Origin of the sequence: Nonomuraea composti (genome assembly GCF_012034275.1) — a bacterium.
GTDB classification, from domain to species: domain Bacteria; phylum Actinomycetota; class Actinomycetes; order Streptosporangiales; family Streptosporangiaceae; genus Nonomuraea; species Nonomuraea composti.
Genome location: NZ_JAATEP010000001.1, coordinates 1 through 57472 on the forward strand (window position 1 = coordinate 1; position 57472 = coordinate 57472).

51 protein-coding genes and 1 pseudogene are annotated in these 57472 nt (G+C 72.2%); 29 read left to right on the forward strand and 23 right to left on the reverse strand.

The window, feature by feature from the left end; translation table 11 throughout:
- From polA to HCN51_RS00030, 6 genes are all read left to right on the forward strand, one after another.
- Positions 1-1403, forward strand: a 1403-nt coding sequence (gene polA / locus HCN51_RS00005) for a DNA polymerase I (RefSeq protein ID WP_168005369.1), incomplete at its 5' end; no start/stop codon positions are given.
- Positions 1404-1510: 107 nt separating this feature from the next.
- Positions 1511-2635 carry a polysaccharide deacetylase family protein gene (locus tag HCN51_RS00010; protein ID WP_080040981.1) on the forward strand — a complete coding sequence of 375 codons (1125 nt, stop codon included), beginning with the start codon at positions 1511-1513 and terminating at the stop codon, positions 2633-2635.
- Positions 2636-2827: 192 nt separating this feature from the next.
- Positions 2828-4309 (forward strand): 30S ribosomal protein S1, encoded by a 1482-nt coding sequence (gene rpsA / locus HCN51_RS00015; RefSeq protein WP_080040980.1) that lies wholly within the window; start codon positions 2828-2830, stop codon positions 4307-4309.
- Between the two features lie 143 nt (positions 4310-4452).
- On the forward strand, positions 4453-5586 hold the full coding sequence (locus HCN51_RS00020) for an epoxide hydrolase family protein (RefSeq protein ID WP_168005371.1): 1134 nt from the start codon (positions 4453-4455) through the stop codon (positions 5584-5586).
- A 129-nt stretch (positions 5587-5715) separates the two neighbouring features.
- Positions 5716-7428 (forward strand): alpha/beta hydrolase, encoded by a 1713-nt coding sequence (locus tag HCN51_RS00025; protein ID WP_168005379.1) that lies wholly within the window; start codon positions 5716-5718, stop codon positions 7426-7428.
- 13 nt (positions 7429-7441) lie between these two features.
- A complete protein-coding gene (locus HCN51_RS00030) occupies positions 7442-7912 on the forward strand; it encodes a GNAT family N-acetyltransferase (protein WP_168006331.1) in 471 nt (156 codons plus the stop codon).
- A 265-nt stretch (positions 7913-8177) separates the two neighbouring features.
- Here HCN51_RS00030 and HCN51_RS63330 read toward each other — a convergent pair.
- Positions 8178-8489: pseudogene (locus HCN51_RS63330) on the reverse strand (Clp protease N-terminal domain-containing protein); the annotation flags it as partial.
- Positions 8490-8522: 33 nt separating this feature from the next.
- On the opposite strand from HCN51_RS63330, the gene coaE reads away from it, so the two are divergent.
- Positions 8523-9125 (forward strand): dephospho-CoA kinase, encoded by a 603-nt coding sequence (gene coaE / locus HCN51_RS00035; RefSeq protein ID WP_080040976.1) that lies wholly within the window; start codon positions 8523-8525, stop codon positions 9123-9125.
- A gap of 21 nt (positions 9126-9146) precedes the next feature.
- Here the strand turns inward: coaE and HCN51_RS00040 are convergent, their stop codons facing one another.
- Positions 9147-14708: a TIR domain-containing protein gene (locus tag HCN51_RS00040; RefSeq protein WP_168005381.1), complete on the reverse strand. Its 5562-nt coding sequence runs from the start codon at positions 14706-14708 to the stop codon at positions 9147-9149.
- Positions 14709-14765: 57 nt separating this feature from the next.
- Between HCN51_RS00040 and HCN51_RS00045 the strand changes: the two genes are divergently transcribed.
- Positions 14766-15938: an SLC13 family permease gene (locus HCN51_RS00045; RefSeq protein WP_168005383.1), complete on the forward strand. Its 1173-nt coding sequence runs from the start codon at positions 14766-14768 to the stop codon at positions 15936-15938.
- 12 nt (positions 15939-15950) lie between these two features.
- On the opposite strand, the gene HCN51_RS00050 is transcribed toward HCN51_RS00045, so the two are convergent.
- From HCN51_RS00050 to HCN51_RS00065, 4 genes are all read right to left on the reverse strand, one after another.
- Positions 15951-16193, reverse strand: coding sequence for a hypothetical protein (locus tag HCN51_RS00050; RefSeq protein WP_168005385.1), 243 nt, complete (start codon positions 16191-16193; stop codon positions 15951-15953).
- A gap of 107 nt (positions 16194-16300) precedes the next feature.
- Positions 16301-17101, reverse strand: a complete 801-nt coding sequence (locus tag HCN51_RS00055) for an inositol monophosphatase family protein (RefSeq protein WP_080040972.1) — start codon at positions 17099-17101, stop codon at positions 16301-16303.
- An 11-nt stretch (positions 17102-17112) separates the two neighbouring features.
- Positions 17113-17730, reverse strand: a complete 618-nt coding sequence (locus tag HCN51_RS00060) for a hypothetical protein (RefSeq protein ID WP_168005387.1) — start codon at positions 17728-17730, stop codon at positions 17113-17115.
- The gene (locus HCN51_RS00065; protein ID WP_240972287.1) at positions 17727-18758 is read right to left on the reverse strand and encodes a hypothetical protein; all 1032 of its coding nucleotides are present in this window, start codon (positions 18756-18758) and stop codon (positions 17727-17729) included. The genes HCN51_RS00060 and HCN51_RS00065 overlap by 4 nt, the downstream gene beginning before the upstream one ends.
- Positions 18759-18927: 169 nt before the next feature.
- On the opposite strand from HCN51_RS00065, the gene HCN51_RS00070 reads away from it, so the two are divergent.
- Positions 18928-19713 (forward strand): class I SAM-dependent methyltransferase, encoded by a 786-nt coding sequence (locus HCN51_RS00070; RefSeq protein WP_168005389.1) that lies wholly within the window; start codon positions 18928-18930, stop codon positions 19711-19713.
- 3 nt (positions 19714-19716) lie between these two features.
- Here HCN51_RS00070 and HCN51_RS00075 read toward each other — a convergent pair whose 3' ends face one another.
- From HCN51_RS00075 to HCN51_RS00085, 3 genes are read right to left on the reverse strand one after another with little or no spacing between them, the layout of a single operon-like run.
- Positions 19717-20490 (reverse strand): sporulation protein, encoded by a 774-nt coding sequence (locus tag HCN51_RS00075; RefSeq protein WP_080040970.1) that lies wholly within the window; start codon positions 20488-20490, stop codon positions 19717-19719.
- A 9-nt stretch (positions 20491-20499) separates the two neighbouring features.
- Positions 20500-21741, reverse strand: coding sequence for an SPFH domain-containing protein (locus tag HCN51_RS00080; protein WP_080040969.1), 1242 nt, complete (start codon positions 21739-21741; stop codon positions 20500-20502).
- A 1-nt stretch (position 21742) separates the two neighbouring features.
- Positions 21743-23344 carry an SPFH domain-containing protein gene (locus HCN51_RS00085; RefSeq protein ID WP_168005391.1) on the reverse strand — a complete coding sequence of 534 codons (1602 nt, stop codon included), beginning with the start codon at positions 23342-23344 and terminating at the stop codon, positions 21743-21745.
- A gap of 141 nt (positions 23345-23485) precedes the next feature.
- Between HCN51_RS00085 and HCN51_RS00090 the strand changes: the two genes are divergently transcribed.
- Genes HCN51_RS00090 through HCN51_RS00100 form a run of 3 tightly spaced genes read left to right on the forward strand, consistent with a single transcriptional unit; the run spans position 23486 to position 26581 of the window.
- Positions 23486-23761: a helix-turn-helix transcriptional regulator gene (locus HCN51_RS00090; protein WP_240972315.1), complete on the forward strand. Its 276-nt coding sequence runs from the start codon at positions 23486-23488 to the stop codon at positions 23759-23761.
- A 35-nt stretch (positions 23762-23796) separates the two neighbouring features.
- Positions 23797-25905 carry an excinuclease ABC subunit UvrB gene (uvrB, locus tag HCN51_RS00095; protein ID WP_080040967.1) on the forward strand — a complete coding sequence of 703 codons (2109 nt, stop codon included), beginning with the start codon at positions 23797-23799 and terminating at the stop codon, positions 25903-25905.
- A gap of 58 nt (positions 25906-25963) precedes the next feature.
- The gene (locus HCN51_RS00100; RefSeq protein WP_168005393.1) at positions 25964-26581 is read left to right on the forward strand and encodes a PepSY domain-containing protein; all 618 of its coding nucleotides are present in this window, start codon (positions 25964-25966) and stop codon (positions 26579-26581) included.
- Positions 26582-26873: 292 nt separating this feature from the next.
- On the opposite strand, the gene HCN51_RS00105 is transcribed toward HCN51_RS00100, so the two are convergent.
- The gene (locus HCN51_RS00105; protein ID WP_168005395.1) at positions 26874-27635 is read right to left on the reverse strand and encodes an alpha/beta fold hydrolase; all 762 of its coding nucleotides are present in this window, start codon (positions 27633-27635) and stop codon (positions 26874-26876) included.
- Between the two features lie 59 nt (positions 27636-27694).
- Here HCN51_RS00105 and HCN51_RS00110 point away from each other — a divergent pair, with 59 nt between their 5' ends.
- Positions 27695-28240, forward strand: a complete 546-nt coding sequence (locus tag HCN51_RS00110; protein WP_240972288.1) for a PadR family transcriptional regulator — start codon at positions 27695-27697, stop codon at positions 28238-28240.
- A 615-nt stretch (positions 28241-28855) separates the two neighbouring features.
- On the opposite strand, the gene HCN51_RS62025 is transcribed toward HCN51_RS00110, so the two are convergent.
- The 3 genes from HCN51_RS62025 to HCN51_RS00125 form a co-directional block, all read right to left on the reverse strand.
- Positions 28856-29734 (reverse strand): RIO1 family regulatory kinase/ATPase domain-containing protein, encoded by an 879-nt coding sequence (locus HCN51_RS62025; RefSeq protein ID WP_168005405.1) that lies wholly within the window; start codon positions 29732-29734, stop codon positions 28856-28858.
- A 268-nt stretch (positions 29735-30002) separates the two neighbouring features.
- Entirely contained in the window at positions 30003-30578 is a 576-nt protein-coding gene (locus HCN51_RS00120; protein WP_168005407.1) for a Uma2 family endonuclease, read from the reverse strand.
- A gap of 57 nt (positions 30579-30635) precedes the next feature.
- Positions 30636-31241 carry a hypothetical protein gene (locus HCN51_RS00125; RefSeq protein ID WP_168005409.1) on the reverse strand — a complete coding sequence of 202 codons (606 nt, stop codon included), beginning with the start codon at positions 31239-31241 and terminating at the stop codon, positions 30636-30638.
- Between the two features lie 156 nt (positions 31242-31397).
- On the opposite strand from HCN51_RS00125, the gene HCN51_RS00130 reads away from it, so the two are divergent.
- Together HCN51_RS00130 and HCN51_RS00135 are read left to right on the forward strand one after the other, a co-directional pair.
- Positions 31398-32177 carry a glucose 1-dehydrogenase gene (locus HCN51_RS00130; protein ID WP_346433473.1) on the forward strand — a complete coding sequence of 260 codons (780 nt, stop codon included), beginning with the start codon at positions 31398-31400 and terminating at the stop codon, positions 32175-32177.
- Positions 32178-32975, forward strand: a complete 798-nt coding sequence (locus HCN51_RS00135; RefSeq protein ID WP_168005413.1) for an alpha/beta fold hydrolase — start codon at positions 32178-32180, stop codon at positions 32973-32975.
- A 180-nt stretch (positions 32976-33155) separates the two neighbouring features.
- Here the strand turns inward: HCN51_RS00135 and HCN51_RS00140 are convergent, their stop codons facing one another.
- Complete coding sequence (locus HCN51_RS00140; protein ID WP_168005415.1) at positions 33156-33764, reverse strand: DUF4126 domain-containing protein; 609 nt, start codon at positions 33762-33764, stop codon at positions 33156-33158.
- A gap of 4 nt (positions 33765-33768) precedes the next feature.
- On the reverse strand, positions 33769-34695 hold the full coding sequence (locus HCN51_RS00145; protein WP_346433474.1) for a choline kinase family protein: 927 nt from the start codon (positions 34693-34695) through the stop codon (positions 33769-33771).
- A gap of 50 nt (positions 34696-34745) precedes the next feature.
- Between HCN51_RS00145 and HCN51_RS00150 the strand changes: the two genes are divergently transcribed.
- On the forward strand, positions 34746-37106 hold the full coding sequence (locus HCN51_RS00150) for a GcvT family protein (RefSeq protein ID WP_168005417.1): 2361 nt from the start codon (positions 34746-34748) through the stop codon (positions 37104-37106).
- Between the two features lie 9 nt (positions 37107-37115).
- Here HCN51_RS00150 and HCN51_RS00155 read toward each other — a convergent pair whose 3' ends face one another.
- Genes HCN51_RS00155 through HCN51_RS00165 form a run of 3 tightly spaced genes read right to left on the reverse strand, consistent with a single transcriptional unit; the run spans position 37116 to position 39757 of the window.
- A complete protein-coding gene (locus tag HCN51_RS00155) occupies positions 37116-37895 on the reverse strand; it encodes a UTRA domain-containing protein (protein WP_168005419.1) in 780 nt (259 codons plus the stop codon).
- 43 nt (positions 37896-37938) lie between these two features.
- Complete coding sequence (locus HCN51_RS00160) at positions 37939-39066, reverse strand: NAD(P)H-dependent flavin oxidoreductase (RefSeq protein ID WP_168005421.1); 1128 nt, start codon at positions 39064-39066, stop codon at positions 37939-37941.
- Between the two features lie 16 nt (positions 39067-39082).
- A complete protein-coding gene (locus tag HCN51_RS00165; protein ID WP_168005423.1) occupies positions 39083-39757 on the reverse strand; it encodes a DapH/DapD/GlmU-related protein in 675 nt (224 codons plus the stop codon).
- 110 nt (positions 39758-39867) lie between these two features.
- Here HCN51_RS00165 and pyrG point away from each other — a divergent pair, with 110 nt between their 5' ends.
- The 9 genes from pyrG (at position 39868) to HCN51_RS00210 (ending at position 49562) form a co-directional block, all read left to right on the forward strand.
- Positions 39868-41532: a CTP synthase gene (gene pyrG / locus HCN51_RS00170; RefSeq protein WP_080040955.1), complete on the forward strand. Its 1665-nt coding sequence runs from the start codon at positions 39868-39870 to the stop codon at positions 41530-41532.
- Positions 41529-42140: an NUDIX domain-containing protein gene (locus tag HCN51_RS00175; RefSeq protein ID WP_168005425.1), complete on the forward strand. Its 612-nt coding sequence runs from the start codon at positions 41529-41531 to the stop codon at positions 42138-42140. Before pyrG ends, HCN51_RS00175 begins: the two co-directional genes overlap by 4 nt.
- A 15-nt stretch (positions 42141-42155) precedes the next feature.
- On the forward strand, positions 42156-43061 hold the full coding sequence (locus HCN51_RS00180; RefSeq protein ID WP_080040953.1) for a site-specific tyrosine recombinase XerD: 906 nt from the start codon (positions 42156-42158) through the stop codon (positions 43059-43061).
- 124 nt (positions 43062-43185) lie between these two features.
- Positions 43186-44121, forward strand: coding sequence for a ParA family protein (locus HCN51_RS00185; protein WP_418115090.1), 936 nt, complete (start codon positions 43186-43188; stop codon positions 44119-44121).
- Positions 44118-44936, forward strand: a complete 819-nt coding sequence (locus HCN51_RS00190) for a segregation/condensation protein A (RefSeq protein ID WP_168005436.1) — start codon at positions 44118-44120, stop codon at positions 44934-44936. The genes HCN51_RS00185 and HCN51_RS00190 overlap by 4 nt, the downstream gene beginning before the upstream one ends.
- Positions 44937-45460: 524 nt before the next feature.
- Positions 45461-46033 carry an SMC-Scp complex subunit ScpB gene (gene scpB / locus HCN51_RS00195; RefSeq protein ID WP_168006339.1) on the forward strand — a complete coding sequence of 191 codons (573 nt, stop codon included), beginning with the start codon at positions 45461-45463 and terminating at the stop codon, positions 46031-46033.
- Positions 46030-47928 carry a pseudouridine synthase gene (locus HCN51_RS00200; RefSeq protein ID WP_346433475.1) on the forward strand — a complete coding sequence of 633 codons (1899 nt, stop codon included), beginning with the start codon at positions 46030-46032 and terminating at the stop codon, positions 47926-47928. The genes scpB and HCN51_RS00200 overlap by 4 nt, the downstream gene beginning before the upstream one ends.
- A 79-nt stretch (positions 47929-48007) precedes the next feature.
- Entirely contained in the window at positions 48008-48367 is a 360-nt protein-coding gene (gene aroH, locus HCN51_RS00205) for a chorismate mutase (protein ID WP_080040950.1), read from the forward strand.
- 88 nt (positions 48368-48455) lie between these two features.
- Positions 48456-49562 (forward strand): prephenate dehydrogenase, encoded by a 1107-nt coding sequence (locus HCN51_RS00210; protein ID WP_080047005.1) that lies wholly within the window; start codon positions 48456-48458, stop codon positions 49560-49562.
- Positions 49563-49581: 19 nt separating this feature from the next.
- On the opposite strand, the gene HCN51_RS00215 is transcribed toward HCN51_RS00210, so the two are convergent.
- Together HCN51_RS00215 and HCN51_RS00220 are read right to left on the reverse strand one after the other, a co-directional pair.
- Positions 49582-50760: a cytochrome P450 gene (locus tag HCN51_RS00215; protein ID WP_206066373.1), complete on the reverse strand. Its 1179-nt coding sequence runs from the start codon at positions 50758-50760 to the stop codon at positions 49582-49584.
- Between the two features lie 92 nt (positions 50761-50852).
- The gene (locus HCN51_RS00220) at positions 50853-51287 is read right to left on the reverse strand and encodes a MarR family winged helix-turn-helix transcriptional regulator (RefSeq protein WP_168005438.1); all 435 of its coding nucleotides are present in this window, start codon (positions 51285-51287) and stop codon (positions 50853-50855) included.
- Between the two features lie 63 nt (positions 51288-51350).
- Here HCN51_RS00220 and HCN51_RS00225 point away from each other — a divergent pair, with 63 nt between their 5' ends.
- Both HCN51_RS00225 and HCN51_RS00230 read left to right on the forward strand, forming a co-directional pair.
- A complete protein-coding gene (locus HCN51_RS00225) occupies positions 51351-51872 on the forward strand; it encodes a hypothetical protein (RefSeq protein WP_168005440.1) in 522 nt (173 codons plus the stop codon).
- Positions 51873-51940: 68 nt separating this feature from the next.
- Positions 51941-53104: an NAD(P)/FAD-dependent oxidoreductase gene (locus HCN51_RS00230; RefSeq protein WP_168005452.1), complete on the forward strand. Its 1164-nt coding sequence runs from the start codon at positions 51941-51943 to the stop codon at positions 53102-53104.
- 96 nt (positions 53105-53200) lie between these two features.
- Here the strand turns inward: HCN51_RS00230 and HCN51_RS00235 are convergent, their stop codons facing one another.
- The 3 genes from HCN51_RS00235 to HCN51_RS00245 form a co-directional block, all read right to left on the reverse strand.
- Entirely contained in the window at positions 53201-53395 is a 195-nt protein-coding gene (locus HCN51_RS00235) for a DUF2795 domain-containing protein (protein WP_080047003.1), read from the reverse strand.
- Between the two features lie 20 nt (positions 53396-53415).
- Positions 53416-54297, reverse strand: coding sequence for a glycosyltransferase family 2 protein (locus HCN51_RS00240; protein WP_346433509.1), 882 nt, complete (start codon positions 54295-54297; stop codon positions 53416-53418).
- A gap of 115 nt (positions 54298-54412) precedes the next feature.
- On the reverse strand, positions 54413-55261 hold the full coding sequence (locus HCN51_RS00245) for a glycosyltransferase (RefSeq protein ID WP_168005456.1): 849 nt from the start codon (positions 55259-55261) through the stop codon (positions 54413-54415).
- A gap of 106 nt (positions 55262-55367) precedes the next feature.
- Between HCN51_RS00245 and HCN51_RS00250 the strand changes: the two genes are divergently transcribed.
- On the forward strand, positions 55368-56057 hold the full coding sequence (locus tag HCN51_RS00250) for a TetR/AcrR family transcriptional regulator (protein WP_168005458.1): 690 nt from the start codon (positions 55368-55370) through the stop codon (positions 56055-56057).
- Positions 56054-57415, forward strand: coding sequence for a carotenoid oxygenase family protein (locus tag HCN51_RS00255; RefSeq protein ID WP_168005460.1), 1362 nt, complete (start codon positions 56054-56056; stop codon positions 57413-57415). Before HCN51_RS00250 ends, HCN51_RS00255 begins: the two co-directional genes overlap by 4 nt.
- Positions 57416-57472 lie beyond the last annotated feature (57 nt).

Here is a 57472-nt window from a genome sequence, read left to right on the forward strand (position 1 = left end):
TCGAAGACCTGGCCAGGCGCTACCTCCACCGCGACCTGCGGGCCGAGGAGGAGCCCAGCGGGCAGGCCGCGCTGTTCGGCGACGACGAGGACGCCCCGGCCAAAGACCTCGCGCTGCGCGCCCACGCGGTGCGCGAGCTGGCCGAGGCCCTGGAGACGTTCCTGGCCGGGCGCGGCGGCACCCAGCTCCTGGCCGACGTCGAGCTGCCGCTGCTGTCGGTGCTGGCCGAGATGGAGCGGGCCGGCATCGCCGTCGACAGCGAATACTTCGCCGGCCTGGAGGCCGAGTTCGGGGCCGCGGTCAAGCACGCCGTGGAGGAGGCCCACCGCTCGGTGGGCGAGCAGTTCAACCTGGGCTCGCCCAAGCAGCTCCAGGAGATCCTGTTCACCAAGCTCAACCTCCCCAAGACCAAGAAGATCAAGACCGGCTACAGCACCGACGCCGACCAGCTCGCCTGGCTCGCCACCCAGACCGAGCACGAGCTGCCCACGATCATGCTGCGCCACCGCGACCAGCAGAAGCTGCGCACCACGGTGGAGGGCCTGATCAAGGAGATCTCCGACGACGGGCGCATCCACACCACGTTCAACCAGATCATCGCCGCCACCGGCCGGCTGTCGTCGGAGAAGCCCAACCTGCAGAACATCCCGATCCGCACCGCCGAGGGCCGCCGCATCCGGCAGGGCTTCACGGTCGGCGAGGGCTACGAGACGCTGCTGACGGCCGACTACAGCCAGATCGAGCTGCGCATCATGGCCCACCTGTCGGGCGACGAGTCGCTGATCGAGGCGTTCGAGTCGGGCCACGACTTCCACCAGGCCACCGCGGCCCGCGTCTTCGACCTGCCGCCCGAGCAGATCGACGGCGAGCTGCGGGCCCGCATCAAGGCCATGAACTACGGCCTGGCCTACGGCCTGTCCGACTTCGGCCTGTCCGGTCAGCTCAACATCCCGGTGGCCGAGGCGCGGGCGCTGAAGGAGGAGTACTTCCAGGAGTTCGGCGGCGTGCGCGACTTCCTCAACGCGATCGTCTCCCAGGCCCGCACCGACGGCTACACCGAGACGATCATGGGCCGCCGCCGCTACCTGCCCGATCTCACCAGCGACAACCGCCAGCGGCGGGAGATGGCCGAGCGGATGGCGCTCAACGCCCCCATTCAGGGCTCGGCCGCCGACATCATCAAGGTCGCCATGCTCCACGTGCACCAGGCGCTGCGCGAGGAGGGGCTGGCCTCGCGGATGTTGCTGCAGGTGCACGACGAGCTGGTGTTCGAGGTGGCGCCCGGCGAGCTGGAGCGGCTCACGCAGCTCGTGTGCGACCAGATGAACGCCGCCTACCACCTGCGGGTGCCGCTGGAGGTCTCGGTGGGCGTGGGGCGTACCTGGGAGGACGCGGGGCACTGACCTGAGGGGCCCTCAAGGGGCCCTCCAAGGGCGCAGTGCGGCGGGCCGTGTCCCGGATGTTCCACTAGCCTGGGAAGACCGTTTTTCACCGAGCGGCCGGGAGTTTCGTGCGGATACCAGGGTCCCTCACGCGGGTCATCGGCATCGCGAACGCCGTCGTCATCACGGTGGCGATCATCGGGCTGAGCCTCTTACCTGGCGAGCCCCGGCCGGCCGCCGCGCCGCAGGGCGCCGCCCGGATCCAGGAGCGCCCCGCGTCGCCTGAGGCGGGGCCGTCAGAGGCTCCGGCGCCGTCCACGAGCCCGGTCGGGCAGCCGCCCGGGGTCGTGGCCACCCCCGACTTCGCCCGGCAGGTGCGCGCCAACGAGGCGGGCCTGGTGCCGGTCCTGATGTACCACCGCATCCTGGCCAAGCGGCTGGCCTCGATCGACCGCACGCCCGACCAGCTCAGGAAGGAGCTGGAGCGGCTGGCCGAGCGGGGCTACGTGCCGATCACCGCCAGGGAGTTCGTGACCGGTGACATTCACGTGCCGGCCGGTAAGTACCCCGTCGTGCTCACCTTCGACGACGGGCACCCCAGCCAGTTCGGCCTCGGCGCCGACGGTCAGCCCTTGCCCGACACGGCCGTGGCCGTGATCCAGGACGTGGCCAGCCGCTATCCCGGCTTCCGCCCGGTGGCCACGTTCTGGGTCAACAGGGAGCCGTTCGGGCTGCGCGACAGGGCCGCCCAGGAGAGCGCCGTGCGCTGGCTGGTCGACCACGGCTACGAGGTGGCCAACCACACCTGGGGCCACCCCAACCTGAGGGTGCTCAAGCGCAAGAAGGTCAGCGAGCAGATCGTCCGCGTCGAGCGCCTGCTCAAGAAGCTCGGCGCGCCGCCGTCGCAGACGATGGCCCTGCCGTACGGGTCGATGCCCCGGCCCAAGAAGGCCGCGCGGACCGGGTCCTGGGACGGCACGCGGTATGATTTCGCCGGCGTGTTCCTCGCCGGGGCCGAGCCGTCGCTTTCGCCCTACGCGAAAAAGTTCGACCCCGGGGCGATCCAGCGCATCCAGAGCAACGGCAAGAAGGGCGAGTGCCGCAAGTGGTGCTCGCAGTACTGGCTGGAGTGGCTGGACAAGCACCCTGGTGAGCGTTACGTCAGCGATGGCGACCCGGAGCGGATCTCCGTGCCGGAGTCACTTCGCGGTAATATCGTGACCAAGCGAGGGCTCCAGGTCATCGCCTACTGACGTCTCCCCGGATTGACCCAGTGGCGAAGGTCTCATATGCTGATCGCTGCGCTGTGGGCTCGCGCGCGCCTCAGACGGAGCGGGCTCGCGCTCGGTCACGTCGATGTCGTAATTCCTCGGCTTGATGCGGAAGAGGGCCTGCCGCGCATCCGCCACATCGACATCCTGTCCGCGTTCGGAGCAATTCCACACATGACGTCCAGCACTGAGGCCACCTCGAGCACCCCGCAGGTAGCGGTCAACGACATCGGGTCCGAGGAAGCCTTCCTCGCGGCGATCGACGAGACCATCAAGTACTTCAACGACGGCGACATCGTCGAGGGCACCGTCGTCAAGGTCGATCGAGACGAGGTTCTTCTCGATATCGGCTACAAGACCGAGGGTGTCATCCCCTCGCGTGAGCTTTCGATCAAGCACGATGTCGATCCCGCTGACGTCGTGGAGGTCGGGGAGCACGTCGAAGCCCTGGTTCTCCAGAAGGAGGACAAGGAAGGGCGCCTGATCCTGTCCAAGAAGCGGGCTCAGTACGAGCGCGCCTGGGGCACGATCGAGAAGATCAAGGACGAGGACGGCATCGTCACCGGCACCGTCATCGAGGTCGTCAAGGGTGGTCTCATCCTCGACATCGGCCTCCGTGGCTTCCTCCCGGCGTCCCTGGTCGAGATGCGCCGCGTCCGCGATCTGCAGCCCTACGTCGGCCGCGAGCTCGAGGCGAAGATCATCGAGCTCGACAAGAACCGCAACAACGTGGTCCTGTCGCGCCGCGCCTGGCTCGAGCAGACCCAGTCCGAGGTTCGCCAGACGTTCCTCAACACCCTCCAGAAGGGGCAGGTCCGCAAGGGCGTCGTCTCCTCGATCGTCAACTTCGGTGCGTTCGTGGACCTCGGCGGCGTCGACGGTCTGGTCCACGTGTCCGAGCTGTCCTGGAAGCACATCGACCACCCGTCCGAGGTGGTCGAGGTCGGCCAGGAGGTCACGGTCGAGGTCCTCGACGTCGACATGGAGCGCGAGCGCGTCTCCCTGTCGCTCAAGGCCACCCAGGAAGACCCGTGGCAGCAGTTCGCCCGCACCCACCAGATCGGCCAGGTCGTGCCGGGCCGCGTCACCAAGCTGGTGCCGTTCGGCGCGTTCGTCCGGGTCGAGGAGGGCATCGAGGGCCTGGTCCACATCTCCGAGCTGGCCGAGCGCCACGTGGAGATCCCGGAGCAGGTCGTCCAGGTCGGCGACGAGATCTTCGTGAAGATCATCGACATCGACCTCGACCGTCGCCGCATCAGCCTCTCGCTGAAGCAGGCCAACGAGGGTGTCGGCGCCGAGGTCGAGTTCGACCCGACCCTCTACGGCATGGCGGCCACGTACGACGAGCAGGGCAACTACATCTACCCCGAGGGCTTCGACCCCGAGACGGGTGAGTGGCTCGAGGGCTTCGACAAGCAGCGTGAGGAGTGGGAGCGGCAGTACGCCGAGGCCCAGCAGCGCTTCGAGGCCCACAGGAAGCAGATCGAGGAGGCCCGCAAGGCCGAGGCGGAGGCCGGAGAGGCCGCCCCCACGTCCTACCAGGGCGAGACGCCGGCGCAGTCCGGCAGCTCCTCGTCGGCTCCGGCCAGCGGCGCGCTCGCCTCTGACGAGGCGCTCGCGGCGCTGCGCGAGAAGCTCGCGGGCGGCCAGAGCTGACGTCCTCTTCGAGGACTTCGGCCGCCTGAGGCGCAGGTAGTCCGGAAGGCCCCGCACGGTTCGCCGTGCGGGGCCTTCCGCGTTTTTCCTCAGGCTTTGAACGCGGAACGGTCCTTGCCGCGTCGCCTCCTACCGTGAGGGGCATGAACGACATCAAGCCCTTCCGCATCGCCATCCCGCAGCCCGACCTCGACGACCTGCGCGACCGGCTGCGCCGCACCAGGTGGGCCGCGCAACTGCCCGGCGGGTGGAGCAGGGGCGTGCCGGTGGGCCACCTGCGGGAGCTGGCCGCGTACTGGGCCGACGGGTTCGACTGGCGGGCCCAGGAGGCCCGCCTGAACGAGTTCCCGCAGTACAGCACCGTCATCGACGGGCAGCCGATCCACTTCCTGCACGTGCGCTCGCCCGAGCCCCACGCGCTGCCGCTGATCATGACGCACAGCTGGCCCAGCTCCGTCGTCGAGTTCCTCGACGTGATCGGGCCGCTCACCGACCCGCGCCGGCACGGCCTCGACCCCGCTCTCGCCTTCCACGTCGTGGCGCCGTCGCTGCCCGGGTTCGCCTTCTCGCCGTTCCCCGAGCCCGCCGACGAGCGGCCCTGGAGCGTCGAACGGGTGGCAGGCACCTGGGCCGAGCTGATGAGCCGCCTCGGGTACGACCGGTACGGCGCCCACGGCAACGACGCCGGAGCGCTCGTCACCCCCCAGCTCGCCGCGCTGGACAGCGAGCACGTCATCGGCTCGGTCATCACCGCCGGGCTCGGCATCCCCCAGGGCCGGCCCGGCGAGCTCGACGGGCTCTCCCCGGAGGACCTGGCCGAGCTGGAGGAGCTGAGCGCCTGGATGAGCGGCGGCAGCGGGTACGGGCCCTACCTCGCCGCCCGGCCCCAGACGCTCGCCCACGGGTTCACCGACTCGCCGGTGGCGCAGCTCGCGTACCTCGTGGAGAGGTTCAAGGAGTTCGACGGGTGGGGGTCGGAGGAGGAGCCCGTGGACCGTGACCTCGTGCTCGCCAACGCCAGCCTGTACTGGTTCACGGGCACCGGCGGCTCCTCCTCCTGGACGTACTACGAAGGGGCGGCCGGGCTGCCGATCTCCCAGACGGCCGTGCCCACGGGGGTGACGCACGGCGGGCCCGAGGTGTTGCGGCGGGTGGCCGAGCGGGGCAACGACATCCGGTACTGGGGGAAGGCGCACAGCCCCAGCCACATGGTCGGGATGGCGGTGCCTGAGACGCTGGTGGAGGGCATCAGGGAGTTTTTCCGGACGATTCGCTGAGGGGGCGCGAGATTTTACCTACGGCCTTTGCAAGGCTGTGACCTGCGGGATCACTCACTGGGAAACTGGGCGGCGGCGCTGGTGGTCGCGACTCTCCCAAGGGGTGACGCAGTGGGCATGGTTCAGCGGGTGACAGCTGTGCTGACGGCGGTGATCGCCGCCTCGGCCCTGGCCTCTCCAGGCGCGCTGGCCGCCTCGGCCCTGGCCTCTCCGAGCGCGCTGGCCGCCTCGGCTCCGGGGGCACTCCGCGCCCTGACTCCGGTTCCCTCGGCGGCGCCGGGGGGCCAGGTGGGGTGGTGGGCGTGCGGAGACGGGCTGGAGTGCGCGAAGCTGGCCGTGCCGGTCGACTGGGGCCGGCCGCGCGGGCCGCGTACCGAGATCGACCTGGCCAGGATGCCCGCGCGGGACCCCGCCCGCAGCCTCGGCCCGCTCGTCGTGAGCACCGGGGCGGGGCCCACCATCCAGGACGCGCGGGCGCGGCCCGACGGCGTGAGCGAGCTGGCGCGCTGGTTCGACGTGGTGCTCGTCGGGTCGCGCGGGATCGGCGACCGGGGGAGCGCCGCCACCGTCCGCTGCTCCGTGCCCCAGCCCGACCCCCGGCGCCTCCAGCTCACCCCTGGGGCGGACGCGTGGCGCCGGTACGCCCGCGACAACGCCGCCTACGACCGCAGCTGCCGCATCGCCGCCGGGCCCGCCTACGCCGGCCTCACGTCCTGGCAGGTCGCCCACGACCTCGACGCCGTCCGCGCCGCGCTCGGGCAGCCGCGCCTGCGGTACTTCGGCAACGGCTACGGGGCCGTGTACGGGCAGGCGTACCTGGAGCTGTTCCCGCGGCGGGTGGAGCGGATGTACCTGGAGGGAGTGCCGGACCACGGGCAGCCCAGCGTGGGGCGGCGGCTGATCGCGCGGGCGCGGGCGGCCGAACGGCAGCTCACCGCCTTCCGCGACTGGTGCGCCCGCCGGGCGGGATGCCCGCTCGCCGGGGACGACGCCCTGAAGGTCCTCGACGCCCTCCTCACCCACGCCCCTTCGCCCACCGGCCCACCCGCCCCCCTGCCCGGCGCCCCCACCGGCCGCACACCCCTGCCCGGCGCCCCGTCCCGACGTGCCTCCCTGCCTGGACACCAGCCGGAGCAGGCGCCGCTGCCCGGTGACCGGGGGGAGCGGACGCTGCTGGGCGGAGGGGCGCCCCTGCACGCCGGTGCGGTGCGTACCGTGAGTGCCCGTGAGGTCGTGACCGGGGTGCTCGCCGGCCTGGCCCCCCAGCGCTGGCCCGAGCTGGCCCGTGCCCTGGCGGCGGCCGGAGCGGGCGACGCGGGCCCGCTGGCGGCGATGGCGGCCCCCGCCGAGCCCGTGGCGCCGGCGACGGTGGCGCGGTCGCTGCACTGCCACGACTTCATGCCCGCGGTCCCCGCATACCGGCGTTTCCTGGCGATGGAGGCGCGGCTGCGGGCGATCGCGCCCCGCGTGGGCTGGCCGACGGCCCGGGAGGAGGTGGGCCGCTGCCTGGGCATCGGGGCGGGCCCGAGCTGGCCGCCACGCCCGGCCCACCTGGGGGTGAGATCCGCCGCCGCGAGGTCGGCCAGGGTGCCGAAGGTGCTGGTGGGGATCGGGCGGCTGGACGTCGAGAGCCCGGCCTGGGGCGCCGCGCGGGTGGCCGCCAGGATCCCCGGCGCCGCCGTGTTGTGGCACGGTGACGGGCACGGCGCGTACCTGATGCAGGGGGCCGCGAAGCTGCGCGCGACCTGCCTGCGCACCCGCGTGCACGACTTTCTCGTCAACGGTACGACGCCGCGCGCGCGTACCCGCTGCCCGGGGGAGCTGACGGCGGCCCTGAGATAGGCTGCCGCAGGTGGTGATCGAACGAGCCGAGCCCGCCGACGCGGGCGAGATCCTCACCGTGCAGCGCGCCGCCTACCTCACGGAGGCGCAGCTCTACGGCGACCCGTACATCCCGCCTCTCGTCGAGTCGCTGGAGCAGGTGCGCAAGGTCATCGAGGGCGCGCTCGTGCTCAAGGCGCTCGACGGCACGCGCATCGTGGGGGCCGTCCGGGGCCGGCTGTCGGGCACCACCTGCCTGGTGGGCCGCCTCGTCGTGGCGCCCGACCGGCAGGGGCAGGGCGTGGGCACCGCGCTGCTGCGGGCCCTGCACGAGGAGGTGGCGGAAGCCGAGGCGTTCGACCTGTTCACGGGCCACCTGTCGGAGGGGAACCTGCGGCTGTACCGCCGGCTGGGCTACCGGGAGACGAGCCGGGAGCGGATGGACGATCACCTGACGGTGGTGTACCTGCGTAGGACGCCAGATCGATCCCCTCCTCCGCGATGATCATGGCGCGGCCGAGGTCGTCGTCCACCCAGTTCCAGCCCCACCGCCACTCCGAGCCGGGCGGGTGCTCGGCGCTCAGCCGGTCGAGCACGGCCTGCAGCTCGGCGGCGGGCACCACGATCTGGTGCCGGCCGCGCCAGCGCACGTACGCGGGCGCGCCGAGCGGCGGCACCCCCACGCCGTGGCGGCGCAGCGCCGCCAGCACCTCCTCCGGCGCCACCCCGAACGGCTCCAGCGGCGTCGGCGCCCGCTCCGTGTCGGAGTCGTGAGCCAGCGCGATCAGCCAGTGCTCGGGCGACGGCACCCGCTCGCCGTCGGCCAGGGCGAGGCCGGTCGCGATGCCGTGCAGCTTGTGGAAGGCCGGGTTGGCGAAGCCGCCGCCCCGGTGGTGCCCCGGCCGCCCGTGGCGGGGCAGCAGCTCCAGCGCGCGCTCGTGGTCGAGCCCCGCCTCGCGCAGCACCCGCGCGGCGAGCGAGTCGCCGTTGAGCAGGGCGAGCACGACGTGCCACGGCCCCACCCAGTCGTCGCCGGCGGCCGCCGCCTGCTCGTGGGCGGCCCGTACGATCCAGCTCGTCATGCTCCGATGATGCGCCTTGGATAGGCTTTTGGCGTGCTGAAGATCGGACTGACCGGCGGCATCGGCTCCGGCAAGAGCGAGGTGGCCAAGCGGTTGTCGGCCAAGGGCGCCATGGTGATCGACGCCGACCGGATCGCGCGCGAGGTGGTGGAGCCGGGCACGCCCGGCCTGGCGCGGGTGGTGGCCACGTTCGGGGAGGAGGTGCTGCGCCCGGACGGCTCGCTCAACAGGGAGAAGCTGGGCTCGGTCGTGTTCGCCGACTCCGAGAAGCTGGCGGCGCTCAACGCGATCGTGCACCCGCTCGTGGGGGAGCGGGTGGCGGAGCTGCAGCGGGCCGCCTCCGACGACACGATCATGGTGTACGACGTGCCGCTCCTGGTGGAGAACAACCTGGCCCCCATGTACGACGTCGTCATCGTCGTCGACGCCCCCGACGATCTACGCATCCGCCGGCTGGCCGAGCACCGCGGCATGCCGGAGCCCGACGCCAAGGCCCGCATCGCGGCGCAGGCGACCCGCGAGGAGCGGCTGGCGGCGGCCGACATCGTGATCCCGAACGACGGCTCGATGCAGGAGCTGGACGCGCGGGTGGAGGAGGTCTGGCAGGACCTGCTCGCGCGCGCCGCCCGCGGCTGACCGCGAGCGGCGGCGGCACGCCTAGAAGGGCGAGTCGAGCGGCACCTGCCGCACTCCCGGCAGGTACGGGTCCAGCTCGCCCAGCTCGAACCGCGACATCCCCACCACGTGCCAGAACTGCCCGCCGGGTTCCCCCTGCACCTTGTATCGCCCGTCGGGGGCCAGGGCGGCCCAGCCCTCGGGCAGCCCGAGGAGGGTGGCGCGGCGGGAGCCGCCCGACCAGAGGATCACCACGCCGTCGTCGCCGGCGCTGGCCAAGAGGTCCTCGACGGGGCTGAAGGCGACCGACCAGACCCGCCGGGCGTGCCCGGCCAGGGTGTGCAGGAGGCGGCCGGTGGCGGCGTCCCAGACGCGGACCAGCGTGTCGTCGCCGCCGGTGGCCAGGCGGCGGCCGGAGGCGTCCCAGGCGACGCTCCACAGCCGCTGCCCCTCCAGGTCGAGCGTGCGGACGAGGCGGCCCTGGCGCGGCTCCCACAGCAGCACCTTGCCGTCGTTGCCGGCGCTGGCCAGGAGGGAGCCGTCGGGGGAGAACGCCACGGAGTAGACCCGGTCGGTGTGCCCGTCGAGGCGGGCCACGCGCAGGCCGGTGCCGGGCTCCCACAGGCGGACGGCGTGGTCGTCGCAGCCGGTGGCGACGTACGCGCCGTCGGGGCTGAACGCGATCGAGCGGACCCGCCCCCGGTGGCCGAGCAGCTCGCCCGCCAGCCGCCCCGTCGGGCGGTACCAGATGCGGACGCTGTCGTCGTCGTTGGCCGTGGCCAGCAGGTTCCCGTCGGGGCTGAACGCCTCGGCCCACACGTGGTCGGTCTCGGCGTGCAGCTCGCGCTCGTAGTCGCCGGTGGCGGCGTTCCAGAAGTGCACGCCGCCGTCGTTGCTGGAGGTGGCCAGGGCGGGCCCGGCGGGGGAGAACGTGGCGGAGATGAGCCGGTCGGCGGTGCCGGTGAACTCGCGCAGCCGGCGGGCGGTGCGCGGCTCCCACAGGCGGACGACGCCGTCGTTGCCGCTGGTGGCCAGCATGGTGCCGTCGGCGCTGAAGCGGGCGGAGGAGATGCGCCGGCCGTGGCCGCGCAGCACGCGCTGGCACTGGCCGGTCTCCGGGTCCCACAGGCGGACGGTGCCGTCGTTGCTGCTGGTGGCGAGCTGACGCCCGTCGGGGCTGAACGCGAACGGCCACACCGAGCTGCGGTGCCCGGTCAGCTCGACCCGCTGGGCGGCGCCGAGCCGCTGCAGGCGGACGACGCCGTTGGCGTCGCCGCTGGCCAGGCTCTGCCCGTCGGGGCCGAACGCGACCTGGTACACGGCCGCGGCGTGCGTGGTGTGCACGCCGCGGGCCTCGCCGGAGGTCTCCCACACGCGGACGCTGCCCGCGGTGTCGCCGCTGGCCAGCAGCGAGCCGTCGGGCGCGAACGCCACGCAGTAGACGCTGCCGAGGTGCCCGGTCAGCTCGTGGGTGAGCCGCCACGTGCGGGTGTCCCACAGCCGGACGGTGCCGGCCTCGTCGCCGGTGGCCAGCAGCCGCCCGTCGGGGCTGTGCACGGCGCGGTAGACGCTGCCCCGGTGCTCGCCCAGCGTCTCCTTGACCTGCCCTGAGCCGAGGTCCCAGACGCGGACCACGCCCGCGGAGTCGCCGGTCACCAGCGCCGACCCGCCGAAGGAGGCGGTGTAGACGGGCGCCCGGTGGCCGGCCAGCTCGTGGACGAGCCGGCCGGTGGCCGTCTCCCAGACACGGACGACGCCGTCGCCGCCGCCGGCCGCCACCAGCTCGCCGGACGGGCTCAGACGCACCGGCCAGACGCCGCCGGGGTGGCACTCCAGGCGGCGCAGCAGCTCGCCGCTCAGCGCGTCCCACAGCAGCACGACGCCGTCGCTGGCGCCGGTGGCCAGCAGGTCGCCGGCGAACGCGACCGCGTACACGCGGCCCCGGTGCCCCTGCAAGGTGCGGACGGGCGCGCCGCCGACGCACAGCAGCACGCCGCCGTCCTCGTTGCCGACCGCGATCGTGGCGCCGTCGGGGCTGTAGGCGATCGGCTCGGGCAGGCGGCTGGTCTGGAAGTGGTAGCCGTACGGGACGCCGATGCCGGCCGGCGCGAACTGCACCTCGACCGGCTGCCCGGGCACCACGGCGGCGCCGGGCAGGCGCGGCAGCGTGCCGGTGACGTTGATCAGCGAGGCGCGGTGCCAGCGGGCGCCGTCGAGCGCGGCGTCGCTCAGGTCCGCCTGCGCCAGCCGCGCCCCCGACAGGTCGGCGCCGCGCAGGTCGGCCCCGGTGAGCTGGGCGCCGTCGAGCCGGGCCCCCACGAGTTTGGCGTCGCGCAGGGTGGCCCTGGACAGGTTCGTGCCGGCCAGGGTGGCCTCCGACAGGTCGGCGCCGGTGAGGTCGACCTCCCGCAGGTCGCGGGCCGACAGGTCCTCGCCCCTGAGGTTGGCGCCGCGCAGGTCGGCGCGGGCGGGCGTGCGCAGCCTGGCGGCGATCTTGACGGCGTTCGCCCTGGACACGTCGTCCGGCGGCGGATCGTTCACCCACGCCCGCAGCGCGCGTACGTCGCCCAGGTCGCACAGGAACTCCACGGTCAGCGCCGACAGCGGCCGGCGCGCCAGCAGGACCGGGTCGTCGAGCGTCGCGGCGATGCGCCGGGCGACCAGCCACTCCATCACCGAGGCGTGGATGAAGCCGAACATGCCCTCCTCGGTGCGCACCAGCAGGCTGCCCGAGCCCATCCGGAACGCGGCGTGCGCGGCCGTGAGCTGCCCGTCGGCCAGGTCGGTGAGCGTCTCGCCGATCTCCGTCAGCTCCTCGAAGGCCAGCAGCGCCTCGCCGGACTCCCACAGGCGCACCGCCAGCGCCGTCACCGCCTGCCACAGGTCCTCGACGGTGAGCCCGGCGGGCGAGCCGGGGACGCGGGCCCGCCGCTCCTCGAAGACCAGCCAGGAGGTGAGGATCTCCTCGTACAGCAGGGCCGGGCTGAGCGTGTGGCGGGCCTCGGCCACCGTACGGAGCCGGTCGGTGTCGAGGTCGGCGATGAAGCTGAGCATCCGCGGGTTCTGGGCCAGGGCCAGCAGGTCTTCGATCTCGCTCATCAGCGACATGCGGGCGCCGGCCGCCTCGCCGCCGCCGAACCGGTTGGCCAGGTAGGAGCGGATCTGGTCGGGCGTGAAGTCCTCGACGCTGAGCACCCGCCGCTGCGGCAGCATCCCGACCATCTCGCCGAGCGCGGTCAGCACCTGGCTGTGCGACTTGAAGTGCTGCGTGCGGCTGGCCACCACGATCTTCGCCTTGTCTTCAGCCGCCGCCAGCAGCGTGGCCAGGTGGTCGGCCGCCCGCTCGTACGTCAGCCGGGTCACCAGCTCGTCGAACCCGTCGAACAGCAGCACGATGCGCCCCTGCCGCAGCAGGTAGCGGAACGCCTTGAGGTCGATCACCTCCTCGCCGTGGCTGGCCAGATGGGCCGCGACCAGCGCGTCCACCGAGTGCGCCTTGTCGAGGGCGCGCAGCTCGATGAGGATCGGCGTCAGGTGCGGCAGCTCGGCCGGGATGCGCCGGGCCAGCTCGCGCAGCGCGAACGTCTTGCCGTGGCCGAAGTCGCCCAGCAGCAGCAGGAACCGGCCGTGGTCGGCGGCCAGCAGCCGCATCAGCTCGTCGGTCAGGCCCTGCTGGACCTGGCTGCCGGGGCGGTCGAGCTCGCGGTAGCGCTGCGGGACGTACAGGGCGGGCGGGTAGCGCCGGTCGGCGGTCAGCCTGGCGGTCTGCTCGGCGACGTAACCGCTCAGGTCGAGCAGGCCCTGGAACTCGGTGAAGCTGCGCAGCCGCACCCCCATGCGCATGAGGTCGTCGCGCAGCGAGCGCGGCGCCGGCGGCCCCTGGTAGACCAGCTCGGCGGCCAGGCCGCCGGCGTGCGCCAGCCGGGCGAACGCGGAGGCGGCCCGCTCGTCCAGCGGGCCCACGTGCGCGCCGATCATGGTCTGGCGGACGAACCCGTCCTCCGCCTGGGTGACCACCAGGTGCGTGTCGAACCGGCGGATCTTGGCCCGCTCGTGCCTGGCCTCGCACACCTCGGTGATGCGGTCGAGCAGCAGCTCCACCGGGCTCGGCACGCGCTCCTCCGGCTTGGCGGCGGGCGGCCGCTCGGCCTGGCTCTCGCCGGTGAACGTGGCCTGCGCGGCCCGCCAGCGCACGTGCACGTGCTCCGGCGGCTCCGCGTCGGGCACCCACGTGCGCATCCCGTCGGGGCCGATCTGCACGAGCTGGTGCCGGCCCGAGCGCGGCGCGCCGACGCGCCCCTCGGCGGGCTGCCCGGCGCCACCGTGGAAGAGCAGGTTGATGCGGTGACCCAGCAGCCGCTCGTACGTGGGCGCGTCGGTCAGCTCCTCCGGCGGATGCCCCATCGCGCCCAGCCGCAGCCATCCGCGCTCCTCGTAGGGCCGCAGCCGCTCGGCGAACCAGGCCGCCTGCGCCTCCCCGAGCATCGCGTACGCGTCGCGCTCCAGGTGGCTCATCGCCATCGTGGAGTTGAGCCCCGCGACGACCACCTTCAGATCGGGCACCTCGAACAGCGTCCACGGCTGCCCGCTGTCGAACACCCGGTCGTCGAGCCCCTGGTACAGCTCGCCGAACAGGGTGGCGAAGTGCCGCCACTTGGGCCAGTAGGGCGGCTGCGGGCTGACGTCATCGGCCTCGCAGGTCAGGAAGTACGCGCTGGCGGCGGCCTTGGTGACGTCGCGCGGGCCGGGCAGCAGCACCAGCCGGTGCGGCTCCAGGCCGAGCAGCAGCCGCAGGTCGGTGACGAACCGGGTGGCCTGGGCGTACTGGCCCAGGCTGCCGGACTCGGTGAGGTCGCCGCTGACGATCATGAGGTCGGGGCGCGGCATGCCGCGGTCGTACAGGGCGGTCAGGTCGGCCCAGACGCGGGCCTGCATGTCCTCGGGCGTGAACGGGTCACCGGGGTCGGGCAGCGCCCGCCCGAACCGGGGGCCGCCGATGTGCAGCACGTTGATCGAGTCGCGGCCCCGGCTCTCGGTGGTGACCGGCGGGAAGACGGGCGGCGCGATCGGGGCCCGTCGCGCCCTGGCCGGCTCGGCGGGCGGCGGCAGGGTGGGCGCGGGCACCGGCGCCGACACGGGGGAGCCGTCGGGGAAGGCGGGCGCGGCCTCCGGCTTGGCCCGGCCGGCCAGCGCCTCCCTGACCCGGCCCAGCAGCAGCGCCCTGGCCTCGCCCGGGTCGGTGACGCCCAGCAGGTCGACCCAGGTGATGGTGGACAGCAGCCCCTCCAGGGGGACGTCCTCCAGCCGGATCGTGACGAGCTTGTTGGAGGGGTTGTCGGGGTCGGCGCGCAGCGCCGCCTGCCACTCCAGCCGGCCGTAGCGCGAGCCCAGGTAGTTGCGCGAGAGCACGGCCACGACGAGCTTGGCCTCGCTGACCCCGCGGTCCATGAAGTCGATGAAGTTGGTGCCGGGCACGAAGTCCCAGGCCTGGATCATGGTGCGGTAGCCGGCCGCCTCCAGCTCCCAGGCGATCCAGGTGGCCCAGGCCGTGTCGGCCGGGGAGTAGCTGACGAAGATGTCGGTCGGCCTGCCGTCACGTGCCATTCGTCCAGTATCCCTTGCGGGGCCGGGGTTCGGCAGCGGGTGTGCGATCATCTTCGGGTGTGGCGGCGTCTTGGCGTACTCGACTGGATCAGGGTCGGGCTGCTGGCTCTCGGGCTGGTCTTCGTGGCGACCGGGCTGCTGCCGTGGGCCGAGGCGGTCACGAGCCTGCGGGAGATCGGCCCGCTGCTGATCTTCCTGGTGGCGGTCATCGTGCTGGCCGAGCTGACCAAGGAGGCGCAGGTCTTCGACGCGATCGCGGCGCGGATGGCGGTGCTCGGACGTGGCAACTACGCCGCCCTCTTCTTTCTTTGTGTCCTTTTTGCGTCATTTGTCACGATATTTCTGAACTTGGACACGACGGCGGTGCTGCTCACCCCCGTCATGCTCGCCCTCGCCCCCCGCGCCCGCATCGCCGCCCTCCCGCTGGCCATGACCACCATCTGGCTGGCCAACACCGCCAGCCTCCTGCTGCCGGTCTCCAACCTCACCAACCTCCTCGGCATGCGCAAGATCGGCCTCGACGCCACCGAGTTCGCCGCCCGCATGTGGGCGCCCCAGGCCGCCGCGATCCTGGTGACGATGGCGTTCCTGTGGGTGTTCTACTGGCGGCGCGGCGAGCGGCGCGATCTGCGCTACACCCCGCCGGTGCTCACGCCGGTCGGCGACCGCGTGCTGTTCGGGGCCGCCTCGGCCGCGTGCGTGCTGTTCATCGGCCTGCTGCTCGTCGAGATGCACGTCGCGATCGCCGCCGGCGCCGCGGCCGCCGTCGTGGTGGCCGCGTTCGCGCTGCGCGCCCGCGAGCGCCTGACCTGGAGCCTGATCCCCTGGCAGCTCGTCGTCTTCGTGACCGGCCTGTTCCTGGTCGTGCCCACGCTCAGCATCCACGGCCTCTCGGCCCTGATGACCTGGATGATCGGCACCGAGGGCGACCCCTACCGCACCGCCGCCGTCGGCGCCGGGCTGTCCAACCTGATCAACAACCTGCCCGCCTACAAGGCGATCGAGACCGTCATCCCCGCCGCCGACCAGAACCGCCTGCTGGCCCTGCTGGCCGGCACCAACGTCGGCCCCGTCATCACCCCGTGGGCGTCGCTGGCGACCCTGCTGTGGTTCGAGTCGTGCCGCCGCCACGACGTGCGCGTCCCGATGCGCCGCTTCCTGCTCACCGGCGCGGGCCTGGCCGTCGTCGGGCTGCCCGCGACCGTGTGGGCGCTGGTCACCTTCGGCTGAACGAAAGGCTGATCAGGCGGCGGTGAGCGCGTAGGCGTCCGCGACCGCGTCCAGGGCCCAGCGCATGCGGCGCACGTACGTCTCGGGGTGGTCGCCGGCCTCCTGCGCCACGAACGCCGCGCACCACGACGCGTCGCCGCCGCACGCGCACAGCCGCTCGTCCACGGCCTCGCGGATCGCGGACGGGGACAGCTCGTCGGACGGCTGGAGGGTGGTGACGAAGAGCACCTGGGCCAGGTCGGTGGTGGTGAACATGTCGGGCTCCTCTCCGCGGTGGCGCCGTTCTCCGGCACCCACTCAATAGACATCGAGCCGCGGCGGAACTCATCGGCGAAGGACACAGATTATCCGCGTACTTTTCCTCAGCGGAGCAGGGAGAGCAGGCCCGGCAGGGCCCGCGGATGGGCGGCCACGAAGCTGCGCTCGTCGCCGGGGCCGTCCACGCACTCCTCGTACGGGCCGCCGTCCAGCCCCCTGATCTCGATGCCCGCCTCCTGCGCCAGCAGCGCCCCCGCCGGCAGGTCCACCACCCCGGCCCGGTAGCCGACGATGCCGTCGATGTCGCCGCGCGCCAGCATCGCCCAGGCCAGCAGCGGCGCCCAGAGCTGCAGCACGCGGCGGGCGTTGAGGTCGAGCCGCTCCTTCAGCCGGCGCACGGTCGCGTCGTCCCTGGCGATGCCGTACCCCTGCGTCCAGGCCAGCAGCGGCCCGTGCGGGCTCGGCGCGTACGGGGGCGCCAGGCGCGCGCCCGACGAGGCCAGCGCCCCCCTGCCGCGCAGGGCCGACCACGTCTGGCGGGAGACCGGGTCGTGCACCACGCCCAGCAGCGGCAGCCCGCCCCGGCACAACGCCACCCCCACCACGTACGTCGGCAGCCCGATGGCCACGTTGTTGGTGCCGTCGAGCGGGTCCACCAGCCACGTCCACTCGCCGCCCGCCGCCCCCACCAGCCCCGACTCCTCCGCGATCACGGTGTGCGACGGGTACGCCGTCAGGATCCGCTCCAGCAGCAGCTTCTCCGAGGCCAGGTCCAGATCGGTCACCACGTCGCCGGCCGCGCCCTTGGCCCGGGTGCCGAGCGCGCCCCGCATGCCCTCCAGGAGCAGCGCGCCCGCGGCCTCGGCGGCCTCGACGGCGACCGTTCGAGCGTGATCCAGGTCCATCGGGTGCCCTCTCAGGTCAGGTGCGCGGTGATCGTGCGGATGGCCAGGGCCGTCTCCGAGGCGTCCAGCGGCTGCCTGGACACGTGATGGGGGCCGCCGGACAGCGGGCCGAGCGACAGGTCGCGGCTGCCGGGCCGGCCGCGGCCCAGCGCGATCGTGGCCGCCTCGCCGCCCTCGGGCACCACGCTGCTGTGGAAGCGGTCGGCGGCCAGCGTGTAGGTGTCGCCGGGGCCGAAGACCTCGACCAGGCCCGTGGAGTGCCGCACGGTGCGGGAGGTGGGCGAGATGCGGTCGCCGCCGGCGTCGCTGACCACCTCGTACACGCGGTGCGTGGCACGCTCGGCCGCGTCGTCCACCACGGCGTGCACGTTGCGCACCTGGCCGTAGAGCACGTGGCTGACCAGGTCCCAGCTGTGGCAGTGGATCTGCGAGGTGGTGCTCTCGGCGTGCGCGAGCGAGTCGGTCCACAGGTGCAGGCATACCCCCTCGCCGCCGTCGCGCTCCAGCGGCAGGCAGACGAACCCGAGCGGATGCCGCACCGCCGTCAGGCCCGGCCGCGCCAGCTCCGCCAGCGCCCACGCCCTGGCCTCGCCCGCGCGCAGCACCTCGCGCACGCCGCTCAGGCTCATGAGTACGGGTCCAGAGCGCGCAGGGCCTTGCGGGCGATGTCGACGACGTCGCGCCCGTTGTACGACCTGGGCAGGGGCACCCCGATCCGCTCGAACAGCTCCTGCACCTCCTCGATGGTCGGCTCGTCGCCGAGCGGCACCTTCTTGTACATCTCCAGCGGCACCCGCCGCGCCTGCTCCAGGCTCAGCCGCAGCTCGGTGTCGCAGTTCTCGTAGTAGAACGTGTCGGCCAGCGCGGTCATCGCCATGTTCGGGTCCTCAACCGTCATGATCAGGCGGCTGGAGGACAGGTCCCAGCGGAACGTGGTCATCGTCGAGGACAGGCCCACCTCGATGTCGAGCAGGCCGTAGCGCTGGCGGTGCCAGAAGGCGGCCAGGATCGTCGCGTACGACTCCTTCCTGGCCCGGTCGGTCGTCCACGTCTCGCCGGTGCCGTCGGGGGCGTCGGACAGCGAGCGGCGGTAGTGGGCGTAGGTCTCGCAGACCTCCACGTTCGTCGGATCGATGATCTCGACGCTGACCCTGAGGTGCCGCTTGTCCTTGCGCGCGGCGGCCACGCACGCGGGCAGCGTGACCGCGCGCAGGTAGGTGCCGGTGCCGCCCTTGAAGCTCCACCGGGTGGTGTCGCGGCGGGCCTCGGCGTGCGACTGGGCGATCTCCTGCCGGCTGCCCAGCACCCGGACGAGCTGCAGGGAGTCAAGGGCCCTGCGGGTGCTGTGGGCCAGGGTCTCGATCTCCTCCAGGCGGGCCAGGCGTACGGGCAGCTCGGCCAGCACCCCTGAGGTGATCGTCTTCTCCACGGGCGCCTGCCGGGCACGGTCGCGCAGCAGCGCGGTGGCCACCAGCGCGAGGATCACCAGGGTCGCGGCGGTGACGAGCTGGCGCTGGATCTCCTCGCCCTGCGGGGCGGCGCCGAAGATCTCGTCGGGCATGATGCCGAGCACGCCGACCACGATCGCCAGGGTCAGGGCGATGGCGCCGTCCGCGTTGCGTGCCGCCCATGGGGCGGTCCTCTTCAACGCCGCCATGAACCGTGCCATCGCTCGCCCCGCCGTCCGACGATCAATCAGTCCCGTGGTCATGGTAACGAGCGCGTCATGCGAGTGTCAGCACACGGAAAGGAGCGATCACCTAGCGCGCGATGCCGCGCAATATTGCCTCGCGCCCCGATCGCCCGGTTCCCTAGCATCGGAGAGCATGATCATGGATCCCGCCGTCATGGCGTACTACGAGCGCGGGGGCGAGCTGACCCGCCTGCGGCAGGGCCGGGGCCGCCTGGAGTACTGGCGCACCCGCGACGTGCTGCGCCGCACCCTGCCGCCCGCGCCCGCACGGGTGCTGGACGTCGGCGGCGGCACGGGCGTGCACGCCGAGTGGCTGGCCGCCGGCGGCTACGACGTCGAGGTCGTCGACCCCGTCCCGCTGCACGTCGAGGAGGCGGGGAAGCTGCCCGGCGTGCACTCTCGCCTCGGCGACGCCCGCGCGCTGCCCGTCCCGGACGGGCGAGCTGACGCGGTGCTGCTGCTGGGCCCTCTGTACCACCTGCCGGAGCGCGCCGACCGGGTCCGCGCGCTGGCCGAGGCCCGCCGCGCCGTCCGCGCCGGCGGCCTGGTGGCCGCCGCGTTCATCAGCCGGTACGCCTGCCTGCACGAAAGCATCCGCCTCGGCACGTTCGTCCGGGAGGAGTCGCGGGCCGCCGACTACCGCTCCCTCGACACCGGCGTGATCATCTCCTCGAAGGAGGGCGGGTTCCGCGGCTACGGCCACCTGCCCGGGGAGATCCTCGCCGAATTCGCCGCGGCCGGCCTGCCCGAGCCGCGCCTGCACGGCCTGGAGGGCGCCTTCGGTCTCTACGGCGACCTCGACGACTGGCTGGACGACGAAGGGCGGCGCGAGCTGCTGCTCGACGCCGCCCGCCGCCTGGAGTGCGAGCCGTCACTGCTCGGCGTCAGCGGCCACCTGCTCGCGATCTCCACCGCCTGACGATCAGAACCAGCCGCGATGCCGGGCCATCTGCTCCAGGCCGCGCTGCAGCGCCACGTCCGCCTCGTGCGGCGGCTGGTCGTAGCGGACCGTGAACCGGTTGTAGGCGTCGTGACTGGAGGTCAGGAAGCCGCCCCGCTTGTCGGCCTCCAGGATGACGTCCATCTGCCGCGGCCCGGCGATGAACGTCAGCTCCAGCTCGTTGAAGTGGCGCCGCCACTGCCCGCCCGCGTAGTACTCGATCTCCTGGAAGAACGGCATCGTCGAGCCGTACAGCGTGCCCCGCTCCAGGTCGGCCTTCTTGAACTGGAAGCCCAGCCGGTCGAGCGCGGCGATCACGTACTCCTGGGCCGGCAGCGGGCTGACGAACAACGGGTCGAGGTCGCCCTTGTCGAGCGCCCCCGCCAGCGCCAGCTCCGTCTGGACGCCCAGCTTCATGCCGTGCAGCGGGTGCCCGGCGATCGCGCTGATCGGCGTCTCCCACGGGATCGTGATCTCGAACGGCTGCTGGTGCTGCGCGCCCGCCGCGAGCTGGAAGGTGCCCGCCACCTGCTGGCGCAGGAAGCTGTAGGACGTCTTGTACTCGTTGTCGCCCGACTCGACCTCGACCACGGCGGTCAGGTCGATGTGGATGCCCTCGACCTTGTAGTCGGAGTTGCCGCCACGGAAGTGCACCACGCCGCGCAGCGGCTCGCCGGGGCGCACGCCCGTGTCGGTCAGCACCGTGTCAACCTCGACGCCCGCGCCGAACGCGGCCATCAACTTGCGGAACACCATGGGGTTCTCCTAAGCGGAAGGTGTGTGGCCGTTCAGTTGGCCTGTCCCTGTACCCGAGATGCGGGGGAGCAACTGGGCCAGGAGAAGGGTGGACAGCGCGGAGTCCGACTGCCCCTGCTGGGTGCGTACGACCAGCGGCTGAGGCGCGTTCTCCGCCAGTTTGGCGCCCACGTCGAGGCGCCTGCGGGCCAGCTCGTACTGCAGCACGGCCCGGTTGTCCCGGTACGACTCGGCCAGCCGGCGCAGCGCCTTGGCCTCGTTCTCGGCGGCGGTCAGCTCGGCCCGGCCGCGCGCCTCGATCTCCCACGTCACCCGCTGCGCCTCGGTCTCCTGCTCCTCCAGCATGCGCGCGACGTCCTTGCGCGCCTTGTTGTGGGCGGCCTTGACCTCGACGACGCGGGCGTCACGGGTCTTCTTGGAGCGCTCGATCTCCATCAGCAGCGTGTCGATGCGGCGCTTGCGGGTCAGCTCCCACTCGCGCTCGTAGGCCGACAGCTCCTTGGCGACCTTCTCGCGGGTGGCCAGGTGCTGCTGGTACTGGTCGGGCAGCTGCACGTCGGGGATGTTCGCGCCGGTGATGCGCACGCCGTAGCGGCCGAGCTGGCGGTTGAGCGCGTCCTGCATGTCGCCGACGTCGGAGCCGCGCAGGTCGTACGCGCGCTCGGTGTTGACCCGGCGGCTGCGCTGCCTGATCGCGTCCTGGACCGCGCTGGACAGCACCAGGTCGAAGTTGCCCGCGCCGATCGTGCGGACGAACGCGACCGGGTCCACGATCCTGAACTTCAGGAAGAACTCGATCGACTTCAGCGGCACGTTCTCGGCCGTCGGGCAGGCCACGATCGGCGCCGAGTACGGGATCTCGGTGGAGGTGTCGACGACCGCGTCCACCCGGTCCCACGGGAGCCAGAGGTAGTGGCGGCCGGGCGGCAGCGTGCCGGTGATGGCGCCCCAGCGGCTGCGCACGCCGGTGGTGCCCTCCTCGATCTCGATGATGGCCTTGCGCCACATCGTCAGCAGCGCCAGCAGCAGGAACACCAGCGCCGCCGCCGCGCCGATCAGCTTGAAGTCGGTCAGCGCGGCCATGCCGGCGAAGTAGATCGCCAGGAACACCAGCGTCATCCAGGCGAAGCCGCGCCGGTCCTTCGGGATGACGACGGGCACGAGCTGGCCCTGCTCGCCGCCGCGCAGGAGCTGGCGGATCTCGCCCCAGGAGGCGAGCGATTCCTTGATCTTCGAGAACTCGCGGCTCATCTCAGACCTCCTTCCCGGGCAGCAGGCGCTCGACGGTGCGTTCCAGCTCGGCGTCCGGCGCGGGTGGCGCGGGTGCCTCCGTGACATCGGCGGCGGCCTTGGTGAGCAGCGCGGCGATCTCGTCCTCACGGTCGCGCACGCGGGCGGCGATCTCGTCGAGCCTGCCGCGGATGGCGGCCATGTCGTCGGCGGAGAACAGCGTGGCGTCCTTGCCGCCCACGAGCTGCTGGGCCAGGGCCAGGAAGTCGATGTCGGTCTGCTCGCCCACCTGCACCACCTGCGGCAGCCTGGTGGCGACGGACTCCAGCTTGGCCAGCAGGTCCTGCTGGAAGCGGTAGTCGAGGATCTCGGGGGCCTCGGCGGCCGACAGCGCCCTGATGTCCAGCGCCTGCGCCTCCAGGAGCGCGGCGTTGGCGTTCGCCGTGGACTCGGCCTCGACCAGGCGCTGCCTGGCCTGCGCGGTGGCCTGGTGGGTGGCGCGTTCGTACGCGGTGTCCATGCGGGCCTGGTAGCCGGCGATCTCGGCCTGGATGGCGCTCAGCGTCTCCTGCAGCCCGGCCAGCTCCTTGACCAGGTCGCCCTCGTTCTGCTCCTTGCGCAGCTGGAGCTCGTACTCGTAGGTGTAGGCCTCCTTGGCGACCCGCACCATCTCGGGGGCGGCCAGGTCCATGCGGTACTCCTGGCTGGACGGCTCGGCGTGCGTGATGTTGACGTCCGTGAGCCGCACGGCGGGCAGGAACTGCTGGTTGAGGCTCTCCAGCATGCCGAGCGTGCTCTCGCCGACCAGGTCGTAGATCTCCTCGGCGCGCTGGGCGTAGATGAGCGAGCGGGTGACCTCGCTGATGGCGTTCTGGAGCTTGGACTGGAAGCCGCTGACCGAGCCGAGCACGAAGATGAACTCCGCCGGGTTCTCGATCCTGAACTGCAGGAACAGGTCCACGCTGGCCTTGACGCCCTGCTGGGTGGGCGCCTCGCTGATCGGCGCGTTGAACGGGTACTCGCGGGTGGTGTTGACGATGTAGCTGACCCGCTTCCACGGGTTGAACAGCGTCACCCGGCCCGGGTCCGCGATGTGCACCAGCTTGCCGAACTGGGTGATGAGCGCCTTGCAGCCCTCGGGCACCATCACCACGCTGCGCCGCCACCACAGGAACACCGCGGCCAGCACCAGCACGACCCAGTAGTGGGGGCCGAAGATCACCTCGGCGTTGGGGACGATGTTGCCGAGCGCCCCGATGAGGCCCAGCGCCACGAGGATGCCCAGCGGCACGATCACCTTGGCGGTGCTGCCCTTGGGGATCACCACGGGCGAGATGACGTGCATGCCGTTCTCGGCGAAGCTGCGGTTGACGATCTCGCCGGCCTCGTTGAGCGAGGCCGACCTCGCCTCGATGAGGGTGCCGACGGAGGCGCCGCCGTCGCGGGCGGCGGCGAAGTCGCTCGCGTTCAGCCTGAAGCCGGGGGCCTGGCCGGCCAGCTGCCCGGCCTGGTCGACGACCTGCCCCATGGCCTGCCCCATCGCCTGTCTGACGTCACCCCCTTGGGCCACCGCCTGGGCTATGCCCTGACCTGCCTGGATCAGTGCCTCTCTGGGTCGTGACATCGAACCTTCCTTTTCCGCTACAGGCGATTTAGACCGTATCGGGTATGACTTGCTGTTCGCTTGCAAGGTGGTGTCACAGGTGTAGTGCGACTCGTAGTAGGTGTGCTATAGATGGCCCTCGGGGTGGGCCGTCCGCCCGCGATGAGCGCCGAGGCGGCGTTCGACCTGAGAAACTACGGCCTGATGAGCGAGACCGTCTACAACCGCATCGCGCTGCTGCGCGCAGAGCGGAACGTCACCCGCAGGCAGCTCTCCGACGCCCTGGGGGTGCACTACCAGACCATCGGCTATCTCGAACGCGGCGAGTACAGCCCCTCGCTCCACCTGGCGCTGCGCATCGCCGCATACTTCGAGGTTCCGGTCGAGGTGGTCTTCTCCACCACGCCCTTCCCCCGCATCGGGCAGCGCTCGGCCTGACTGTTTCTGTCGGTCGGGCCGCCTACAGTGGCAGCATGCGACCGGTCACTGATTTGCAGCGGAAGGTGGCGCCCTTCGAGGTCGTCACCGAGATGACTCCATCGGGCGACCAGCCGACGGCCATCGCCGAGCTGGAGCGCCGCGTCAAGGCCGGGGAGAAGGACAGCGTCCTGCTGGGCGCCACCGGCACCGGCAAGACGGCCACGATCGCGTGGCTGATCGAGCGGCTGCAGCGGCCCGCCCTGGTCATGCAGCCCAACAAGACCCTCGCCGCCCAGTTCGCCAACGAGCTGCGCGAGATGCTGCCCAACAACGCGGTCGAGTACTTCGTCTCGTACTACGACTACTACCAGCCCGAGGCGTACGTCCCGCAGAGCGACACCTACATCGAGAAAGACTCCTCGATCAACGACGAGGTCGAGCGGCTGCGCCACTCGGCCACCAACTCCCTGCTCACCCGCCGCGACACCATCGTGGTCGCGTCGGTGTCGTGCATCTACGGCCTGGGCACGCCGCAGGAATACGTCGACCGCATGACCCGGCTGCGCGTCGGCATGGAGACCGACCGCGACCAGCTCCTGCGCCGCCTCGTCGACATGCAGTACACCCGCAACGACCTGGCCTTCACGCGCGGCACGTTCCGGGTGCGCGGCGACACGATCGAGATCATCCCCAAGTACGAAGAGCTCGCCGTGCGCATCGAGATGTTCGGCGACGAGATCGAGAAGCTCTCCACGATGCACCCGCTCACCGGCGAGGTCATCACCGAAGACGAAGAGCTCTACATCTTCCCCGCCTCCCACTACGTCGCCGGCGAGCAGCGCATGGCCGCCGCCGTGGCCGGCATCGAGGCCGAGCTGGCCGAGCGGCTGGCGGAGCTGGAGCGGCAGGGCAAGCTGCTGGAGGCGCAGCGGCTGCGCATGCGCACCACCTACGACATCGAGATGATGCGGCAGGTCGGCACCTGCTCCGGCATCGAGAACTACTCGCGCCACATGGACGGCCGCGAGCCCGGCAGCGCGCCCAACACCCTGCTCGACTACTTCCCCGAAGACTTCCTGCTCGTCCTCGACGAGTCCCACCAGACCGTGCCGCAGATCGGCGCCATGTACGAAGGCGATGCCTCCCGCAAGCGCACGCTCGTCGAGCACGGCTTCCGGCTGCCGTCGGCGCTCGACAACCGGCCGCTGAAGTGGGAGGAGTTCCTGGAGCGCATCGGCCAGACGGTCTACCTGTCGGCCACGCCCGGCCCCTACGAGCTGGGGCGGGTCAAGGGCGACGTGGTGGAGCAGGTCATCCGTCCGACCGGCCTGGTCGACCCCGAGATCGTGGTCAAGCCCACCAAGGGCCAGATCGACGACCTCGTGCACGAGATCCGCGAGCGGGCCGAGCGCGACGAGCGCGTCCTGGTCACCACGCTGACCAAGAAGATGGCCGAAGACCTCACCGACTACCTGCTGGAGCTCGGCATCCGGGTCCGCTACCTGCACAGCGAGGTCGACACGCTGCGCCGCATCGAGCTGCTGCGCGAGCTGCGCACCGGCGAGTTCGACGTCCTCGTCGGCATCAACCTCCTGCGCGAGGGCCTCGACCTGCCCGAGGTGTCGCTGGTCGCGATCCTCGACGCCGACAAGGAAGGCTTCCTGCGCTCGGAGACCTCGCTCATCCAGACCATCGGCCGCGCCGCCCGTAACGTGTCCGGGCAGGTCCACATGTACGCCGACAAGGTCACCCCGTCGATGGAGCGGGCGATCGACGAGACCAACCGGCGCCGCGCCAAGCAGATCGCCTACAACGAGGCCAACGGCATCGACCCGCAGCCGCTGCGCAAGAAGATCGCCGACATCCTCGACTCTCTGTCGCGCGAGGACGCCGACACCCAGCAGCTCATGGGCGGCGGCCGGCAGCAGTCGCGCGGCAAGGCCCCCGTGCCGGGCTTCGCCGCCCGGCAGGCCGGCCAGCACGCCAAGGCCATCGCCGGCGAGATGCCGCGCGCCCAGATGGAGTCGCTCATCGAGTCGCTGACCGAGCAGATGCACCAGTCGGCGGCCGACCTGCAGTTCGAGGTGGCGGCCCGGCTGCGCGACGAGATCAAGGAGCTCAAGCGCGAGCTGCGCGACATGCGCGAGGCCGGAGTTCAATAGGTCGTATGCCTTCTGACCTGGGCGAATGCTTCACCCGTAGGTGGGCACCGTCCAGGGTATGAACAAGACGATCATCGCGGCCCTGGTCGGCGCGTCGGTGCTGGCCGGGGGCTGCGGCACCGTCCTGCGCGAGGTGGAGCGGCTGGCCGTACGGTCCTCGCCTGGGCCGTCCATCGGCACGGCCACGGCCAGCACCGCACCGCAGGGCACGCCCGGGGCCACCACCGCGCCGCAGGGCACGCCGGGGGCCGGCGACCTCAAGCAGGCCGCGCGGGCGGCGCTCGGCGCCGTGCCCGGCTCCACCCTCGTCTCCATCGAGACCGAGGAGAACGGTCGGCTGTGGGAGGTGCAGGTCGTCGGCCAGGACGGCACCGAGCACCAGCTGGACGTCGAGTCCGGCAAGGTCGTCGGCGGCCCCACCACCGAGGAGGAGGACGCCGCCGACAAGGCCAAGCACCGGGCGCGGGTGTCGGCGGCCAAGCTCGACTACGCCCAGGCGGCTGACAAGATCGCGGCCGCGGTGCCGGAGGGGCGGATCACGGAGCTCAACCTCGACACCGAGCAGGGGAAGACCGTGTGGGAGGCGGACGTCCTCACACCGGGCGGGACGAAGCACGAGGTCGCCATCGACGCCGCCACGGGCACGGTCACCAGGAACAACAGCGCCACCACGTAACGCCAGGGCCGCCGGGGTGAGCGGCGGTGCGGCCCGGGACGGTGAGGCGAGCGGCGGTGCGGCCTGGGACGGCCGAATGGGCGGCGGTGCGACGCCCCGGGAGGTCGGGTGGGCGGCGGCGTGGCCTGGGGGCCGGATGAGCGGCGGCGTGGCCTGGGGCGGCCGGGTGAGTCGCGGTGCGACGCCCGGGACGGCCGGGTGGGTGGCGGTGCGACGCCCGGAGCGGTCGGGCGAGCGGCGATGTAACTGCGGGGGCCGTCAGGGGAGCGGCGATGTGACTGCGGGGGCCCCGTCAGGGGAGCAGGTCTTTCAACGTGCGGGCGAAGGCCTCGGGGTTGTCGAGCATGATGTTGTGCCCTGACTCCGGCACCTCCAGCACCCGCACGCCCGCCCCCCGCAGTTCCTCTGCCCCGGCCGGTGGGGCGCCTTGGGGGTACAGGAACGCGCGCGGGATCGCCAGCCCGACCAGCAGCTCCCGCATGGTCGGCACGGTCCCCTCGGCCAGGCTGACCGCGGTGCGGTGCAAACCACGCAGATCGGCCAGCCGCATCGTCGACCACCAGTGCGGCCCCACCCGATCGCGCACCTCCTTCCACCCCTCCGCCACGAACTCCTCCTCGCCGTAGGCCGCGATCCCGCTCCCGCCGGACGGCACCGGCGTACGGGGGTAGGGGTCGAGGTTGGCGTCCACCAGGATCAGCCGGGCGACCAGCTCGGGATGGCGCGCGGCCATGACGGTGGCCACCGCCCCGCCCATGCTGTGCGCGATCACGACCGCCCCCGCGACCCCCGCCTTGCGCAGCCCTTCCGCGAGCGTGTCGGCGTGCTCCTCCAGCGTGTACGAGAACTCGCGCGGCCGGTCGCTGATGCCGAACCCGAGCAGGTCGATCAGCAGCGACCGGTGCCGGGGAAGGAGAGGGTGGGCCGCCACCTCCGCGTAGTAGGGGGCCGAGGTGGCGCCGAGGCCGTGAACGTAGACGCGCGCCGGCTCCTCGCCGGGCAACTCCACCCAGCGCATGCGAGCCCCGCTGGGATGGACGATGGCATCGTGCATGACGGATCTCCTCATATATCGGGACAAATATATATCGGCCCCGAGGTATGATCACCGTCATGCTGGAGCTGGCGATACTCGGGTTCCTCAGAGACCGGCCGTTACACGGCTACGACCTGCGCCGCAGGGTGGCGGCGCTGATGGGCCACGTCCGCCCGGTGGCCGACGGCACCCTCTACCCGGCCATCAAACGCATGGCCGAGGCCGGCTGGCTCACCAGAAAGGACGAGCCCGGCACGGCCGCCGCCCCCCGCCGCACCCTCTACCTCACCCCCGAGGGCCGCGCCGAGCTGGAGCACCGCCTCCGGGAGCCGGACGAGGTCGACATCAGCGACGAGAACCGCTGGTTCACCCTGCTCGCCTTCCTGCGCCACCTCGACGAGCCCAAGGAGCAGGCGGTGGTGCTGCGCAGACGGCTGGCCTTCCTGGAGGAGCCGACCAGCTTCTTCTACGACGGCGACCGTCCGATGGGCGCCGAGGAGTTCCCCGACCCGTTCCGCCAGGGCCTCCTGATGATCGCCCACGCCACCAGCCAAGCTGAACTGTCCTGGCTCCACACCACCATCACCACCCTGGAAACCTCTCAACCGCCCGGGCTCGCCTGACGCCAGCACGCCCCCGCCCCGAAGCCGCACCGGCCGGGATGCGCATCGGTCTGGAGATGCATCAGCCGGGAGTCGCACCGGTCGGGAGATGCATCAGCCGGGAGTCGCACCGGTCGGGAGATGCATCGGCCCGGAGATGCGTCGGCCCGGAGATGCATCGGCCCGGCGTTGCACGGGCTCCGGGACGCACCGGTCGGGAGTCGCACCGGTCCAAAGATGCGCCGGCCTGGAGATGCATCGGCCCGGCGTTGCATCGGCTCGGGGGCGCACCGGCCGGGATGCGCATCAGCCGGGAGGTGCACCGGCCGAAATGTGCATCGGTCCGGAGATGCATCCGCTGGGAGATGTATCGGCCAGGAGGCGCACCGGTTCGGGGGCGTACTGGCCGGACGGCCCCGCGTCTGCCCGGCGTGCGGGACGAGGCGGGCTGCCGCGCCACTGGGCGTGCCGGGCGCTGCGTCGGACCCGGTCGTGGGGGCCCTCTGGAAACACCCAGTGGGAGGCGAGATCCCGCTACGGGACGTGCGGGCGCCGCGAGAAACACGCCAAGGAGCGTGCCCGATGCGGCATCCGGCCCGCCGCGCGCCCTGCACCTTCCCGGACGGCCGGAGCGGGTCAGGGGCGGAGGCCGGCCTCCTTGTGCAGGAGGGTGGTCAGGGCGTCGGGGTCGGCGGCCTGGACGCCCTTGGCGGCGAACCAGGTGGCGACGTTGCGGGCGTCCCGGTCGAGGAACGACGGGCCCGTGGGGTGCGCGATCACGTCCACGATCTGCGGCAGGTCGATGACCACGAGCCGCCCGTCACGCACCAGCAGGTTGTACGGGGACAGGTCCCCGTGCGCGAGCCCTTCGCGGGCCAGCGTGACCATGGCCGCCACGAGCTGCTCCCACAGGTCGTCGAGCCCTTCGGTGACCTGTGCCAGCCGCGGCGCCGCGTACCCGTCCGGGGTTCCGATGAACTCCTGGAGGATCTCCGTCCCGACGATCTGCACCGGGTACGGCACCGGCACCCCCAGCTCGTACAGCCGGCACAGCGCCGAGAACTCGGCGACCGCCCACTGCGCGGCGATGGCCTGCTTGCCGAAGGCGGTGCGGCCGGCCATGGCGCGGTTCATGCGGTCGTCGCGGGTCCGGCGGCCCTCCAGGTAGCCGGCGTCGCGGTGGAACAGGCGGTGCTGGGCGGAGCGGTACCGCTTGGCGGCCAGCAGGCAGACCCGGTCGGTGCCGGGGACGCCGCGGGAGATCAGGTGGACGTCGGCTTCCTTGCCCGTCTTGAGGATGCCGAGCTCGGTGTCGACGGCGGCCAGCTCGGTGACCAGCCAGCCGGGGTGGGGCCGCGGCCCTTTCTCGGTCGGGGTGCTCTGGTCCCAGGTGGACCAGCGGTCGCCTTCGGGCGGGCCGTCGAGGGTCTCGGCGGTGGTGTTCTCGAGCCATTCGAGGTCGTCGGCGTCGAGGGCGTACTTGCCACGGCGGCGGTGTTGCGAGTGCTTCGGCACGGTGGGGTGACTCCAAGTCTGAGGCCCACCGGCCGGCCGGATCAGGTCGGCTGTCGCCCGGTGGGAAGGTAAGAGGACGCGGAAAACGGCACGCGAACAGTCGTCGTCACGGTCTCACCCTCCCTTCGTGCAGCGGCGATCACGTGGTGATCGATACGAGCGTTGAGTATGGCGATGCGGGCGGCGCGGGCGCAACCGGATTATTCTCGGCGCGCGACCTGGCCGAGGTCATTGTTCTCGGCGCGCGACCTGGTCGAGGTCATTGTTCTCAGCGCGTGACCTGGTCGAGGTCGAGATCGAGGTCCACGTCGAAGCCGATGTTCGTGCGCAGCCGCTTGCGGTGGATGCCCGTGGGCACATACGCCCTGACCGCGGGTTCGAGCTCGAAGGTGTAGACGACGGGCAGGCCGTCTTCCTGCTCGACCCGCCAGAAGTGCTTGATGCCCGCATCCGAGTATTTGATCGGCTTCGTGGTGCGGTCGCGCTCTCTTGACTCGTCGGAGACGACCTCGACGGCCAGGTGGACGTCCTCGGGCTTGAACGAGGTGACCTTCGCGGTGAACGCCGACCTCTTGACGAGGAGGATGTCGGGCTCCGGCCGCTGCCGCAGGCCCAGCGTCACCGTCATCTCCCTGGCCACGATGAACTCCGCGGGTGGGCGGAGCGACTGCTCCAGCAGGCGGAGCATGAGCATGTGGAAGCCGGTCTGCGGTGAGATCATGACGAGTGATCCATCGATCAGCTCGACGTGCCTGGGCGCGTCGGGGGGGAGGTGATCGAGCATGTCGGCGGTCCAACCGCCAGGAGGCCCGGGGTGGAACCACTCCGGAAGGGCCGTGCTCATCAGCGCCTCCTCAGCGAATCTCACGCACTGTGTCCATGATGCCACACCAGGTGAGTGTCAGGGCCGGTCCTTGCGTTCCTCCATGGAGCGGCGGTAGAGCTCGTCGATCTCGTCGAGCGGGTCGGGGGCGCGGCGGCGGGCCTCGATCTCGAGGTCGGTGCGGGAGCTGAGGTCGGCGATGCCGGTGGCGATGTGCTGGACCTGGTCGCTGAGGAGGTCGGCGCGGATGCGGGCGCACATCGCCGTCAGCTTGGCCTGGTGCTGCCGGAGCCGGTCGAGGGTGGCGTGGTCGACGTACGGCGACAGGCGGCGCTGCTGGGCGTACATGCCGAGCTGCCCGTCGTGCACGTCGGCCTGGGCCGTGAGGTCGGCCAGGAGGCGGGGCAGGTCGCCGAGGCCCCAGCCGAGGCTCTGCGCGTGCTCGACGGCCTGGCGGGTGAGGGAGACCTCGCGGCGCAGGTCGAGCCGCAGGCGTTCGACCTCGGCGGCGTCGCCCGTGCCCATCGCGTTGACGTGGGTGCTGAGGCGGGCCGTGGCCTGCTTGGCCTTGACGGCGGCCTTCTTGCCCAGCTTGACCAGGAGGTAGATGCCGACGCCGCCCAGCAGCAGGAGGAACGCCAGGATCACCAGCACGATGACAAGGAACTCGCCGATCTTCGCCACCTCCTGTTGGTGTTGGTGACTTGAAGGATAGTCGGCCGCGGCGGTTCGGGCGCGCCGGGCGAGGGGACGGCGGGCAAGCAAGCTCTTGATCGGTTGGGGTCCATGTGTTTCAGTGCACATGTCTCCCCAAACCACCCCGAGAAAGGGCGATTCAGGGTGCTGGACGGCAAGGTTGTGATCATCACGGGCGGCGCCCGGGGCATGGGGGCGGCCACCGCCCGGCGCTGCGTCGCGGCAGGGGCCCGGGTCGTGGTCACCGACGTGCTGGTGGAGGAGGGGAAGGCGACCGCCAAGGAGCTGGACGCCCGCTTCGTCGAGCACGACGTGACCAGCCAGGACGCCTGGGCGGCCGTCGTCGCCGAGACCCTGGAGACGTACGGCGGCCTCGACGGCCTGGTGAACAACGCCGGCATCGCCACCATGCTGCCGATCGAGGAGCAGCCCCTGGAGGAGTTCCAGAACGTCCTCCAGGTGAACCTGGTGGGCACGTTCCTGGGGTTGAAGGCCGTGGTCGGGCCGATGCGGGAGCGGGGCGGCGGCGCGATCGTGAACCTGTCGTCGGTCGCGGGCCTGTTCGCGCTGCCGATGACCGGCGGGTACGGCGCGTCCAAGTGGGGGGTGCGCGGGCTGACGAAGATCGCGGCGCTGGAGTTCGGGCGGGACCGCATCCGGGTCAACTCCGTCCATCCGGGGATGATCGTCACCCCGATGACGCAGCGGCTCGGCGCGGTGTCGGGGGAGGGCACGTTCCGGCTGGCCGCGGCCGGGCGCTGGGGCGAGGCCGAGGAGGTGGCGGAGGCGATCGCGTTCCTGCTGTCGGACGCCGCCTCGTACGTCACCGGCGCGGAGCTGGCCATCGACGGCGGGTGGACCGCGGGGGAGGGCTCCCTGCTCCCGCCACCACAGAAGCCGCAGCCAAAGTCACAGGAGGTCTAGGTGCCGTACGCGGAGGTCGGGGAGGGTGTGCGGCTGTTCTACACCGACGACGGGAAGGACGGCCCGGCGCCGCTGCTGCTGGTGCACGGCTGGGGCACCGACTCGCACCAGTGGTCGTGGCACATCGACGCGCTGGCCGCCGCCCACCGCGTGCTGGCCGTGGACCTGCGCGGCCACGGCTACTCCTCGGTCCCGGAGACCGGCAACACGCCGCGCGCGATGGCGGAGGACCTGGACGTGCTGCTGGACCGTCTCGGCATCCCGCAGGTGATCGCCGTCGGGCACTCCATGGGCGGTCAGGTGGTCTCCATCCTGGCCGTCGAGCATCCGGAGCGGGTGCGGGCGCTGGTCACCCTGGACCCCGGCTACGGCATGGGGCCCGAGATCGCGCGCGGCTTCCCCCGGATGATCGCGAGCCTGCGGGGCGAGCATCCGCACGAGGCGGCCGAGCGCATCGACGAGTGGTGCACGAACGCCGCCACCCCCGCCGTCATCAGGCGCTGGCACAAGCGCAGGCTGTACGGGATGGCGCCGCACGTGCTGGCGCAGGCGTTCGAGGCGATGTTCACCGGCCCGGACGCCATCGGCGTGCGCCCGGCCAGCGACGACTACCTGGCCCGCCGGCGGTGCCCGGTGTTGTCGATCTGGGCGGACGCGGGGCGGGCGAGCTGGGAGGCCGGGCTGCTCAAGGACCCCGCGTCGGTGGTGCTGTCGTGGGAGGGCGCCAGCCACCGGCTGCACGAGGAGCGGCCGGACGACTTCGTCAACGCCCTGGAGGGCTGGCTGCGCCGCCTGTGACGGGGAGGATGACGGGCCCGGCGGCACGGGAACGTACCGCCGGGCGCCGACGCGCGTGAGCGTGCCAGGGTTGGGGGCCACGATCGACGCTCACACGTTTCCATCCCTTGTTCGCTACCTCGTCCCCCACCGTAGGCGGCCGGACGGGGCCGGCGGATCAGCCCGCGGGCGGATGGCGGGTCAGCCTGGCGGGTGATGACCCCGGGCCGCCCTCCTGCGGGCGCGGAAGCGGCGTACGCGCCGCAGCAGCCACCAGGCCACGACCGCGAGCGCCAGGAGCAGGACGATCACCAGGACGGGCAGGAAGATCGCGACCAGGCTCATCCCGAACGATCCCGCGTCCTCGACGGTGCTGACGACCGGCGCGCCGACCCCGGCCGTGCCGGCGTTGATCACGGGACGGGCGGCGGCCTTGACGGCGTGCACGGCCAGCGCCAGCACGATGCCCAGCAGCCAGCCGGCCCAGGGGTGCTCGGTCATCCAGGTCGAGCTGTCGAGCTCGGCGGCGGCGCTCGTGGCGGAGAAGACGACGCCGCCCGAGGCCGGGCGCACCACGGTCTGGATGGCGTCGTTGACGCTGTCGACGGCGGGCACCTTGTCGAGCACCATCTCGGCCAGCAGCAGCACCGCGAGGATGGCGAGCACGCCCCAGTTGGACAGCCAGGAGTAGCCGTCGGGCAGCCGCACGGCGTCGGTGACGTTCGCGAGCACCCCCACGACCAGGAGCGGGATGTACGCGTTCAGCCCGGCGGCCGTGGACAGCCCCAGGCCGGTCAATGCGGCGAGCATGCCCCTAGTCTGCCCGGGCCGCCTCGTCCATGAGCCGCGCCAGCCCGGGATCGGTGAACTCGGCCACGGCCCGCTCGTACTTCTCCATGCCCCAGGACCAGAAGTCGAAGTCGATGGTGTCGTTCGCGCCGTCCTGGATGGAGGCCCACAGCGTCCAGCCGTACTTGGACATGAGGCCGAGCAGGCGCGCCCGGGCGATCTTGTGGCGCAGGCGGCGGCCGTAGTAGGCGGTGACGAGCTCCTCCAGGTGCTCGATCGGCAGGTCGGACTCGCTCCAGATGTTGCCGAGCTCGAAGCAGGGGTCGTTGTTGCCCGCGTACTCGTAGTCGATCAGCCAGAGGCGCTCGCCGTCGTCGAGGATGTTGCCGGGCAGCAGGTCGTTGTTGCACGGGACGATGCCCTCGTCCCTGACCGCCAGACATTTCCGGATCTGGGAGACGGTGGGCATGAAGTCGAGGTAGCGGGGCGGCAGGCGGAAGCCGCGCTCCCGTACGATCTCCAGATAGCGCCGCTGCACCTCGAACATGTCGAAGTCGCGCACGAACCGCGGCCCCGCGTGCAGCAGCCGGCACGCCCGCGCCACGCGCGGCAGGTTCGCCGGGTCCCGCAGGTCCGCCTCCGTGTACGTGCGGCAGTTCGGCAGGAAGCCCACCACGAGCACCCCGAGCTCCGGCAGGTAGGCGTGCACCGGCGCGCCCACCCCGGCCCGCGCCGCCGCGATCGAGTTGGCGTGCTCGGCGTCCCGGTCGATGGCCAGCAGCTCGCCGTCGCTGGCCCACACGCGCACGACGTACACGCCGGACGGCGTCGTGACCTTGTAGTTGTGGTTGGTGAGCCCGCCGGGCAGCTCCTCCACGGAGCGCGGCACGCCGGACAGCAGGGGGATGCGATCGAGGACCTCGGGCGCGGCCATGCTGAATGCTAGCTCCACGCCGCTAAACGGTCTAGACCTTTAGGGGCGTGCCGGTTAGCCTCGCGACCATGAGCGACTCGGCCCGCATCGTGATCATCGGTGGCGGGGTGGGCGGCGCGTCCGTCGCCTACCACCTCACTCAACTCGGCGAACGTGACGTCGTCCTCCTGGAGCGGGACGAGCTGACCAGCGGCTCCACCTTCCACTCCGCCGGGCTGGTCGGGCAGCTGCGCGCCGACCCGACGCTGACCAGGATGAACCAGTACTCCGTCGAGCTCTACCGCACCCTCGACGCCGGCTGGACCGAGTGCGGCGGCATCAAGCTCGCCTCCACCCCCGAGCGGATGGCGGAGATCCGCCGCCAGATCGGCTGGGCGCGCACGTTCGGGCTGCCGCTGGAGGAGATCTCCGTGGCCGAGGCCGTGGAGCTGTTCCCGCTCATGAACCCCGAAGGCGTCGTCGGCGCCGCGTACCTGCCGACCGACGGGCAGATCGACCCGTCCCAGCTCTGCTACGCCCTGGCCGCGCGCGCCCGCGAGGGCGGCGTCACCGTGCGCACCCGCACCCGCGTGCTCGGCATCACCGTCGAGCGGGGCCGCGTCACCGGCGTGCGCACCGACCAGGGCGACATCGCGTGCGAGGTGGTGGTCAACTGCGGCGGCATGTTCGCCGCCGAGATCGGCCGCATGGCCGGCGTGCGGGTCCCGATCGTGCCGATGTCGCACCAGTACGTCGTCAGCGACGCCTTCCACGAGCACACCGGCCTGCCCACCCTGCGCGACCCCGACCTGCTCGTCTACTACCGCCAGGAGGTCCAGGGCCTGGTGATGGGCGGCTACGAGCGTCAGTGCGCCCCCTGGACGGCCGGTCACAACGCCTACGACGCGGTGCCCGGCGACTTCAACGGCCGCCTCCTGCCCGAGGACTGGCCGCGGTTCGAGGAGATCTCGGACAACTCCAGGATCCGCGTGCCCGCCATGGCCGACGTCGGCATCCGCAAGCTGATCAACGGGCCCGAGGCGTTCACCCCCGACAACGAGTTCTGCCTCGGCGAGACCGAGGTCGCCGGGTTCTTCGTGGCGGCCGGCTTCTGCGCCCACGGCATCGCCGGCGCGGGCGGCATCGGCAAGGTCATGGCCGAGTGGATCGTCGAGGGCGAGTCCAGCATGGACCTGTGGCACATGGACGTGCGCCGCTTCGGCCGCCACTACCGCTCCCCGTCGTACACGATCAAGCGGGCCGTCGAGAACTACGAGACGTACTACGACATCCGCTACCCCGGCCACGAGCGGTCGGCGGGCCGCCCGCTGCGCGTCTCGCCCGCCTACAGCTGGCACGCCGCCCACGGGGCCGCGTTCGGCGAGAAGTCCGGCTGGGAGCGGGTCAACTACTACACCGCCAACGAGGTGCCCGGCGACGACGAGCGGCCCGGCGGGTGGGCCGGGCGGCTGTGGTCCTCCGCCATCGGCGCCGAGCACCGCGCCACCCGCACGGCCGCCGGGCTGTTCGACGAGAGCTCGTTCGCCAAGATCGAGGTCACCGGGCCCGACGCCGCCGCCCTCCTGGAATGGGTGTGCGACAACCGGGTCGCCCGGCAGGTCGGCGCCGTCACGTACACGCAGGCGCTCAACCGGCGCGGCGGCATCGAGTGCGACTTCACCGTCACCCGGCGCGGCGAGGAGGAATTCCTGATCGTCACCGGCACCGCGTTCGGCTCCCACGACCTGGGCTGGCTGCGCAAGCAGGCCGCGCGCACCGGCTCGAACGTCAGGATCGCGGACGTGACCGGCCAGTACGCGTGCTTCGCCCTCTGGGGGCCGCGCGCCCGCGACGTGCTCGGCGGGCTCACCCCCGGCCCGCTGGACTTCCCGTTCATGTCCGCGCGCGAGCTCACCGTCGGCGACGTGCCCGTGCTGGCGCTGCGGGTGACGTTCGTGGGGGAGCACGGGTGGGAGCTGTACTGCTCCAGCGAGTACGGGCTCGCGCTGTGGCAGACGCTGTGGCGGGCGGGGGAGCCGTACGGGCTCGTCGCCGGCGGGTACCGGGCCATCGACAGCCTGCGGCTGGAGAAGGGGTACCGCGTGTGGGGGGCCGACATCGGGCCCGAGACCACGCCGTACGAGGCCGGGCTGGGGTTCTGCGTCAAGGACGACAAGGACTTCCTCGGCAAGGACGCGCTCGACCCCGCGCCCGCGCGGCGGCTGCGCTGCCTGACCCTGCGCGACCCGCGCGCGATCGCGCTCGGCAACGAGCCGGTACGCGTGGACGGCCGCGTCGAGGCGCGGGTCACCTCCGGCGGGTACGGGTACACCGCGCGCGAGTCCATCGCCTACGCCTACCTGGAGGCGGAGCCGGGCACCCCGGCCGAGGTCGAGGTCGAGGGGCGGTGGGTGCCGGCGACGGTGGTCAAGGGGCCGCTGGTGCCGTGACCCGCCGCCTCAAGGCTCCGTGACGCCGCTGCGGACCGAGATGCGGACACGGTCGGGGCGGAACAGGTCCCGCGCGTACTCCACCGGCGTGCCGTCCGCCGCGTAGGCGGTGCGCTCGATCAGCATCAGCGGCGCGCCCGGCTCGATGCCCAGCTCGGCGGCCTCGGCGGGCTGGGCGATCACCGGCTCCAGGTGCTCCAGCGCGGTGCGCGGCTCCAGGTCGTACGTCGTCGCGAGCAGCGCGTACAGGGAGCCGGTGAGGTCCTGGTCGAGCAGGCCGGGCAGGCACGGGAAGTACGACCGCTCCAGCGCCACCGGAGACCGACTCGCCGGCCTCTCGCGCGCTGCCGAACGTACTCGGGCCACCTCGTGCACCGGCGAGCCGGGCGCGACGCCGAGCGCCCGCGCGGCGGCGGACGGCGCGGGCGCCGTCGCGGCCCGCAGGATCCGCGCCTCCGCCCGCAGGTGGGCGCGGCGCAGCTGCTCCGTGAAGCCCGCCAGGCCCGTCAGGTCGCACTCGATGCGCGGCTCCGGGCGCGGCTCGGCGACGAACGCGCCGCCCGACCGGCCCGGCACGCGCAGCAGCACGCCGTCGCGCTCCAGCGAGGCCAGCGCCTGCCGCAGCGTCATCCTGCTCACGCCGAGCCGCCCGGCCAGCTCCCGCTCGCCGGGCAGCCGGTCGCCCGGCGCCAGCTCGCCGCCGGCGATCGAGGCGAGCAGCCAGCGCTCGATCTGCACGTGCGCGGGGACGCCGGTGCCGCGCTCCAGCTCAGGCGGGGTCCCGACCACAGGCGCAGGGTACCTCCTGGGATGAATCAGGCGACGTGCGGCGTCACCCTTCCGACAGGCGGCGCAGGCGCTCGACGGCGTCGCCGAACTCGGCGATCATGTCGTACACGACGTCCCTGGCCGGCCTCACCTGGTCGAGCTGGCCCACGACCTGCCCCACGAAGTAGTTGACCAGCTCCACCGCGCCCGGCTCGCCCTTCTCGGCCGCCGCCCCGATGCGCGCCATGGCGCCCTCGGCCAGCAGCATCTGCAACGGCATCCCCAGCGCGCCGGGGCTCTCGGGCCCTGAGTCCCATTCCTCGGTCCAGGCGGACCTGAGCTGGCGGGCCGGCTTCCCCGTACGGGACCGGGACCGGACCGTGTCCAGCGACGAGGCGGCCAGGAACTTGGCCTTCACGGCGGGCGCCGTCTCCGCCTCCTCGGTCGTGAGCCAGACGGAGCCGCACCACACGCCCTCGGCCCCGAGCGCCATGGCCGCCGCCATCTGCCGGCCGGACGCGATGCCGCCCGCCGCCAGCACCGGGACGGGCGCGACCGCGTCCACGACCTGCGGCACCAGCACCATCGTGGAGACGTCGCCGGTGTGCCCGCCCGCCTCCGTGCCCTGCGCCACGATGAGGTCCGCGCCCGCCTCCACCTGCCTGCGGGCGTGCTCGACCGTGCCGACCAGCGCGGCCACCGGCACCCCCGCCTCCCTGGCCCTGGAGACCATCTCGGGCGGCGGCGGCCCCAGGGCGCTGGCGATCAGCCCGACGCGGTGCTTGAGCGCCACGTCGATGAGCCCGGTCGCCCCCGCCGCCGTGACCCGCCGGCCGAACTCGTCGGCCACCGCCGTCATGGGCTGGCCGGGGGCGCTGACGCCGTACTTGGTCATGAGGTGGGTGACGAAGTCGCGGTGCCGGTCCGGCACCGCCTCCAGGAGGTGCGTGCGGCGGTCCAGCGCCGATGGGTCGATCTTGCCGGGGACGAGCACGTCCACCCCGTACGGGCGGCCGCCCACCCGCTCGTCCAGCCAGGTCAGCTCCGTGTCGAGCTGGTCGGGCGAGTACGCGATCGCGCCCAGCACCCCGAACCCGCCCGCGTTGGTGACGGCGGCCACCACGTCGCGGCAGTGGCTGAAGGCGAACAGCGGGAACTCGATGCCCAGACGCTCACAGATGGTGGTCCGCATGTCACGACGCTAACCGTCAGAACCTTGTTCGGTCCAGGGGCGCTTCAGGGGAGACGCCGTTCAGCTCGGCGGGCGTGTGCCAGCCCAGCTCCGGCGAGTAGCCGCGCACCCGCTTGGCCGGGACCCCCGCCACCACGCTGTGGTCGGGGAACACGCCCCGCACCACCGCGCCGCCCGCCACCACGCACTGGCGGCCCAGCGTGGTGCCCGGCAGGATGATCGCACCCGTGCCGATCCACGACCCCGAGCCGATGGAGACGGGGCTGTTGCGCGGCCACTGCCGCCCGATGGGGATGTCCGGGTCGTCGTAGACGTGGTTCTGGTCGGTGATGTAGACGTACGGGCCGGTGAAGACGTCGTCACCGATGCGTACCGACTGGTGGGCGACGATGTGCGAGCCGCGCCCGATCGAGCAGCTCGCGCCGATCCGCAGGATCGTGTCCGGCCCGAGATCACGGTCGGGGACCATGCCGCACGAGAGCGACACCCGCTCGCCGACGAGCGTGTGGTCGCCGATCTCGATCCACTGCTCGCCGAAGATCGCGCCCGGCGGGAAGGCGATGCTGACCCCGGCGCCCAGATGGCGGAACCGGTAGCCGGCGGGACTCTCCGGGGAGATCGCGCCGGCGCGCCGGATCCCCCTGTAGGTACGGTGAATCAACGCGCCCAAAGCCCGCCGAACTACTGACATAGGGACCAAAGTTACCGCTAGGTCATGCCGTTCAGGCATGTGAGGGGCGTTGTTTGATATCCTGAGAGCCCGTGGACACTTCGACCACACCTCGAGCCACGGGAGCCCCTTTGCGCAGCGCATCGCAAACCAAGCATCTGTTCGTCACCGGCGGTGTCGCCTCCAGTCTCGGCAAGGGGCTCACGGCATCCAGCCTCGGTCGCCTGCTCAAAGGGCGCGGTCTCAGGGTCACCATGCAGAAGCTCGACCCTTACCTCAACGTCGACCCCGGCACCATGAACCCGTTCCAGCACGGCGAGGTGTTCGTCACCGACGACGGCGCCGAGACCGACCTCGACGTCGGCCACTACGAGCGCTTCCTCGACACCGACCTGCACGGCTCCGCCAACGTGACCACCGGCCAGGTCTACTCCAACGTCATCGCCAAGGAGCGGCGCGGCGAATACCTCGGCGACACCGTCCAGGTCATCCCGCACATCACCAACGAGATCAAGGACCGGATCCGGGGAATGGCCGGCCCTGACGTGGACGTCGTCATCACCGAGGTCGGCGGCACCGTCGGCGACATCGAGTCGCTGCCGTTCCTGGAGGCCGTGCGCCAGATCAGGCACGAGGTCGGCCGCGACAACGTCTTCTTCCTGCACGTGTCGCTGCTGCCGTACATCGGCCCGTCCGGAGAGCTGAAGACCAAGCCCACCCAGCACAGCGTCTCTGCGCTGCGCAGCATCGGCATCCAGCCCGACGCCATCGTCCTGCGCTCCGACCGGCCCGTCCAGACCGCGATCAAGCGCAAGATCAGCCTCATGTGCGACGTCGACGAGGACGCCGTCGTCTCCGCCGTGGACGCCGCCTCCATCTACGACATCCCCAAGGTGCTGCACTCCGAGGGCCTCGACGCGTACGTCGTGCGCCGGCTCGGCCTGCCCTTCCGCGACGTCGACTGGAAGGAGTGGGAGCAGCTCCTGCGCCGCGTGCACCGGCCGGCCAAGGAGGTCACGGTCGCGCTCGTCGGCAAGTACATCGACCTGCCCGACGCGTACCTGTCGGTCACCGAGGCGCTGCGCGCCGGCGGGTTCGCCAACGACGCCCGCGTCAACATCCGCTGGGTCAAGAGCGACGACTGCGAGACCCCCGAGGGCGCCGAGCGCGAGCTCGACGGCGTCGACGGCGTGCTCATCCCCGGCGGCTTCGGCGTGCGCGGCATCGAGGGCAAGATCGGCGCCATCCGCCACGCCCGCGAGAACAAGATCCCGCTGCTCGGCATCTGCCTCGGCATGCAGGGCATGGTGATCGAGGCCGCCCGCAACATGGCCGGCATCGAGGACGCCAACTCCGCCGAGTTCGACCCCGACACCAAGCACCCCGTCATCTCCACCATGGCCGACCAGGAGGACGTCGTCGCCGGCGAGCGCGACATGGGCGGCACCATGCGCCTGGGCAGCTACACCGCCAAGCTCGGCGAGGGCACCCTGGCCCGGCAGCTCTACGGCGGCAAAGCCAAGGCCGACGAGCGCCACCGCCACCGCTACGAGGTCAACAACGCCTACCGCGACAAGCTGGAGGCGGTCGGGCTGGTCTTCTCCGGCCTGTCGCCCGACGGCCGCCTGGTCGAGTACACCGAGCTGCCGACCGACGTCCACCCCTTCTTCATCGGCACCCAGGCCCACCCCGAGTTCCGCTCCCGCCCGACGCGGGCCAACCCGATGTTCAAGGGCCTCATCAACGCCGCACTCGCCTACGCCGACAGCCGCGTCGGTGCCAAGGTGGGCCCATGAACGTCGAAGACACGCCCGAGTCGTGGGACGTCGTCGATTCCAAGCACCGGTTCAAGGGCTACGTGATCGAAGTCGTCACCGACACCGTCAAGATGCCCCGTGACGAGGTCGCCGACCGCGACTACGTCGTGCACCCGGGGGCCGTCGCCGTGGTCGCGCTCGACGAGCACGACCGCGTCCTGATGATCAGGCAGTACCGCCACCCCACCCGGCACCTCATGTGGGAGCTGCCCGCCGGGATCCGCGACGTGGCAGGCGAACCGCTCGTCACCACCGCCGCCCGCGAGCTGGCCGAGGAGGCCGGCTACCGCGCCGGCACCTGGTACACCCTGGTCGACCTGCGCTCCTCGCCGGGCATGACCGACGAGCGGGTCCGCGTCTTCCTCGCGCGCGGCCTGAGCAGGATCCCCGACGAGGAGAACGGCTTCGTGCACCGGCACGAGGAGATCGACATGCCGGTCGAATGGGTCCCTCTGGCCGACGCGGTCGAGAAGGCGCTCATGGGAATGATCCACAATTCCTCGACCGTGGCCGGTATCCTCGCCGCATATGCGGCATCGGTCGAGGGGCACGCCCTGCTCCGCCCGGCCGACGCCCCGGAGGCGTGACGGAAGGACCAGTTCGTGGAGGCGGTGCTCTCCAGCTACCTCGCCCATCTGGCCGTGGAGCGCGGCCTGGCCGCCAACACGCTCGCGTCCTACCGCCGTGACCTGCGCCGGTACTTCGAACACCTCCAGGCGCGCGGCCGCCTGGAGCTCGACGAGGTGGGGGAGGCCGACGTGCTGGCCTTCCTCGCGGCGCTGCGCGAGGGCGACGGCGAGCACCCCGCCCTCGTCGCCAGCTCCGCCGCCCGCGCCGTCTCCGCCGTGCGCGGGCTGCACCGCTTCGCCCTGCGCGAAGGCGTCACGGCGCACGACCCCGCCCACGAGGTACGCCCGCCGCGCCAGCTCCGCCGGCTGCCCAAGGCCATCGGCGTGGACGAGGTCGAACGCCTCATCGCCGCCTCCGGCCCCGACGGCGCCCCCCTCACGCTGCGCAACCGCGCCCTGCTGGAGGTCCTGTACGGCACCGGTGCCCGCATCTCCGAGGCCGTCGGCCTGGCCGTCGACGACCTGGAGGACGACCAGGTGCGCCTGCACGGCAAGGGCGGCCGCACCCGCGTCGTCCCCCTGGGCAGGTACGCCCGTTCGGCGCTGGACGCGTACCTCGTGCGGGCCCGCCCCGGGCTGCTCGCCCACGGCCGCGGCACCCCCGCCGTCTTCCTCAACGCCCGCGGCGGCCGGCTGACCAGGCAGGGAGCCTGGGAGGTGCTCCAGGCCGCCGCCGAACGAGCCGGACTCGACGGGATAAGCCCGCACGTACTCCGGCATTCCTTTGCAACTCACCTCATTGACGGCGGCGCTGACGTTAGGGTGGTACAGGAGTTGCTGGGCCACGCCTCGGTGACGACCACACAGGTCTACACCCTGGTCACGGTCGACAAACTTCGCGAGGTCTACGCCGCCGCGCATCCACGCGCCCGGCAGTGATCTATAGTCTTTTGGGACGTGCGCCGGCCCACGGCGTGCCGCCTTGCCGCGTTAAGTAGTGACGCCATAGTGTCCGTCCGGACGGTCCGGTTCGGGATCGTCAGGGAGGTTCGAGCTGGTGACTGTGGAGACCAAGGGTTCGACCCCGGGGACCCCCGACAACCCCTGGGGCGACACCAAGACCAACGCGCCTTCCAACGGCGTCAATCTCGGCCCGACGCAGCGGCCACGACCGGTGTTCCCGGATCCGGTGCCCCCGGCGGTGCACGGCCCGGCGCGCGTGGTCGCGATGGTCAACCAGAAGGGTGGCGTCGGCAAGACCACCACCACCATCAACCTGGGCGCCGCACTCGTCGAGTACGGCCTCAAGGTGCTGCTGGTCGACTTCGACCCGCAGGGCGCGCTGTCCGTCGGCCTGGGCATCAATCCGCTCCAGCTCGACCTGACCGTCTACAACCTGCTCATGGAGCGCGGCGTCACCGCCGAAGAGGTGCTGCTGCAGACCGGCGTCGAGGGCCTCGACCTGCTGCCCAGCAACATCGACCTGTCCGCCGCCGAAGTCCAGCTCGTCACCGAGGTCGCCCGCGAGCAGGTGCTCGGCCGCGTCATCAAGCCGCTCCTGCCGCACTACGACGTGTGCCTCATCGACTGCCAGCCGTCGCTCGGCCTGCTCACCATCAACGCCCTCACCTGCGCCCACGGCGTCATGGTGCCGCTGGAGTGCGAGTTCTTCGCCCTGCGCGGCGTCGCCCTGCTCATGGACACCATCTCCAAGGTCCAGGAGCGGCTCAACGAAGAGCTCGAGATCGAGGGCCTGCTCGCCACCATGTACGACGCCCGCACCCTGCACGGGCGCGAAGTGCTGGCCCGCGTCGTGGAGGCGTTCGGCGACAAGGTGTTCCACACCGTCATCAACCGCACGGTGCGCTTCCCCGACGCCACGGTCGCCGGCGAGCCGATCACGACGTTCGACCCGTCGTCCCTCGGCGCCAACGCCTACCGTGAGCTGGCCCGCGAGGTGCTCTCGCGCTGGCCGGCGCCTGCCACAATGGCCAGGTGACCACCGAGCAGCCGCCGCCCCCGCAGGGCTTCCAGGTCCACCTGGACGTCTTCGAGGGCCCGTTCGACCTGCTTCTCGGCCTCATCGCCAAGCACAAGCTCGACATCACCGAGGTCTCCCTCTCCAAGGTCACCGACGAGTTCATCGCCTACATCCGCTCCCGCGGCCCCGAATGGGACCTCGACCAGACCAGCCACTTCCTGCTGGTCGCCGCCACCCTGCTCGATCTCAAGGCGGCCCGGCTGCTGCCCAGCGGCGAGGTCGAGGACGAGGAAGACCTCGCCCTGCTGGAGGCCCGAGACCTGCTGTTCGCGCGGCTGCTGCAGTACAAGGCGTACAAAGAAGTCGCCAAGGTCTTCGCAGGGCGCATGGCCGAAGAGGCGCTGCGCTTCCCCCGCACGGTGCCGATGGAGGAGCAGTTCGCCAACCTCCTGCCCGAGCTCATCCTCGGCATCGGCCCCGAACAGCTCGCCCGCATCGCCGCCAAGGCCTTCACCCCCAAACTGCCGCCCACCGTCAACCTGGGCCACGTCTACCAGCCGCTGGCCAGCGTCAAGGAGCAGGCGGCCATCCTCGTCATGCACCTGCGCCGGCTCCGGCGCGCCACCTTCCGCCAGCTCGTCGCCGACTGCGACGGCACCTTCGAGGTCATCGCCCGGTTCCTGGCCGTGCTGGAGCTCTTCCGGGAGTCGGCGGTGACCTTCGAACAGGTCGAACCCCTGGGCGACCTGCACGTGACCTGGACGGGCTCCGACGACGGCGACGTCGCGGTGGGGGACGACTACGAGGAAACCGCGGAGAGACCAACGCCATGAATGACGACAACCCACTGCCGACCCCCCGCCGCTCCCCCGACGCGGACCCACCCCTCCCCGCCTGGATGACCCTCCCCGGCTCCCTCGCCCAACCCGGCGCACCGCAGGTGGAGGCCGACCACGCCGCCCTGGGAGACTCTGGGGCGGAGAGCACGGGACCGGACACGGCGGACGCCGAGACGGCGAGCGCCCGCGGTGCCGGCGTTGAGGATCCCGCCCTTGAGGACACCGGGCCGGAGGACACGGCCGGCGATGACCTTGAGGACGCCGACGCGGCGGGCGCGGTGCTTGCGGACGTCGTGGCGGACGACGCGGTCGGCCCGCTGAGCGCGGGGCATGCGGACGTCGTGGCGGACGACGCAGTCGGCGCGCTGGGCGCCGGGTTCGTGGGCGTCGAGGTGGACGATGCGGTGGGTGCCCTGGGCGGGGAGCTGGTGAGCGCCGGGTCGGCCGGTCGTGGTGCGGCGGAGCTGGGCGCAACGCGTGCGTCCGAGGAGGCGGGTGAACGCAGTGAGGCCGACGGGATCGCGGAGAGGGCCGGGGGAAATGGGGGAGGGCCGACGCTGGAGGCGGCGTTGGAGGCTATCCTGCTTGTGGTTGACGAGCCCGTCGCCGAGGTGACCCTGGCCCAGGTGCTGGAGCGGCCCACACACGAGGTGGGTGCCGCTCTGCGTGCTCTGGCCGCGGAATACACCGCCGCCGGGCGGGGTTTTGACTTGAGAGAAGTCGCGGGCGGCTGGCGGTTCTACACGCGGGCCGATTGCGCGGCGCTGGTCGAGCGGTTCGTACGCGACGGCCAGCAGACGCGGCTGACCCAGGCCGCGCTGGAGACACTCGCGGTCGTGGCCTACCGGCAGCCGGTGAGCCGCGCCCGCGTCGCCGCCATTCGCGGCGTCAACAGTGACGGCGTCATGCGAACGCTCGTCGCCAGGGGGCTGGTCGAAGAGGCCGGCACCGACCCGGAGAGCCAGGCAGTGCTCTACCGGACAAGCTCATACTTCCTTGAACGTCTGGGACTGCGGGACCTGAGCGAGCTCCCCGAGCTCGCGCCCTTCCTCCCCGACGACGTGGAAAATCTCGAGGAGACAACAAAGTGATCAACAGGCGTAGCACCCCGTCCGGTGATGGACGCGGTCGTGGACGTGCCGCCGGCTCCGGCCGTGCCGGGCGTCCCGCCTTCCGCTCCGACGACACCCGCGGCGGTTTCCGCCGCGACGACGACTCCCGCGGCGGCGGCCCCCGCCGTGACGAGCGCGCCTCGCGTGACTCCCTGCGCGCCGACCGGGGCGGCACCCGCGCCCGGTACGGCGGCAGGCGCGACGGCGACAACGAGGGCCGTTCCGGCCGCGACGACCGCTTCGGCGGCGATCGCGGCAGCCGTTTCGGCGGCGACCGCTTTGGCGCTGGCCGTGGTGACCGTGGCGACCGCTTCGACGGTGGCCGGGGCGAGCGCAGTGACCGTGGCGACCGCGGCGGCAGGGACGAGCGTGCCAGCCGTTACGGCCGCGATGACTGGTCCGGAGGTCGCGGTGAGCGCGACGACCGCTTCGGTGGCCGCGCCGACCGCTTCGGCGGTGGCCGTGGTGACCGTCCCGCCCGTGAAGAGCGGTTCGGTGGCCGGAGTGACCGTCCCGTCCGCGATGACCGGTTCGGGCGTGGTGAGCGTGGTCCGCGCGGCGAGGAGCGGGGCGGTTTCCGTTCCGACCGCCGTGACGACCGGCGCGACGACCGCCGCTTCGAGAGCCGTGACGCGGGCCGTGCCTCAGGACGCGACGACCGCGGCTATGCGAGCCGCGACGACCGCGGCTACGTAAGCCGTGACGACCGTCGTGAGGACCGGGCCGGTGGGTTCCGGGCGGGGCGGAGCGGGCGTAGGGAGGAGTTCGCGCCGAGGCCGGCCGGCTCGACCCGGTCCCGTTACGGCCGCCGCGACGGCGACGACCGTCAGGGTGGCGAGCGCCGCGCGCCGCGCCGTGACGGCGTGCAGACCATCGGCGGCGGCCCCAGGCGTGGCGGGGGCTCCCAGAGCTTCGGCCAGGGCAATGGCCAGGGCTACGGCCAGCGCTCCGGGCAGGGCTCTCGGCAGGGTTACGGCCAGGGCTCCGCGCAGGGCCGCAGCCAGGGCTCCGCACAGGGCCGCGGTCAGGGGTCCGGGCAGAGTTACGGGAGCCCGCAGGAGAGGCGGGTGAAGGCGGCCAGGCAGCCGCTGCGCGACCACGCCTTCTACCCCGAGGGCTACACCGACGAGCGCGACACCACCGAGGTCCCCGGCGGCGTGCGGCTGCAGAAGGTGCTCGCGCAGGCGGGCGTGGCCAGCCGCAGGGCGTGCGAGGAGATGATCGGCGAGGGCCGGGTCACGGTGAACGGCCAGGTCGTGCGGAGGTTCGGCGCGAAGGTCGACCCGGCGACGCAGGTCATCCACGTCGATGGCAAGCGCATCCCGACGGCTCCCGACCTCGTCTACTACGCCCTGAACAAGCCCATCGGCGTCGTCTCGACGATGGACGACCCGCAGGGCCGCCCGTGCCTGGCCGACTATGTGGAGGAGCTGGCGCCGCGCCTGTTCCACGTGGGCCGGCTCGACACCGAGACCGAGGGCCTGCTGCTGCTCACCAACGACGGCGAGCTGGCCAACCGGTTGACGCACCCGAGCTACGGCGTGCAGAAGAAGTACTGGGCGAAGGTGCCGGGGCCGATCCCGCGCGACCTGGGCCGCCGGCTCAAGCAGGGCATCGAGCTGGAGGACGGCATCGCCAGGGCGGACTCGTTCTCGATCGTGCAGGAGCACGGCCAGCAGGCGCTGGTCGAGGTCGTCCTGCATGAGGGGCGCAAGCACGTGGTGCGGCGGATGCTGGAGGAGGCCGGTCACCGGGTGATCGACCTGGCCAGGATCGAGTTCGGGCCGGTGAAGCTGGGCCGGACGAAGCCCGGCACCGTCAGGGCGCTGACCTTGAAGGAAGTCGGCGAGCTGTACGCGGCCGTGAAGCTGTAATCTGGCCGGACGAAGGAGCCCGTGCGAACCTCCGCACGGGCTTCGCGTCTATGGAACCCGTCGGAAGGGGACGAACCACATGGTGCGGGCGATCCGTGGGGCCATCCAGGTGGATGCCAATGACCGCGACTCGGTCATCTCGGGCACGACCGAGCTGGTCAGCGCGATCATGGAGCGCAACAGCCTGTCCCCGGACGACGTGATCAGCGTGTTGTTCACGGCGACGCCCGACCTGACGGCGGAGTTCCCGGCGCTCGCGGCGCGTAAGCTGGGTTTCCACGAGGTGCCGCTGATCTGCTGCACCGAGATCGACGTGCCGGGGGCGCTGCCCCGCGTCGTACGCCTCATGGCCCATGTGGAGACCGACCGGCCGCGTTCGGAGATCCAGCACGTCTATCTGCGCGGCGCGGTGGCGCTGCGCCAGGACATCGCCCAGTAGGGCACCCGCACCACCCCCGCTCCAGCGCACGGCCAGCCGGCCGCGCGAAACCACCAGCCCGCACGACCCGATGAATCAGGACATCGCGATGGATCTTCGTACCGTGCTCGTCGTCGGCACCGGCCTCATCGGCACCTCAGCGGCGCTGGCGCTGCGCAAGCGCGGCGTGCGGGTGCTGCTCGCCGACCGCGACCAGGGCGCCGTGCGGCTGGCGCGGGAGCTCGGCGCGGGCGAGGAGTGGCAGCCGATCAAGGGCGAGCAGGCGACGGTGCCGGCGGCCGAGCGGGCCGACCTGGCGATCATCGCGGTGCCTCCGGCGCACGTGGCGACCGAGCTGCTGGAGCTGCAGCGCATCGGCGCGGCCCGCTTCTACACCGACGTCGCCAGCGTCAAGGCCGAGCCCATCCACCGGGCCGCGCAGCTCGGCTGCGACCTGGCCACCTACGTCGCCTCCCACCCGCTGGCCGGCCGCGAGAAGTCGGGGCCGGGGGCGGCCAGGGAAGACCTGTTCCTGGGGCGGCCGTGGGCGCTGTGCCCCACGGAGGAGGCCGACCCCGAGGCGAAGGCGGCGGTGCTGCGGCTGATCGAGCTGTGCGGCGCCAACGCGGTCGAGGTCGGCGCGATCGACCACGACCGCGCGGTCGCCGTGGTCTCCCACGCGCCGCACGTGGCCGCCTCCGCCGTGGCCGCGCGCCTGGCCGACGCCACGGACGTCGCGCTCGGGCTGGCCGGGCAGGGCGTGCGCGACGTCACCCGCATCGCGGGCAGCGACCCGGGGCTGTGGCTGGGCATCCTGTCCGGCAACGCCTCCCCGGTCGCCGAGGTGCTGGAGGCGGTGGCCAACGACCTGGCCGACGCGGCGAGCGCGCTGCGTGCCCTGGCCGAGGGCGACGGCACCGCCACCAACGAGATCACCCAGCTCCTCAAGCGCGGCGTGGCCGGCCACGACCGCATCCCCGGCAAGCACGGCGGCCCGGCCTCGTCCTACGCCGTCGTCCAGGTCGTGATCGGCGACCGGCCCGGGCAGCTCGCCCGGCTGTTCCAGGTGTGCGACGAGATCGGGGTCAACGTCGAGGACGTCCGCCTGGAGCACGCCCCCGGCCTGCCCCTGGGCATCGCCGAGCTGTCGGTGGAGCCCGACGCGGCCACCACGCTCACGGAGGCGCTGCACGAGCGGGGCTGGCAGGTTCCCTGAGCAGCGGGGTGCCCGCCCGTCACACCGCGATGGGAAGCTTGTCGTAGCCGCGTACGGTGCTGCTGTGCAGGCGTGCCGCGCGCTCGTGGTCGACCTCCCACACGGGGAAGCGCCGCAGCGTCTCCTCCAGGCCGACGCGGGCTTCGAGGCGGGCGAGGGCGGCGCCGAGGCAGAAGTGGATGCCGAGGCCGAACGCGAGATGCCCGTCGAAGCGGCGGTGGATGTCGAAGCGGTCGGCGTCGGCGTAGGCGCGTTCGTCCCGGTTGGCGGCCCCGGTGAGCAGCAGCACCTTCGACCCCGCCGGCAATGTCGTGCCGTGCAGCAGGACGTCCCTGGTCAGGGTGCGCCCCTGCACCGGCGACGGGGACTCGTAGCGCAGGATCTCCTCGACGGCGTTCCTCAGCAGCGAGGGGTCGGCGGCCAGCTCCGCCCGCTGGGCGGGATGCGCGGCGAGCAGCAGGCAGGCCCAGCCGAGCAGCCGGGCCACCGTCTCGGTGCCGCCGCTGACCAGCAGCCCCGCGAAGTCGGCCGCCTCGGCGGTGGTGAGCCGCCGCGCGCCCTCCCCGGTGGGCACCTCGGCCTGCACCAGCGCGCTCATCAGGTCGTCGCGGGGGCTCTTGCGCCGCGCCTCGACCTGCTCGCGGAAGTACCCGTGCAGCCGCGCCATGGCGGCGATGGCGACGTCGTTGATGATGCCCCTGCCCTCCTCGATGTGGAAGGCGCGGTCGATCTCCTGGCGTACCTCCTCCCGGTCGGCCGGGTCGACGCCGATCAGCTCGGAGATGACCCTCGACGGGAGCTGGACGGCGAAGTCCTGCACGTAGTCGAACTCGCCGGTCAGAGGGTCGAGCAGCTCGGCGCAGAGCGTGCGGACGTAGTCCTCCAGCACGGAGATCCTTCGCGGCGTGAAGGCCCGTGACACGAGCGTGCGCAGCATCGTGTGCTCCGGCGGGTCCATGAAGAGCATCATGCCGCTGCGCATCGGCTCGGCCGTCATGATCTCCAGCACGGTGCCGTACGCGGAGCTGTAGGTGCGCGGGTCGCGCGTGGCGGCCTCGACGTCCGCGTAACGGGACAGGGCGTGGAAGCCGAGCTTGTCGTTGCGGTAGACGGGCTGCTCGTCGCGCATCCTGCGCCACAGCGGGTACGGGTCGAGGTCGATCGTCGTGTCGAACGGGTCCCAGTACAGTGCGGTCACGGCACGCACCCTCCTCGGTCTGCCGTCGTCCACCGGCGCCGCCGGTCCGCCGACGTCAGCATGTCACGGTACGGCGGATCCCGGTACGGCCCTCACTCCTCCGCAGGCAGGAGGCGGTCGATGAGGGCCCTGAGCGTCTTGGCGTCGTCCGGGCCGAGCCGGTCCAGGAGGTGACGCCGGGTGGCCGTCTCCAGCGCCGGCAACGTCGCGTCGATCAGGTGCCGGCCCGCCGGGCTCAGCGTGACCTCCACCCCGTTCGGAACCTTGTCGCGGGCCACGTAGCCGCGCTCGCCCATCCGGGTCAGCAGGTGCGACAGCCGCGTCCGGTCCCAGCCGAGGGTGGCGGCGAGGGCGTTCTGGCGCAGGCTCCCGCCGGACTCGTGCAGGCACACCAGGACGCCCAGCTCCGGCTCGGACAGGCCGGACGCCGCGGTGGTCTCGGCGATGACGGCGGCGCGGACCAGCTCATGGGCGCGCTTCCAGCGCAGCCACAGCTCGGTCGCCTCACCCGGCCCAACTGTTGACATATCAACACCTTGCTTTCTAGTGTTCGTCCCGACCGCACCGCTCGATGGACAAGGACCTCTCCCATGCTCGATCCCCGGCGGCACTACGCCAGCCTGCGCCAGGTGGCGCTCCTTCCCCTCCTGCTGTTCCTCCCCGCCGTGATCGCCTTCTTCGCGGACCCGGACGTGGCGTGGGGAGAATACCTGGGCGTCTTCTTCCACCTCTCGATCCTCTTCCTGGTGTCACGCCTGGACGCGGCGCCCTGGGCCAAAGCGGCGGGCTACGGCTGGGTGGTGCTCGACGTGCTCGCCGGCATCCTCATGATCAACGCGGTCGAGTACGACACCGCCTGGGCGGTCCGGCTCGGCGGTCACGTCCTCGCCGGTGTCTGGATCGTGGCGAGCTCCCTGGTCAGCCGTTCCTGGCCGGTCCGCGTGGTCGGCGTCGTCACCGGCGTCTGGCTCGGCGGCTACTCCTTCGCCGGCACCCTTCTCGCCGAGGAGGTCCTGCGCCCGGCCGGCATCATGATCCTCGCCTGGTTCGCCCTCCTGGCGATCTTCCACCGTGACGAGCCCGCGCACGCGCCGGCACCGGCACCGGCCTGACCCTCGCCCGATGTCACGTCCGCGCCCCCTCGATCCGTCTGCAAGCACGAATCGAGGAGGTAAGGAAGATGACCGACATCCTGGTACTCGGCGGCGGCTACACGGGCGTCACGGCGGCTCTCAGGGCCGCCCGCCGGACCCGCCGCACAGGCGGGCGCGTCACGCTGGTGAACGCCTCCCCGCGCTTCACCGAGCGGCTGCGCCTGCACCGGACGGCGGCCGGCGAGCGGCTCGCCGACCACGCCCTGGCCGACGTGCTCGCGGGCGGCGGCGTCCGGCTCGTGCTGGGACGGGTGGCCGCGATCGACCCGGAACGGCACGAGGTGCGCCTCGACCCCTCCGGCGGGCAGGAGGCGCGCACCCTGCGCTACGACAAGCTGATCTACGCGCTCGGCACCGTCACCGACGTGACCGTGCCTGGTGTCGCCGAGCACGCCTACGTCTACGACGACCACGCCGCCACCGCCCGGCTCTCCCGGCACCTCGACACCCTCACGCGCGGCACGGTCGTCGTGGCCGGTGGCGGGCTGACCGGGGTCGAATCGGCCACCGAGCTGGCCGAGGCGCGCCCCCACCTGCACGTCGTCCTGCTCACCAGGGGGCGGCCGGGGGCGATGATGGGGGCGGGCGCGCGGGCGTACCTGGACAGGGCGCTGGAACGGCTCGGCGTCGAGGTGCGCGCGAGCGTCGAGATCACGAAGGTGCTGCCCGACGGCGTGGAGCTGGCCGGCGGCGAGCTGATCCACTCCGACGCGACGCTCTGGACCACCGGCACCAGGGGCTTGCCGCAGGCCGCCGCGTCGGGGCTGGCGGTGGACGGGCGTGGCCGGATCGTGGTGGACGAGGTCCTGCGCTCGGTCTCCCACCCGGACGTGTACGCCGTCGGCGACGCCGCCGCCATCACCCAGAGCTTCGGCGTCCTGCACGGCACCTGCCAGGGAGGCATCCCCAGCGCCCTGGCCGCCGCCGACTCGCTGGCCGCGACGCTGCGGGGGAGGAGGGCGCGGCCGTTCAGGTTCGGGTTCTTCCACCAGCCGGTGAGCCTGGGCAGGAAGGACGCCGTCATCCAGTTCACCCGCCCGGACGACGGCCCGCGCCGGTGGTACCTGACCGGGCGGGCGGCCATCGCCTACAAGGAGACGGTCAGCGACAGCCCGTTCACCCTGTTCAGGCTGCTCAAGCGCGGGCTGGTGCCGGTGCGGGCGTTCGGCCTGACCGCCGGGCGGTCATGACTCCGGACGCGCGGGGCTGGGCCTCAAAACCGTGGCCCCGGACGCGCGGGGGGGCGGGGCCGTGGTGATCGGCCCCGCCCGCCGCACCCCCACGTCTCAGCGTTTCGTGACCGCCTCGCTGACGGCGTTGGGTCCGTCGTACTGGCGGTCCGGCATGTTCTCCAGCGCCTGGACGATGTCGTCGCTCGCGTTGTGGTCGCGGGCCGCTTGGACCAGGTCGTCCTTGCTGGCGGGGTAGTCGACCCCGCTCAGGTGCTTCTGCAGGTCGATCGGATTCGGTGCAGTGCTCATGTCCGCCAGCTGCCCCGCTGTCACGAGACGTAACGGCGGGCCCGCGAGTTCTCCTGGGACGCCTCCAGGCTCGCCAGCCTGGCCTCGACCCTCGGTGGCACCCGCCGCCGCTCGGCCAGCACCCACGGCAGGCCGCGCAGCGCGTCCAGGGCCGCCAGCGCCGAGACGCGGTCGCGCGGCACCGTCCTGGCCAGGTGCGCGGTGCGGCGCAGCGCCGCCCGCAGCGGCCGCCGCAGCCACGTGAACCAGAGCGTGTTGCGCAGCCCGACCCGCCGCCTGCCGTGCGCGTCCCGCTGCTTGGACGCCTGGTGGTGCACGGTCAGCTCCTCCAGGTAACACAGCTCCCAACCGGCCGTGGCCAGGTCCACCGCCAGCAGCTCCTCCTCGCCGCCCAGCCACAGCCGCCGCGAGAAGCCGCCGCAGGCCAGGAACGCCTCCCGCCGCAGCACGGACGCCCCGGCGAGGAAGCTGCCCAGCGCGGGCCCCGGCAGCCAGTCCGGCCCTGGGACGGGGGAGTCGCGCAGCTCGGCCACGATCGGGTCGTCGCGCCCGCCGGGTTCGGCCAGGATGCGGGCCGTCACGACCGCCAGGCGGGGGTGGGCGTCGAGCACGTCGGCGGCCCGCGCCAGCGAGCCGGGCGCCCACCAGGTGTCGTCGTCGGCGAAGGCCACGTACGGGGTGTTCAGCCGCTCCACGCCCACGTTGCGGCCGACGGCGCCCAGGTTCTCGTCCAGGGCGACCACGTCCACCTCGGGGTACGCGCGCGCGACCGCCTCGGCGGTGCCGTCGGTGGAGCCGTTGTCCACCAGCACCACGTGGGGGCGCTCGGGGAGCGCGAGCAGGCGGCCCAGCGAGGTGAGCACCTCTTCCCGCCGGTTCCACGTGATCACGACGGCACCCACCCGCGGGTCAGGCACGCCGGCGCCCGCTTGCGGGCTGGGTGTGGTGGCGTGCCTCTGTGGATCGGGCGCAACGGCGCCCGGTTGCGGGTTCGGCGTGGCGGCGTGCGGGCGCGGGTCAGCCATCGGTCCGCTCCAGGGTGCGTCGTGCCCGTTCCACGGAGGTCGGCAGTTCGCGCCGTTCGGCGAGCGCGCGGGGCAGGCGGCGTACCGCCGTGCGCAGCCCCTCGCGGCCCGCCGAGCCGCCGCGCAGAGCCTGGAGCGTGCGGCGGGCCACCACCCGCCAGGGGCGGCGCAGCACGGCGGTCAGTACGGCGTTGCGCGCGGCCAGCACCTGCCGGCCGCGCGGGTCCCTGGAGGGCGACGGGTGGTGGTGGGCGACCACGTCGTCCACGTACGCCAGCCCCCACCCCTTCGCGGCCAGGTCCACGGCCAGCCGTTCCTCCTCGCCGAAGAAGAAGATCACGTCGTCGAACCCTCCCGCATCGAGGAACGCCTCCTTCCGCACCACCGCCCCGCACGCCAGGAACCCCAGCACGCTCGGCCCGGGCAGGTCGGGCTCGACGCCGAGCGGGGAGTGGCGCATCTGCTCGGACACCGGGTCCAGCCGCTCCTCGGGGCCGACCAGGACGCGGGCGCCCAGGACCGCGAGGCGCGGGTAGGCGTCCAGCACGTCGGCGGCCCGTTCCAGCGCGCCGGGCGCCCACCAGGAGTCGTCGTCGGCGAAGGCCACGTAGGGGGTCTCGGCCATCTGGACGCCGATGTTGCGGGCGGGCGCGCCCAGGTTCCTGCCGGCCTCGACCACGTGGACGTCGGGGAAGTGCCGCTTGACGAACGTGGCGGTGCCGTCGGTGGAGCCGTTGTCGACGAGGATCACCGGGCGTGGGTGCAGGGGAAGCGAGCGGCTGAGCGCGCCCAGCCTGTCCTTGCTCGCCACGACGACCGTGACACGGGCTCCGTTGTTCACAAGGTCTCACTTACCGGACGGAGCGGGCTTACTCCTCTTGACGGGCGGCAGGGCGGGGCGTAGGAAGGGGGTAACAGTGTTACCGACCAGAAACGGCGTTACCCTCATGACGGTTTCCGCGTACCAGCAGGCCCAGAAGGAAGGGCAGAGCGTCGTCAGGGCGGCCGTCCTCGACGCGGCCAAGCGGCTGCTCGTCACCGAGGGGCCGGCGGCGCTCACCGTGCGGCGGATCTCCGGCGAGGTGGGCTGCTCGACCAAGGTCATCTACACGCTCTTCGGTGGCAAGGACGGGCTGGGGGAGGCGCTCTGGCTGGAGGGGTTCGCGCGGTTCGAGCGGTGGCTGCTGGCGGTGCCGCCCTCCGACGACCCGTTCGAACGGCTGCACGCCGGGCTCATGGCCTACCGGGAGTACGCGCTGAGCGAGCCCGACTACTACCGGGTCATGTTCCAGGGCGCGCTGCCGGGGCTGAAGCCGGGGCCCGAGGCGGTGGAGGCGGCCAAGCGCACGTTCGAGCTGCTGCTGCGGGACGTGGTCGGCTGCCTCGACGCCGGGCTGCTGCGCGGGGCCGAGGCCAGGGAGATCGCCGACGTGTTGTGGATGGCCGTGCACGGCGCGGTGAGTCTGGAAATTTCGGGATTTTTCGATCGGGACGTGGCCGGGCGGCGCTACCGGCTCCTCTGCGTTTCGGTGCTCACCCCGTTCCTGGCGGCGGAGCCCCCGGCGGACGAGTTCCCGGCGAGCGAGTTCCTGGCGAGCGAGTTCCTGGCGAGCGACGATGGAAGGGACAGGTCATGACCACTCCGTTCAAGAACGGGTTCGCGCCGGTGAACGAGGAGATCACCGCGTTCGACCTCGACGTCACCGGCCGCATCCCGGCCGAGCTCAACGGCCGCTACCTGCGCAACGGCCCCAACCCGCTCAGCCTCGACGACCCCAGCGCCGCCCACCTGTTCTTCGGCGAGGGCATGGTGCACGGGGTGCGGCTGCGCGACGGCCGCGCCGAGTGGTACCGCAACCGGTGGGTGCGCAGCGCCCACGTCGCCGAACGGCTCGGCGAGGAGCCCAGGCCGGGGCCCGTGCACGCGGGCATGGACTTCGCGGCCAACACCCACGTCATCGGGCTCGGCGGGCGCACGTTCGCCACCGTCGAGGCGGGGGCGCTGCCGTACGAGCTGGGGTACGAGCTCGACACCATCGGCGCGTGCGACTTCGACGGCGGGCTGTCCGGCGGGTTCGCCGCGCACACCCACCTCGACCCGGTCACCGGCGAGCTGCACGCGCTGGCCTACTTCTTCGGCTGGGACCACCACCAGCACCTCGTGCTCGACCCCAAGGGCGTCGTCCGGCGCGCCACCGACATCCCGGTGCCCGACCAGCCGATGGTGCACGACTTCGCGCTCACCGAACGGTTCGTGGTGATCTACGACCTGCCCGTCACGTTCAGCATGCCCCACGCGGAGCGGGGGGACCGGCTGCCGTACGCGTGGAACGACGACCACCCCGCCCGCATCGGGCTCCTGTCGCGTGAGAGCGGCGACCTGCGGTGGGTGGACGCGCCGTCGTGCTGGGTCTTCCACACGCTCAACGCCTACGACGACGGCGACCAGGTGGTCGTGGACGTGGTCAGCTACCCGAAGGGGTTCGTGGACGCGCGGCTCGACCTCGGTGGCGCGCCCACGCTCGACCGCTGGCGGATCGACCTGACCACCGGCCGCGTCGGGCGGGCCACGCTCGACGACCGCGCCCAGGAGTTCCCGCGCATGGACGAGCGCCGCACCGGCCGCCCCTACCGCTACGGCTACACCGCCGCCACCCGCGAGCTGTTCGACGTGGTGGGCGGCGTGCGGGGCGGCGAGCTGGAGGACCTGCCGGACGGCGCGTTCGACAACACGCTCATCAAGCACGACCTGCAGCGGGGCACCCAGGAGGCGCGGCAGCTCGGGCGCGGCGCCTACGTGGGCGAGCCCGTCTTCGTCGGGGCGGGGGAGGCCGAGGACGACGGGTACGTGCTGTCGTTCGTCAACAACCCCGCCAGAGGGGCCGCCGACCTGGTCATCCTGTCCGCGCAGGACTTCACGGGCGAGCCGGTCGCCATCGTGCACCTGCCCGCCCGGGTGCCGCTCGGCTTCCACGGAAGCTGGATCGCCGACTGAACACGGGCTGGATCGGCGGGTGATCCAGGGGGGCCGGTTCGCGTGGTCGAAGGGAAG

Coding starts and splice junctions, on each gene's coding strand:
- HCN51_RS00235 (WP_080047003.1), bottom strand. CDS start 53,395: ATGAGCACTGCACCGAATCCGATCGACCTGCAGAAGCACCTGAGCGGG.
- HCN51_RS00150 (WP_168005417.1), top strand. CDS start 34,746: ATGAGCGACTCGGCCCGCATCGTGATCATCGGTGGCGGGGTGGGCGGC.
- uvrB (WP_080040967.1), top strand. CDS start 23,797: ATGCGACCGGTCACTGATTTGCAGCGGAAGGTGGCGCCCTTCGAGGTC.
- HCN51_RS00055 (WP_080040972.1), bottom strand. CDS start 17,101: ATGGACCTGGATCACGCTCGAACGGTCGCCGTCGAGGCCGCCGAGGCC.
- aroH (WP_080040950.1), top strand. CDS start 48,008: ATGGTGCGGGCGATCCGTGGGGCCATCCAGGTGGATGCCAATGACCGC.
- HCN51_RS00230 (WP_168005452.1), top strand. CDS start 51,941: ATGACCGACATCCTGGTACTCGGCGGCGGCTACACGGGCGTCACGGCG.
- rpsA (WP_080040980.1), top strand. CDS start 2,828: ATGACGTCCAGCACTGAGGCCACCTCGAGCACCCCGCAGGTAGCGGTC.
- HCN51_RS00060 (WP_168005387.1), bottom strand. CDS start 17,730: ATGAGCCTGAGCGGCGTGCGCGAGGTGCTGCGCGCGGGCGAGGCCAGG.
- HCN51_RS00140 (WP_168005415.1), bottom strand. CDS start 33,764: ATGCTCGCCGCATTGACCGGCCTGGGGCTGTCCACGGCCGCCGGGCTG.
- HCN51_RS00070 (WP_168005389.1), top strand. CDS start 18,928: ATGATCATGGATCCCGCCGTCATGGCGTACTACGAGCGCGGGGGCGAG.
- HCN51_RS00255 (WP_168005460.1), top strand. CDS start 56,054: ATGACCACTCCGTTCAAGAACGGGTTCGCGCCGGTGAACGAGGAGATC.
- HCN51_RS00040 (WP_168005381.1), bottom strand. CDS start 14,708: ATGGCACGTGACGGCAGGCCGACCGACATCTTCGTCAGCTACTCCCCG.
- HCN51_RS00065 (WP_240972287.1), bottom strand. CDS start 18,758: ATGGCGGCGTTGAAGAGGACCGCCCCATGGGCGGCACGCAACGCGGAC.
- HCN51_RS00175 (WP_168005425.1), top strand. CDS start 41,529: ATGAACGTCGAAGACACGCCCGAGTCGTGGGACGTCGTCGATTCCAAG.
- HCN51_RS00120 (WP_168005407.1), bottom strand. CDS start 30,578: ATGAGCACGGCCCTTCCGGAGTGGTTCCACCCCGGGCCTCCTGGCGGT.
- HCN51_RS00250 (WP_168005458.1), top strand. CDS start 55,368: ATGACGGTTTCCGCGTACCAGCAGGCCCAGAAGGAAGGGCAGAGCGTC.
- HCN51_RS00100 (WP_168005393.1), top strand. CDS start 25,964: ATGAACAAGACGATCATCGCGGCCCTGGTCGGCGCGTCGGTGCTGGCC.
- HCN51_RS00220 (WP_168005438.1), bottom strand. CDS start 51,287: ATGTCAACAGTTGGGCCGGGTGAGGCGACCGAGCTGTGGCTGCGCTGG.
- HCN51_RS00075 (WP_080040970.1), bottom strand. CDS start 20,490: ATGGTGTTCCGCAAGTTGATGGCCGCGTTCGGCGCGGGCGTCGAGGTT.
- HCN51_RS00090 (WP_240972315.1), top strand. CDS start 23,486: ATGAGCGCCGAGGCGGCGTTCGACCTGAGAAACTACGGCCTGATGAGC.
- HCN51_RS00165 (WP_168005423.1), bottom strand. CDS start 39,757: ATGTCAGTAGTTCGGCGGGCTTTGGGCGCGTTGATTCACCGTACCTAC.
- HCN51_RS00160 (WP_168005421.1), bottom strand. CDS start 39,066: ATGCGGACCACCATCTGTGAGCGTCTGGGCATCGAGTTCCCGCTGTTC.
- HCN51_RS00225 (WP_168005440.1), top strand. CDS start 51,351: ATGCTCGATCCCCGGCGGCACTACGCCAGCCTGCGCCAGGTGGCGCTC.
- HCN51_RS00050 (WP_168005385.1), bottom strand. CDS start 16,193: ATGTTCACCACCACCGACCTGGCCCAGGTGCTCTTCGTCACCACCCTC.
- HCN51_RS00080 (WP_080040969.1), bottom strand. CDS start 21,741: ATGAGCCGCGAGTTCTCGAAGATCAAGGAATCGCTCGCCTCCTGGGGC.
- HCN51_RS00020 (WP_168005371.1), top strand. CDS start 4,453: ATGAACGACATCAAGCCCTTCCGCATCGCCATCCCGCAGCCCGACCTC.
- HCN51_RS00110 (WP_240972288.1), top strand. CDS start 27,695: ATGCTGGAGCTGGCGATACTCGGGTTCCTCAGAGACCGGCCGTTACAC.
- HCN51_RS00105 (WP_168005395.1), bottom strand. CDS start 27,635: ATGCACGATGCCATCGTCCATCCCAGCGGGGCTCGCATGCGCTGGGTG.
- HCN51_RS00210 (WP_080047005.1), top strand. CDS start 48,456: ATGGATCTTCGTACCGTGCTCGTCGTCGGCACCGGCCTCATCGGCACC.
- HCN51_RS00085 (WP_168005391.1), bottom strand. CDS start 23,344: ATGTCACGACCCAGAGAGGCACTGATCCAGGCAGGTCAGGGCATAGCC.